This is a genomic window from Enterococcus sp. DIV1368b (genome assembly GCF_050529595.1).
GTDB classification, from domain to species: Bacteria; Bacillota; Bacilli; order Lactobacillales; family Enterococcaceae; genus Enterococcus_B; species Enterococcus_B mundtii.
Window position 1 is genome coordinate 3,115,515 of sequence record NZ_CP172883.1, and the last position, 57,671, is coordinate 3,173,185.

The 57,671-nt window shown below is 38.6% G+C and carries 40 protein-coding genes, 10 tRNA genes, 3 rRNA genes and 1 other annotated feature (2 of these 54 cut by a window edge); of the genes, 11 read left to right on the top strand and 42 right to left on the bottom strand.

Annotated elements, in window-relative coordinates:
* Positions 1 to 2,739 carry the 5' portion of a DNA-directed RNA polymerase subunit beta gene (gene rpoB / locus IGJ19_RS14265; protein ID WP_010733925.1) on the bottom strand. It extends 879 nt beyond the left edge of the window, so the window shows 2,739 of its 3,618 coding nt (coding positions 1–2,739); the start codon lies at positions 2,737 to 2,739; its stop codon lies off the left edge, out of view.
* A 478-nt stretch (positions 2,740 to 3,217) separates the two neighbouring features.
* Here rpoB and IGJ19_RS14270 point away from each other — a divergent pair, with 478 nt between their 5' ends.
* Positions 3,218 to 4,201 carry a biotin--[acetyl-CoA-carboxylase] ligase gene (locus IGJ19_RS14270; RefSeq protein ID WP_071867571.1) on the top strand — a complete coding sequence of 328 codons (984 nt, stop codon included), beginning with the start codon at positions 3,218 to 3,220 and terminating at the stop codon, positions 4,199 to 4,201.
* Between the two features lie 800 nt (positions 4,202 to 5,001).
* Here IGJ19_RS14270 and IGJ19_RS14275 read toward each other — a convergent pair.
* The gene (locus IGJ19_RS14275; RefSeq protein WP_071867572.1) at positions 5,002 to 5,235 is read right to left on the bottom strand and encodes a hypothetical protein; all 234 of its coding nucleotides are present in this window, start codon (positions 5,233 to 5,235) and stop codon (positions 5,002 to 5,004) included.
* A gap of 303 nt (positions 5,236 to 5,538) precedes the next feature.
* On the opposite strand from IGJ19_RS14275, the gene IGJ19_RS14280 reads away from it, so the two are divergent.
* The 3 genes from IGJ19_RS14280 (at position 5,539) to IGJ19_RS14290 (ending at position 9,143) form a co-directional block, all read left to right on the top strand.
* A complete protein-coding gene (locus IGJ19_RS14280) occupies positions 5,539 to 6,912 on the top strand; it encodes a hypothetical protein (RefSeq protein ID WP_071867573.1) in 1,374 nt (457 codons plus the stop codon).
* 287 nt (positions 6,913 to 7,199) lie between these two features.
* On the top strand, positions 7,200 to 8,072 hold the full coding sequence (locus IGJ19_RS14285; RefSeq protein WP_071867575.1) for a hypothetical protein: 873 nt from the start codon (positions 7,200 to 7,202) through the stop codon (positions 8,070 to 8,072).
* A 225-nt stretch (positions 8,073 to 8,297) separates the two neighbouring features.
* Entirely contained in the window at positions 8,298 to 9,143 is an 846-nt protein-coding gene (locus IGJ19_RS14290) for a hypothetical protein (protein ID WP_071867576.1), read from the top strand.
* Positions 9,144 to 9,769: 626 nt separating this feature from the next.
* Here the strand turns inward: IGJ19_RS14290 and IGJ19_RS14295 are convergent.
* The 4 genes from IGJ19_RS14295 to IGJ19_RS14310 form a co-directional block, all read right to left on the bottom strand.
* Positions 9,770 to 10,759, bottom strand: coding sequence for a polyprenyl synthetase family protein (locus IGJ19_RS14295; RefSeq protein WP_260697838.1), 990 nt, complete (start codon positions 10,757 to 10,759; stop codon positions 9,770 to 9,772).
* 22 nt (positions 10,760 to 10,781) lie between these two features.
* Complete coding sequence (locus IGJ19_RS14300) at positions 10,782 to 11,348, bottom strand: Gx transporter family protein (RefSeq protein ID WP_010733918.1); 567 nt, start codon at positions 11,346 to 11,348, stop codon at positions 10,782 to 10,784.
* 12 nt (positions 11,349 to 11,360) lie between these two features.
* Positions 11,361 to 11,771: a NusG domain II-containing protein gene (locus IGJ19_RS14305; protein WP_010733917.1), complete on the bottom strand. Its 411-nt coding sequence runs from the start codon at positions 11,769 to 11,771 to the stop codon at positions 11,361 to 11,363.
* Between the two features lie 242 nt (positions 11,772 to 12,013).
* Positions 12,014 to 13,945: an NAD(P)/FAD-dependent oxidoreductase gene (locus tag IGJ19_RS14310; RefSeq protein ID WP_071867578.1), complete on the bottom strand. Its 1,932-nt coding sequence runs from the start codon at positions 13,943 to 13,945 to the stop codon at positions 12,014 to 12,016.
* A 305-nt stretch (positions 13,946 to 14,250) separates the two neighbouring features.
* Here IGJ19_RS14310 and pplA point away from each other — a divergent pair, with 305 nt between their 5' ends.
* The 3 genes from pplA to menA all read left to right on the top strand — a co-directional run bounded on the left by pplA (position 14,251) and on the right by menA (position 17,482).
* Positions 14,251 to 15,189: an extracellular electron transfer flavoprotein PplA gene (gene pplA / locus IGJ19_RS14315; RefSeq protein ID WP_071867579.1), complete on the top strand. Its 939-nt coding sequence runs from the start codon at positions 14,251 to 14,253 to the stop codon at positions 15,187 to 15,189.
* 229 nt (positions 15,190 to 15,418) lie between these two features.
* Complete coding sequence (locus IGJ19_RS14320) at positions 15,419 to 16,516, top strand: FAD:protein FMN transferase (protein WP_071867580.1); 1,098 nt, start codon at positions 15,419 to 15,421, stop codon at positions 16,514 to 16,516.
* Between the two features lie 12 nt (positions 16,517 to 16,528).
* Positions 16,529 to 17,482, top strand: a complete 954-nt coding sequence (gene menA / locus IGJ19_RS14325) for a 1,4-dihydroxy-2-naphthoate polyprenyltransferase (RefSeq protein WP_071867581.1) — start codon at positions 16,529 to 16,531, stop codon at positions 17,480 to 17,482.
* A 55-nt stretch (positions 17,483 to 17,537) separates the two neighbouring features.
* On the opposite strand, the gene IGJ19_RS14330 is transcribed toward menA, so the two are convergent.
* The 11 genes from IGJ19_RS14330 to IGJ19_RS14380 all read right to left on the bottom strand — a co-directional run bounded on the left by IGJ19_RS14330 (position 17,538) and on the right by IGJ19_RS14380 (position 33,026).
* Entirely contained in the window at positions 17,538 to 18,161 is a 624-nt protein-coding gene (locus tag IGJ19_RS14330) for a hypothetical protein (protein ID WP_071867582.1), read from the bottom strand.
* Positions 18,162 to 19,097, bottom strand: coding sequence for a hypothetical protein (locus IGJ19_RS14335; protein ID WP_071867583.1), 936 nt, complete (start codon positions 19,095 to 19,097; stop codon positions 18,162 to 18,164). It abuts the gene before it with no gap.
* 59 nt (positions 19,098 to 19,156) lie between these two features.
* Positions 19,157 to 21,511 (bottom strand): lysozyme family protein, encoded by a 2,355-nt coding sequence (locus tag IGJ19_RS14340; protein WP_373865803.1) that lies wholly within the window; start codon positions 21,509 to 21,511, stop codon positions 19,157 to 19,159.
* 762 nt (positions 21,512 to 22,273) lie between these two features.
* Entirely contained in the window at positions 22,274 to 24,616 is a 2,343-nt protein-coding gene (locus tag IGJ19_RS14345; RefSeq protein WP_071867584.1) for a VirB4-like conjugal transfer ATPase, CD1110 family, read from the bottom strand.
* Positions 24,613 to 24,963 carry a PrgI family protein gene (locus IGJ19_RS14350; protein ID WP_071867585.1) on the bottom strand — a complete coding sequence of 117 codons (351 nt, stop codon included), beginning with the start codon at positions 24,961 to 24,963 and terminating at the stop codon, positions 24,613 to 24,615. The genes IGJ19_RS14345 and IGJ19_RS14350 overlap by 4 nt, the downstream gene beginning before the upstream one ends.
* 9 nt (positions 24,964 to 24,972) lie before the next feature.
* Positions 24,973 to 25,797, bottom strand: coding sequence for a hypothetical protein (locus IGJ19_RS14355; protein WP_071867586.1), 825 nt, complete (start codon positions 25,795 to 25,797; stop codon positions 24,973 to 24,975).
* A 34-nt stretch (positions 25,798 to 25,831) separates the two neighbouring features.
* Complete coding sequence (locus IGJ19_RS14360; protein ID WP_019722809.1) at positions 25,832 to 26,059, bottom strand: hypothetical protein; 228 nt, start codon at positions 26,057 to 26,059, stop codon at positions 25,832 to 25,834.
* Between the two features lie 414 nt (positions 26,060 to 26,473).
* Entirely contained in the window at positions 26,474 to 28,171 is a 1,698-nt protein-coding gene (locus IGJ19_RS14365) for a VirD4-like conjugal transfer protein, CD1115 family (protein WP_071867587.1), read from the bottom strand.
* 54 nt (positions 28,172 to 28,225) lie between these two features.
* Complete coding sequence (locus IGJ19_RS14370) at positions 28,226 to 31,075, bottom strand: hypothetical protein (RefSeq protein ID WP_074801007.1); 2,850 nt, start codon at positions 31,073 to 31,075, stop codon at positions 28,226 to 28,228.
* A 33-nt stretch (positions 31,076 to 31,108) separates the two neighbouring features.
* Positions 31,109 to 31,450, bottom strand: coding sequence for a hypothetical protein (locus IGJ19_RS14375; protein ID WP_430604258.1), 342 nt, complete (start codon positions 31,448 to 31,450; stop codon positions 31,109 to 31,111).
* A 154-nt stretch (positions 31,451 to 31,604) separates the two neighbouring features.
* Complete coding sequence (locus IGJ19_RS14380; protein WP_071867590.1) at positions 31,605 to 33,026, bottom strand: helix-turn-helix domain-containing protein; 1,422 nt, start codon at positions 33,024 to 33,026, stop codon at positions 31,605 to 31,607.
* 477 nt (positions 33,027 to 33,503) lie between these two features.
* On the opposite strand from IGJ19_RS14380, the gene IGJ19_RS14385 reads away from it, so the two are divergent.
* The gene (locus IGJ19_RS14385) at positions 33,504 to 34,934 is read left to right on the top strand and encodes a helix-turn-helix domain-containing protein (RefSeq protein ID WP_108173737.1); all 1,431 of its coding nucleotides are present in this window, start codon (positions 33,504 to 33,506) and stop codon (positions 34,932 to 34,934) included.
* 82 nt (positions 34,935 to 35,016) lie between these two features.
* Here the strand turns inward: IGJ19_RS14385 and gor are convergent, their stop codons facing one another.
* The 18 genes from gor to IGJ19_RS14475 all read right to left on the bottom strand — a co-directional run bounded on the left by gor (position 35,017) and on the right by IGJ19_RS14475 (position 47,887).
* Positions 35,017 to 36,363: a glutathione-disulfide reductase gene (gene gor / locus IGJ19_RS14390; protein ID WP_142433093.1), complete on the bottom strand. Its 1,347-nt coding sequence runs from the start codon at positions 36,361 to 36,363 to the stop codon at positions 35,017 to 35,019.
* A 144-nt stretch (positions 36,364 to 36,507) separates the two neighbouring features.
* The gene (locus IGJ19_RS14395) at positions 36,508 to 37,749 is read right to left on the bottom strand and encodes a peptidase U32 family protein (RefSeq protein WP_071867593.1); all 1,242 of its coding nucleotides are present in this window, start codon (positions 37,747 to 37,749) and stop codon (positions 36,508 to 36,510) included.
* Positions 37,750 to 37,767: 18 nt separating this feature from the next.
* Entirely contained in the window at positions 37,768 to 38,691 is a 924-nt protein-coding gene (locus IGJ19_RS14400; RefSeq protein WP_074801031.1) for a peptidase U32 family protein, read from the bottom strand.
* A 224-nt stretch (positions 38,692 to 38,915) separates the two neighbouring features.
* Complete coding sequence (locus IGJ19_RS14405) at positions 38,916 to 41,390, bottom strand: ATP-dependent Clp protease ATP-binding subunit (RefSeq protein ID WP_071867594.1); 2,475 nt, start codon at positions 41,388 to 41,390, stop codon at positions 38,916 to 38,918.
* 7 nt (positions 41,391 to 41,397) lie between these two features.
* Positions 41,398 to 41,865 (bottom strand): CtsR family transcriptional regulator, encoded by a 468-nt coding sequence (locus tag IGJ19_RS14410; RefSeq protein WP_010733901.1) that lies wholly within the window; start codon positions 41,863 to 41,865, stop codon positions 41,398 to 41,400.
* A gap of 165 nt (positions 41,866 to 42,030) precedes the next feature.
* A tRNA-Arg gene (locus IGJ19_RS14415) sits at positions 42,031 to 42,104 on the bottom strand.
* 62 nt (positions 42,105 to 42,166) lie between these two features.
* Positions 42,167 to 42,240, bottom strand: a tRNA-Pro gene (locus IGJ19_RS14420).
* A 17-nt stretch (positions 42,241 to 42,257) separates the two neighbouring features.
* Positions 42,258 to 42,331 (bottom strand) — tRNA-Arg (locus IGJ19_RS14425).
* A 10-nt stretch (positions 42,332 to 42,341) separates the two neighbouring features.
* Positions 42,342 to 42,427 (bottom strand) — tRNA-Leu (locus IGJ19_RS14430).
* Positions 42,428 to 42,444: 17 nt separating this feature from the next.
* Positions 42,445 to 42,516 (bottom strand) — tRNA-Gly (locus IGJ19_RS14435).
* Positions 42,517 to 42,526: 10 nt separating this feature from the next.
* A tRNA-Thr gene (locus tag IGJ19_RS14440) sits at positions 42,527 to 42,599 on the bottom strand.
* A gap of 26 nt (positions 42,600 to 42,625) precedes the next feature.
* A tRNA-Leu gene (locus tag IGJ19_RS14445) sits at positions 42,626 to 42,707 on the bottom strand.
* A gap of 7 nt (positions 42,708 to 42,714) precedes the next feature.
* A tRNA-Lys gene (locus tag IGJ19_RS14450) sits at positions 42,715 to 42,787 on the bottom strand.
* A 3-nt stretch (positions 42,788 to 42,790) separates the two neighbouring features.
* Positions 42,791 to 42,863 (bottom strand) — tRNA-Val (locus tag IGJ19_RS14455).
* Positions 42,864 to 42,875: 12 nt separating this feature from the next.
* Positions 42,876 to 42,991, bottom strand: a 5S ribosomal RNA gene (rrf, locus tag IGJ19_RS14460).
* Between the two features lie 89 nt (positions 42,992 to 43,080).
* Positions 43,081 to 45,995: ribosomal RNA gene (locus IGJ19_RS14465) — 23S ribosomal RNA — on the bottom strand.
* 181 nt (positions 45,996 to 46,176) lie between these two features.
* Positions 46,177 to 46,249, bottom strand: a tRNA-Ala gene (locus tag IGJ19_RS14470).
* Between the two features lie 77 nt (positions 46,250 to 46,326).
* Positions 46,327 to 47,887: ribosomal RNA gene (locus IGJ19_RS14475) — 16S ribosomal RNA — on the bottom strand.
* Together the 16S, 23S and 5S rRNA genes with 10 tRNA genes alongside form the textbook arrangement of a ribosomal RNA operon.
* An 883-nt stretch (positions 47,888 to 48,770) precedes the next feature.
* Between IGJ19_RS14475 and IGJ19_RS14480 the strand changes: the two genes are divergently transcribed.
* The 3 genes from IGJ19_RS14480 (at position 48,771) to serS (ending at position 52,212) form a co-directional block, all read left to right on the top strand.
* Positions 48,771 to 49,460 carry a response regulator transcription factor gene (locus IGJ19_RS14480; protein WP_010734587.1) on the top strand — a complete coding sequence of 230 codons (690 nt, stop codon included), beginning with the start codon at positions 48,771 to 48,773 and terminating at the stop codon, positions 49,458 to 49,460.
* Positions 49,447 to 50,652: a sensor histidine kinase gene (locus IGJ19_RS14485; RefSeq protein ID WP_176285327.1), complete on the top strand. Its 1,206-nt coding sequence runs from the start codon at positions 49,447 to 49,449 to the stop codon at positions 50,650 to 50,652. The genes IGJ19_RS14480 and IGJ19_RS14485 overlap by 14 nt, the downstream gene beginning before the upstream one ends.
* Before the next feature lie 25 nt (positions 50,653 to 50,677).
* Positions 50,678 to 50,890, top strand: a binding site (T-box leader).
* A 50-nt stretch (positions 50,891 to 50,940) separates the two neighbouring features.
* On the top strand, positions 50,941 to 52,212 hold the full coding sequence (serS, locus tag IGJ19_RS14490) for a serine--tRNA ligase (protein ID WP_074801145.1): 1,272 nt from the start codon (positions 50,941 to 50,943) through the stop codon (positions 52,210 to 52,212).
* 69 nt (positions 52,213 to 52,281) lie between these two features.
* Here serS and guaB read toward each other — a convergent pair whose 3' ends face one another.
* The 7 genes from guaB to IGJ19_RS14525 all read right to left on the bottom strand — a co-directional run.
* Positions 52,282 to 53,766, bottom strand: coding sequence for an IMP dehydrogenase (guaB, locus tag IGJ19_RS14495; protein ID WP_010734584.1), 1,485 nt, complete (start codon positions 53,764 to 53,766; stop codon positions 52,282 to 52,284).
* Positions 53,767 to 54,043: 277 nt separating this feature from the next.
* Positions 54,044 to 54,382 (bottom strand): hypothetical protein, encoded by a 339-nt coding sequence (locus IGJ19_RS14500; RefSeq protein WP_430604259.1) that lies wholly within the window; start codon positions 54,380 to 54,382, stop codon positions 54,044 to 54,046.
* Positions 54,383 to 54,612: 230 nt separating this feature from the next.
* The gene (locus tag IGJ19_RS14505; RefSeq protein WP_019722878.1) at positions 54,613 to 55,308 is read right to left on the bottom strand and encodes a DUF1129 domain-containing protein; all 696 of its coding nucleotides are present in this window, start codon (positions 55,306 to 55,308) and stop codon (positions 54,613 to 54,615) included.
* Positions 55,309 to 55,388: 80 nt separating this feature from the next.
* On the bottom strand, positions 55,389 to 56,489 hold the full coding sequence (ychF, locus tag IGJ19_RS14510) for a redox-regulated ATPase YchF (protein ID WP_010734581.1): 1,101 nt from the start codon (positions 56,487 to 56,489) through the stop codon (positions 55,389 to 55,391).
* An 8-nt stretch (positions 56,490 to 56,497) separates the two neighbouring features.
* A complete protein-coding gene (locus IGJ19_RS14515) occupies positions 56,498 to 56,689 on the bottom strand; it encodes a DUF951 domain-containing protein (protein ID WP_010734580.1) in 192 nt (63 codons plus the stop codon).
* An 18-nt stretch (positions 56,690 to 56,707) separates the two neighbouring features.
* On the bottom strand, positions 56,708 to 57,598 hold the full coding sequence (locus IGJ19_RS14520; RefSeq protein WP_010734579.1) for a ParB/RepB/Spo0J family partition protein: 891 nt from the start codon (positions 57,596 to 57,598) through the stop codon (positions 56,708 to 56,710).
* Positions 57,585 to 57,671, bottom strand: partial view of a ParA family protein gene (locus IGJ19_RS14525; RefSeq protein ID WP_010734578.1) — the 3' end only. Its footprint extends 681 nt past the window's final position; only the last 87 of its 768 coding nucleotides appear in the window; its start codon lies beyond the right edge, outside the window; it ends in the stop codon at positions 57,585 to 57,587. Before IGJ19_RS14525 ends, IGJ19_RS14520 begins: the two co-directional genes overlap by 14 nt.

Below are 57,671 nucleotides of genomic sequence, written 5' to 3' on the forward strand. Positions count from 1 at the left end.
ACGTTTTTGAACGATATACACACGAACTAACATGTTGACACCTGGTGATAATTCATCGCCAGCTTCACGAGTAAAGATCTTCACATCGTGAACGATCCCGCCTCCACCATGCGGTACACGTAGAGAAGTATCACGTACTTCACGTGCTTTTTCACCGAAGATCGCATGCAATAATCTTTCTTCTGCTGAAAGTTCAGTTACCCCTTTTGGTGTTACTTTACCGACTAATAAGTCACCGTCTTGGACTTCTGCCCCAATACGAATGATCCCCATTTCGTCTAAGTCTTTCAATGCGTCTTCACCGACGTTCGGGATTTCGCGAGTGATTTCTTCAGGTCCTAATTTTGTATCACGAGCTTCTGATTCATATTCTTCAATATGGATCGATGTGTACACATCGTCTTTGACAAGACGACGACTCATGATGATCGCATCTTCGTAGTTGTATCCTTCCCAAGTCATGAAACCGACTAAGACGTTTTGTCCTAGAGCCATTTCACCTTGTTCCATTGATGGGCCGTCTGCCAAGGTATCCCCTTTTTCGACTTTCTCACCTAAATGAACGATTGGGCGTTGGTTGTAACTTGTTCCAGAGTTTGAACGACGGAATTTTGTCACTGAGTATTTGTCTAATGCGCCATTGTCGCGACGTACGCGGATCTCAGAAGCATCAACAAATTCAACTACACCATCGTGTTTACATAGTAACGCAGCTCCTGAGTCATGAGCTGATTTATATTCCATACCAGTACCAACCCAAGGTGCTTGTGGATTGATCAATGGCACTGCTTGACGCTGCATGTTGGCACCCATCAAGGCACGGTTGGAGTCATCGTTTTCCAAGAAAGGAATACATGCTGTCGCTACCGCAACTACTTGTTTCGGTGAAACGTCCATATAATCGACTTTATCGATCGATACTTCTAAGTTTTCACTTTGGGCACGAGCCATGACGATTTCTTCAGCAAATGTACCGTCATCATTCAACTTACTGTTTGCTTGGGCAACGATATAATGGTCCTCGATGTCAGCTGTTAAATAATCGATTTGCTCTGTCACACGTCCTGTTTCACGATCAACACGACGATAAGGCGTTTCGATAAAACCAAATTTGTTTACTTTCGCGTAACTAGATAAACTATTGATCAACCCGATATTTGGTCCCTCAGGCGTTTCGATCGGACACATACGGCCATAGTGGGAGTAGTGAACGTCACGTACTTCATAGCCGGCACGGTCACGAGTCAAACCACCAGGTCCTAAGGCAGAAAGACGACGTTTGTGTGTCAATTCGCCCAATGGATTGGTTTGGTCCATGAACTGAGACAATTGTGAAGAACCAAAGAATTCTTTGATACTTGCAACAACTGGACGGATATTGATCAATTGTTGTGGTGTCAATGTTTCTGTATCTTGGATCGACATTCTTTCACGTACGACACGTTCCATACGTGCTAATCCGATACGGAATTGATTTTGTAAAAGTTCTCCGACAGAACGGATACGACGATTTCCTAAGTGGTCGATATCGTCCACGTTGCCGATGCCTTCCATCAAGTTCAAGAAATAGCTCATTGAAGCAACGATATCCGCTGGACGAACAGTTTTCACTGTTGTGTCTGGATAGCCGTTACCGATCACGTTGACTTCACGTTCTGGGTCTTTTGGTGAAAAGACTTTGATCACTTGGACAGTCATTGGATCAGTGACTACGCCATCTTCTGTTGGGTAGTAAGTCACAGAGTTCAAACCATTGTCGATGAACGGTGCTAATGTTTCCATCACTTGATGGGTCAAAGCTGTTCCTTTTTCAACAATGATCTCGCCTGTTTCAGGATCAACCAATGTTTCAGCTAACGTTAAGTTCAATAGACGTGTTTTCAAGTCTAGTTTTTTGTTTACTTTGTAACGACCAACATTTGCTAAGTCGTAACGTTTTGGATCAAAGAAGCGGGCATTCAGCAAGTTACGTGAACTATCTGCTGTTTTTGGTTCGCCTGGGCGAAGACGCTCGTAGATATCTTTTAATCCTTCTTCTGTTCTAGAATCACTTGCATTTTTGTGTAAATCTTTTTCGATCGTGTTACGTAATGTTTCACTATCCCCAAAGATTTCAAAAATCGTGTCATCTGAACCGAAACCTAATGCACGAACTAACACAGTCAATGGAATCTTACGTGTGCGGTCGATACGTACATAAGAGATGTCTTTTGCATCAGTTTCCATTTCTAACCATGCGCCACGGTTAGGGATCACAGTTGAACCGAATCCTTCTTTACCGTTTTTGTCTACTTTCCCATGGAAGTAAACACCTGGTGAACGGACTAATTGGGAAACGATAACACGTTCCGCACCGTTGATGATGAATGTACCTTGCTCTGTCATCAATGGGAAATCACCGAAGAATACTTCTTGCGCTTTGATTTCACCTGTCTCACGGTTTGTTAAACGTAAAGTCACATGTAATGGTGCAGAGTAATTTGCGTCATGTGCGCGTGCTTCTGCTACTGTGTACTTTGGTTCTTTCAATTCATAATCTACAAATTCCAAAGAAAGATTGCCATTGAAGTCATCGATTGGCAAAATATCTTCAAACATTTCTCTTAGTCCTTCATCCAAGAACCATTGGTACGAGTCTGTTTGAATTTCGATCAAATTTGGTAATTCCAACACTTCACTGATTCGTGCGAAACTTCTACGTTCGCGATGTTTTCCGTATTTTACTACGTGTCCAGCCAAGCTCTTCACCCCTCTAAAATGTCATTCAAAAAGACTACCCGATCAATTGTTACAATAATATTAAAAATATTATATTTAGGTAACAACAGACATTTTTTGCGGCTTTTAGGCAAAAAAAAACCAAAAATAGAACGTTCTCTTGAGTACTTGCCTACGTGAGCTTCTACTTTTGTTTCCTTATATTAAAGCCGAAACGGACAATATTTCGTTTCTGCCTTCGCTTCATCAGATAGTTTTTGCAACTTCATATAATACACTGTTTAAACGTAAAAGTCAACACTTCCTGGCGTTTCCTGTAAATTTTCGTAATTGTTTCTTAATCTTTCTTTTTTGTTCCAATTTTGTCCATTCCTAATTGAGTGACTCTCCCTCACAAAGTCTTTCCGTCTTTATAGCGACTCAAACAAAAAGTATGACGCGCTGTCCTCATTCGATCGTAAATCTGCTAATATATAAATAGTAGAAAGGAGCTTGATCGATGACGACAAAAGCCAAGGTACTACACCTTTTAAAAAATACTCCAACATTTCTATCTGGTGAAAAAATCGCCCAACAACTGAATGTCTCCCGAACGAGTATTTGGAAAGCCATCAAAGAATTAGAAAAAGAAGGTTTTCGCTTTGACCACCAAGCGAAAGGGTATCGTTATCTCCCCTCCGATGTATTAGATCCTGTAGAGATTTCCCAAGCATTATCCTCTTTTGATGTTCAAGTGAAGGTATTATCACAATCTGAATCCACCATGAAAGATGCAAAATCGGCATCTAATATGGATACTACGAAACCTAGTTTATTTATCGCGGATACACAAGAACAAGCCCATGGACGTTTTGGACGTTCCTTTTTCGCTCAACCAGGTCAAGGAGTCTACATGAGCCTATTATTGCATCCACAAAAGCATTTTGAGGAATTGCCACAATATACGTTGATTGCTGCCAGTGCATGTGTCAAAGCGATTCAAGAAACGACAGGAAAACATGCCATGATCAAATGGGTCAACGATATCTACCTTGAAGGGAAAAAGGTTTGTGGAATTTTATCTGAAGCGGTAAGCGATATGGAAAGTGGTGAAATTCGTTCGGTGATTATTGGTGTGGGCTTGAATTTTTCGATCCCTCAAACGCAATTTCCTGATGAGATCCAGCAAAAAGCGACCTCCTTGTTTCCTGATGGTGAAGCATCGATGACTAGAAATCAATTGATCTGCGCGATTTGGAAACATTTCTTTAGGTATTTAGCCGACCCTTCGCACACCTATTTTGATCTTTACACAGAACGGTCATTTGTCCTAGGTAAGTCTGTCAGCTTTACCCGACAAGGAAAATCTTATCAAGGAATTGCCCAAGCAATCGGTCCAAAAGGAGAACTGATCGTAGATACGCCAAACCAGCGCTTCCAACTACTCTCTGGTGAAGTCAGCTTAACAGAAATCGATGGGCTACCATCAGCAAAAAGAGGCTAGTTCGTTTCCTAGCCTCTTTTTTATCAATGGTGGATTTGTCATGCTCGCTTTATTTTCATAAGCTTGATGTCGCGAGAAAACATGCAAGCTTCTTTACGATGTACTATATTTTTTCTACTATGTGCTTGGTTCTATGTTTGAGGTCCTACATGATGTGTTTCATTTTACTTCTGAGTCTACATCTAATTTCTATGTTTGTTCTATGTTTGTTCTATGTTTTAACTATATGTTTTAGTTCTATATGTTTGTTCTATGTTTTAGTTCTATGTTTTAGTTCTATGTTTTAGTTCTATGTTTTAGTTCTATATGTTTGTTCTATGTTCGATTCCCTATTTTAAATAGGATAGTACTATGTGCTATTGTCAGTAGCAGTAGAACAATCAAACTACTGCCTGTCAATACTAATGGACACCTGATAACATTTGCCTACGCTTTTATCTAGATGCTCTGTCGCAATCTGTGATGCACGTCGTCAAGCAATTAAGACCGAGTAACTATTTTTCCCCGAAATAGTTTTCGGCAATCAAGTGGTGTTCTATGTGTGTGTTGTTTCCTCTATTTACTACTTCTAATTCATTCATAAGCGTATCTATTGAAGACCAACGATCGCTTTCTCAGCTTCTTCCTATACAGAACCCTCTTCCATTTAACGCCCCCTTTTTTGTTTTGCTGTCGTTCTGTTTGTATCATAACGCACAAGAAAATGAATGAATTGTTTTGTATTGAATTACAACATTTTTTATTTCCACATTAAATTCAACGATCTCTTACTGGCTAATCCCAACCTCAATTAACTATTCTCAAATTTTGCAAAATTGTAATTGATTTGCTTTAGAAGAAGAAAAATATTCGATCTTCAAGTTGAATTTTTTTACAATCAAACAGCGGATCAAAAATTTATCTGCCGCAGACAAAGGTTGCTGATACTCTTCTTCAATATCACGAAATGAAAAATTTCTTTTCTTCTCACTTAATTTTGTTACGATTTCAATCACCGTTAATTGCGTTAATTCTGATGTATATTCTTTTCTCACAGCTGCTCTCCTTTATTCATAGCGTTCTTTAATCCAGAATATAGCATGGAATTTTTCTTGTTGGGGACAATTTTTTTCCAAAAACAAAAAAAGATTGTTTTAAATAAACGAATCGATCCATTTGAGTAATTTAATCCATAACATGAACGAAAGTCACCTCTGCTCTGCAATCCATCCAAAATAACATCTTTTAGCAAAAGATCAATACTAAAAATTTACATATTATAGAAATAATCGGTACATACCAACAGTTGAAAAATGATATTTTTTTTATATATTAATAAAGATAACTGAGGAGAAACAATGGAGAAACTTAAAAAAAATATAGAGGTGACAAGATTTTTAAATACAGCCATTAGAGATGGTGTTTTAAACCCACAAGCAATCGGTCAAGAAAGTTTATCTCGCTTGAGATTACACATATTGATAAAAGAGCAATCGTTAACTATAAATTTAAAAGCGCCGAATCTTTCTGACAACGCCTTTCATAGGATCAGTAAACAATTAGATATTGTGAAAAGATTCTCACAACAGACAACATCGATCACAGCTGAAAATATCCAGTTGTCTGCTAAACAAATCGACCAGAAAATTGAACGTTTAAACGAAAAAGACAGCGAGTTGAATGAACAAATCAAGGAAATTAAAAGTGAAGTAAAAAAATATTCGAGCAGAACAGCCAATCCGGATCAATATAACAAGGCAACAACAAAACTCAATAACGTAAATAAAGAACTAAACAATAATCGAAATAACATCTACAGTCATCGCGCAATGAAACTTGTCCTAAAAGAACAAGAACGCCAACAAGTAAAAAGCAATCGTCGAGAATCCGTTGATCAGTCGCCGAAACGACAATCCGTTTCTCAAGTAAAATCTGAACCTCGTCAGTCCGTTGTACAAAAGCTTTCTACGCCCCGGCAATCACTCGCACAGCAACAGGAAAAACGAACAGAAAAAATAGACAGCCTGACAGAAAAGATCATGAATACAGAAAAAATAATACAGGCGCTTGCAAAAGAAAGAGATGGTCTCGTTAGCAATCCTAACGTAAAAGAAGAATTCGCTATATACACTGAAGGTATCCAACTTCATCGAAAACAAGCAGATAATCTTTACCATCAACTGGGGACTATTGATTCAAAAATTGCAACGAAGTTAGAAAAAAAATTTGCTGATTCCCCTTATGGCAAAGTCGCTTGTCCACTAACACCTAAAGAAATTTCTGCAATCAAAGTAGCGAAGGCCAATGAAAAGTTCAATCAATCTTACCGCAACTCATCTCCTGAACCTAAAATGAACAAAAAGCTAAGAATAGACACGGGAAAAACCCTGTCCGAAAGCGAAAAAATAGCTGAGAAGAAGAAGTTGATGCAAGCAACTAAACATAATTTGCAGAAAATCGAGAAAAAATTACAAAAGTACCAAAATCGTAAAAAAAATATTTTCGGTCTGATTGCGAATGCCTTTCAAAGAAAAAAAATCCAAAGTTTAAAAGATAAGAAAACTGATTTGATAAACACTCTCGAACAACCGCAAAAAAAACCGCAAAAAGGTATCCTAAAACCAACATTTAAAGAACAAGTAACTGACGCTCATAATAAACAAGAACAACAAATGAAAAATCAAAAACAGCGTGGAGATCGAACACAATCCCCTGGTTTTAGCAGATCATGATCATCGCCCACACAGATAAAGATTTTCTAGCTAAAGTGGTTCAAGTAATCCATATATTTATAGTTAGTTATTTTATTTACTTTGTTTCATTACAAAAAGATACACGAAATCCCAAAGAGGAAGTTCTATCATTCGATCAATATACATGTTTTATCATTCATTTTACAACGTTTTACAATTACACGTTTTATATCAAAAATTTTTCTTAATAGAAATTATCGGCACTGTATATCAATGAGAAAATGTTATGTTTGTTTATATATAACCAATAAGAAAAGGAGATAGATATGGCTAAGAATGAGCAAGATAAACAACCTATCACACAGGGGGAGAAAACAGCAATCACTCAACTGTCGAATCAAATTATCAACTCTGAAAATAAGATCGAAGAGTTAAAAGGAAAACGAGAGGCACTTGGGGACATTTCGAAATCTTCAGAAAAATATCAAGAACTAACAGAAGCTATCAGAACCCATAGAAAAAGAGTTCATGTTTTGTATGAAAAAATCGAAAAAATTTCACCCCCACATGCCGACAGATTGGAGAAATACATAGATAACCATTTCAGCCAAGACAAAAACGTCACGAAGAGCAATGAGAAAATCGTTAATGAACCTATCTATGAAACCATTCCTGGAGATAGGAAAAATAGGATGAAAGAGGTCGATGTCCCAATCACATCAAAAAGGGCTCGATCAAAAGAAGAAATTCAGTCGGCTGTTAAATCTGCTAATGATAAATTCAATGAAGCCCATAAAGATATATCTTCAAAATCATATGATAAAAGAGAGAGAACAATCGAAATCAAAAAACAACCTATTAAGGATGATAGGAGTCAAAAACTTACGCTAGATAAAGCCAACAAAAAGTTACACCAAACGGAAAAAAACCTAGCTACTTTCAAAAAAAGAAATAAGACGTTAACTGGCAAAATCATGAATTTATTTGGTGGGAAAAATAAAGAAGAATTAATGAACCAAAAAAAATTATTGATTGATCAAATTAAAATTTTAAAAGGAGAACCTGTAAAAGGAATTCTGAAACCGCCGTTGACTGAGAAGTTAGCTAACGCACAGGAAAAGGTCAAAGCTAACGCCCAAGAAAAAGCAAATCCAACACTAAATAATCGACCAAAAACTAATCCTGCTCTTTCAAAGTAAAACAACTTTAAACTAAATAATCTAGGATATTGACCAAAAAATAATGGTCAATATCCTTTTTTATGCTACCAAACAAGCTTTTCCCTTCTTTGTTTTCTCGCTCATGTTTCAAGAGCAAGAAATGGTCACACTAATTTTCCTTACTTAGAAATTATCGGTATAAATCAAGAAGATTAAAATGCTATTTTTGTTTATGTAACCAAGACAAGAGATGAGGAACTAATTATGGATAATCGTAAAGAAAACAATATGTCAGTAGAAAAGATGAGACAGCGCTCAAGGGAATTAAGTAAGCACCTACCAAAAAGTCCAGGTACAGAAATCAAACAACTGACAAAAAGCCTGATGAATACAGTAGCTCGGATTCACGAGCTAAAGGGAGAAAGAGAACAGCTTACCGATCGTTCCACATCTTCAAAAAAATATAGAGAACTAACCACTGGCATCAAAAATAATGAACAAAGAGCGCAGGATTTACTTGATAAAATCGACAAGGTGTCACCAAAACAAGTGGATAAACTGGTAGAACGATATACAGACTCTGCTGAACCGGTCTACAAAACGATGTCTGATGATACGAAAAGCAGGGAAAAAGATGTGCCACTCCCTGAAATACGTGACCGCATAAAAAAAGAAGTGCCTGATGCTGTTGTGGAAGCGAATCGTAAGTTCAATGAAATACATAAAAGTATTTCTAAAGAACCTTATGCGAATCGACAGCAAAAAGTAATGTTTGATACAAAAAAACTAGCAAATGGAATAGATAGAAAAGTGGATTCCAATAAAAATTCTCACAGGAGAGATGAACCGATCTACGAAACGATTCCTGAAAATGCTAAAAGTAATGCGAAAGGGACTGAACCTCCCAGAAAACGTGACCACACAGATAAAGCAATTGGGAAGTCTAGTCATAAGTTACAGGCCACATCATTACAAAAAAAGAGTTTACCTGAGACTCAGAAACTTACATTGAAAGATAGGATCAATCATGCACACCACCAAAAGGAAAACAATCGTCTAAACCAAACACTAAGCAATCGACCACAAACTAGCCCGAGCCTTGGAAGATAAAAAATAAAAAACCAGAGAAATCCTTATCAGTCAAGACTGCATAAGGCTTTCTCTGGTTTTTATCGACTCATTTATTCTTGTCATTCAGCGACATTTCCCCCAAAATGTTAACACTACTGATTGTCAGAATAAACAAAAAAATGAATGTTTTAACTACTTGTTTTGTCCATGGTTCACTCAATATTATGTATTATTTCTTATGTGCTTTGATTTCCCTCCTTTATTCTTCCTCCGTCATTTTATGTACTTACGTCCATAAATAAAACGATGTAAGCTCCTGTTCGATAAACGATCCATGTCCATTCTATTAATGGTTCATGTTTTTAAGAGCAACAAATTACTGATACGTATGGAACTACTAAATGGAAATCAGTAACCATGCGATACCTATTATTTAGCATACCTCTTTCTTTCAGAGGGTGCAAAACCACTTTTTCTGTGCAAAGAAAAAAATGAGCTTGGGACATTAGTCACCTTGCATCCCCTAGAACCGAATAAACGGTGTTCCAGAAGTAACTCCTTCAGAAATAAGCGTGAAACCCCAAAAAATTTGAAAAACAATTTTCGGGGTTTCACGCATATTTCTCGGAGGTGAACACTTCTGTCACAACCTCATTTTATATAACTTAGTCTACTCGTCTTAGAATCAATGACGTCAAAGTTTCTAATGTTTCTTTTGTTTGTACCGAAGTATTTGGTAATTTTTTTATTTCTTTTAGTGCTTGTTTCGTATAGGATTCTGCCAACTTCTGGGCGCTTTCGACCCCTCGTGCCTCAACAACTAGTTGTTGAACCTTCTCAGCTTCTGCTTGTGTCATTTGTTTTTCTTTGGACAAATATTCAAGTAATTCTGCTTTTTTGTCTGTTTGTAACGCATAGATCAAAGGGAGTGAATACACCCCTTGACGAATATCTTCAAGTACAGGCTTACCGATATCTTCGCTCTGTTTTGTATAATCTAAAATGTCATCAATGATTTGAAAAGCCATACCGATCGCTAAACCGATATCCCCGGCTTTTTTTGCAAAACGCTCGCTTGTCCCACTTTCATATGCCCCTACAAAACAACTCAATTGAAACAGTTCAGCGGTTTTACCAGAAATATTCTGTAAGTATTCCTCAACCGTCAACTGGGTATTGTATCTATCATCCATTTGCCCAAGCTCGCCATTCAATACTTTTTCCATACTTCGTGCATTTAATTGCATACTCTTTAAGGAAGAGGTATATTCGGATAAAAGTTTGAAACAACAAACAAATAAATAATCCCCGGCATAAACAGCGACACTATTGCCAAAACGGCTACGTAAGTTGGGCTGTCCTCTGCGTAAGTCAGCTTCATCAACGATATCATCATGGATCAACGTAGCAATGTGTAGCATCTCAATAGATGCTGCCAACGAAATAGCTTTTTCGCGATCTTGCTCCGGCCCAAATTGAGCAAATAATAATTGATACGCCGGACGCAGTAACTTTCCACCTGCATGAATCGTTTCTTTTATCGCTTCTTCTACTGGTTTGTTTTTCAGCCGAACAACACTTTCCATTTTTTTTAGTGTTTGGTTCAATTCCACTTGGATCGTTGGATAGTCCACCCACATTTGATGTAACTTCATAAAAAAACTCCTTGTATAACGCTTATTTTTTCAGAAATACCGATTGCCATTGACTATTAGTCTGCCGATCATAGTCTGCTTGGAATCGCTGAAGTGTTCTCACGTGTTTCAGCAGATAATTAGCAGCTATCCCTATAGCCAATCCTGATAGAATGCCTAGAAATGATAAAATCGGTAAGTAGAGCATGACTGTCCATGATTGAGCGATAAACGACGCGGTCAATAACTGACCAACATTATGCATAAATCCACCTGTTGCGCTGATCCCAATAATGCTAACCCTTTTAGGACCCAGTTGTTTGACTATCAACATACCTACATAACTCAATAACGCACCACTCATACTGTAAAGAAACGTCGAAATCGTGCCGCCTAATAACGTGGTTAAAAATAAACGCAACCAAAGTAATAAGAAGCTATCTCGTTTTTTCATTGTAAAAATTGCCACAATCGTAATCAAATTAGCCAATCCTAGTTTTGCACCTGGCGCAAAAGCGAAAGGATAAGGAATCATATTTTCCAATAAACCGATGATCACACCTTGGGCAACTAATAAAGATATATAGATCATTTTTTGTAATTTACTCATGACGTGAACCGTCTAATAAATCAGACTGTCTTCCCCACTCCCGTCTGTTGATCGCACTTCGATCACTAATTTGTGAGGCAAACAAACGATTGTTTCACCATTATTCGTTGCCCAGCCTCGGCGAACGCAAATCTGGTCGTCGCAGTCTGCTTCTTTGATCCGAATTCGTTCCCCATCAATCTCAATCACGTTTTTATCACCATGATCATCTTCGTATAAATAGGTATAAGCTTTGGTTTCAGTTACCAACGGAAAAGTCTTGATTTCTGTTCCATCGACTCGTAGCACCGCTTCTTTATTTGGTGTTGCATCCACTTGTTGATAACTAAAGATGACAACCGGTAAGAATGAGAGCATGACTAACAAAAGAATAATGATGATATCCCAAGGTTTTAATAAACTTTTTTGAATAAATTCTTTCAAGTACTCACTCCCTTTTTCTCCTCATTTGATTGCTCCAATTTTACCATGAATAACGAAGGTTGTGAATGAGAGGCACAACTCAGCTAATCGAAGGATTTGATCCATTCATCATTTCTATACGAACCTATTTAAGAAAAAGACGAGCTTGGAATGTTTGCACACCCCAAGCTCCTCCTTATTTCTTCTCATGTCATGATTTTAGTTGCTAAAATCATTTTGATTGTTTGAATTGTTAACTTTCTCTATTCGCCGTAACGTGCCTTTGGTTTCCCGTACCACCAATTACCGAGTGTTTTTTGTAACCAAGGAATCACCCAACGATCCAAACCGATCGCACGACCTGAACCATTCATCAATGCAAAAGCCACAAAGATGAACCAGATGTTTACCCAATAGAACATACCAGAAATACAGAAAGTGATGACTAAGACAATCGTTGTTGCACTACATAACCAAGTGAATAAACCGGCAATCAATGCTAACGCTAACGCGATTTCAAAGAAGACCATGAATTTTTGGAAGAACATCGCTACATCGTTATTTGGCATGATGACTTGCATGATGCTATTGAACCAGTCTGGTGATTTATCAAGCACTGCCATTGGTTCTTCACCATACGCATAGCTCAACCCAAAATGTGCCGCTTGCGTTGCTGCTTCTCCAGTTGTCGCACCTGCGCCACTCGCAGCTGTTGTTGCATCACCTGCTGCTGAAGCCCCACTTGCTACATCTGCTACATTGTACTCCCAAGTCCAAGGGAACACACTGTTACCAGTAAACCATGAACCTTCACCAAACCAAGTGCTTGGTTTTAATACTTCACCATTACCGATCATTTTCTTAGAAGCTTCGACTAACCAAACGAGACCGTAGAAGATTCGTAATGGGACGCTCCATAAAACATTGCCGTAACGAGAAGAATGACCACGAGTCACATTGCGATCATCTTTGATATGGAAGAATTCGTGCATCATATATTGGAACATATAATAACCTGAACGGATATCAAAGAAATATTTCAAGTTGACGATATGCTTCATGATGATTGCTAAAAAGCCACTTAAATGGATTTTGTCAAAAAGGTTCGCTACACCCCATTTTGCGCCAACTGAAACCATGAATCCTTGATAATTGCCTTTGAATTTATGTTTCTCGCCACCTTTGATCGAAGCCACGATATTCGCTGCAGCTGTATGACCAGTTTGTTCTGCGGCTTGAACGATCTGTGGTGTTGGTGTATTAGGGAATTCTTCGTAATACACTAAGTCACCAATGATATAGATATTTTGTTCTTCATAGCCTTTTGCTTGCATATATTCGTTTGCTACTAAACGTTGACCGCGTGCAGTCTCTAATCCGAAATCAGCCGCATCTGTTGTTCCTTTGACACCTGCTGTCCAAATCAATGTATGCGTAGGCACTTCACGACCGTCTTTTAATTTGATATGGTCAGGAGCGACTTCAACGATTGGCGCATTCAATAATAGCTCAACATTCTTTTTATTTAAATAACGTTCTGCTTTGGCTGCATCGTTACGGTCCAACATATTCAAAATCGTTGGCATTGCTTCAACAACCATTAGTGTAATCTCATTTGGATCTAGTTTGTAGTCTTTGGCTAAACGATCTTTCCAATCTACTAGCTCACCGATCATTTCGATTCCCGTAAACCCAGAACCACACACAACAAACGTCAACATTGCTTTACGCAATTTTTCGTCTGGTTCTAATGCTGCTTTTTCGACTGTTTTCTCAATGTGCTTACGAATCTTAACGGAATCTTCAAATGACCAAAGAGTAAAGCCGTTTTCTTTCACACCTGGCGTACCAAAATCATTTGGTTCACCACCCATACCTAAAATCAATTGGTCGAATGGATAAGCGCCTAATTTGGTTTTGACGATTTTTTTCTCTTTGTCGATGCCGATTACTGTATCAGTAACTAGATCTACATTTTTTTGTCTTGCAAATAATCGTTGTAAATCGTACTGGATCGCCTCTGGTTCCACACGTCCGCCTGCAACTTCGTGAAGTTCTGTCATCATCGTGTGGTACGAATGACGATCAATCAATGTGATTGTTACGTCTTCTTTTTTCAGTTTCTTTGCTAAGTGTTTTGTAGCTGAAACACCTGCATAACCAGCACCCACAACGACAATATTTTGCTTTGTCATTGAATATCCGCTCCTTATTTTTCATCTATATAAATTATTAATAGTTGATCGTTTTTTCAATTTGATAATGATTACACAATCTTTATACATTATATAGATGTTTTATATATTTGTCTAACACCTTTTTATGTTTTTTTTGTTACAATAAAAACGCCTGTTTTTCACGAAAATTCCAGAAAGAAAACGCTCAATTAAATCACTTCCGTTATTTTTGTAAAACGGTTGACTTATTGATGATATCCATTAGAATGTATAATGAATCACAAGGAATTTGTGGACAAAAAATGAAATGGCGGGGTTAAAAAATGAAGAAAAATCGGTTTGTTACGGGGTTTGCGGTATTAGCATTCTCAACATTATTGCTAGGAGCTTGTGGATCAGATAACAATGATAGTTCAAGTAGTACATCTTCTTCTACTTCTACTGCACAATCTTCTACAACAGAAACTAGTACAACAGAATCATCTAAGGAAATCGTTGCTGGTGGAGAATTACAAGACGGTACATATAAGTTAGAAGAGAAAAACTACTCTAATGGTTACCGTTCAGTCTTTGAAATGGTCGTGAAAGACGGTAAGATCACTGAATCAAATTTTGATTACATCGATGCAGATGGCAAATCAAAACAAGATGACACAGAATACAACGAAAAAATGGAAGAGAAATCTGGTACAAATCCAGAAATGTTCATTCCTGAATTAAATGAGCAATTGCTAAGTGCACAAAGCGCAAGTGGTGTAGAAGTTGTTACTGGTGCGACACATTCATCAGAAAGTTTCCAAAACTATGCACAACAATTGATCCAAGCGGCTCAAGCAGGCAACACAGAAACGATTGAAATCGACAATGGTGCTGAACTTAAAGACGGCACATACAAATTAGAAGAGAAAAACTATTCAAATGGCTACCGTGTACAATTTGAATTGACAGTTGCAGATGGCAAAGTTACTGACTCAAACTTTGATTACATCGATGCAGATGGCAAATCAAAACAAGATGATACAGAGTACAACGAAAAGATGAAAGAAAAATCTGGTACTGACCCTCAAACTTACATCCCAGAATTAAACGATGAACTTGTTTCAGCAATGGGCGAAGAAGATGGTTCTCCAGCAGATGTTGAAGTGATTACTGGTGCAACACACAGTGCACATTCATTCATCATGTACGCACAACAATTAGTGAATGCCGCTGAAAAAGGTGACACACAAACAATTGAAGTCGACAACATTGTGACAAAATAAACTTTGTCCTACAAAAGGCTCATCTGCCTTTACGATAATACTTTTGGAGATGTGGCAACTGTCACATCTCTTTTTCTATTCTATTCTATATAAACGTACATCCCCCGAAAAAAAGATGTTCATTCCTGCCAGATTATATTAGAATACAAAGCATGAGCTTACTTTTTGATTTCACTAAGAGAGTTCTTTTATGTGAAATAAGCAATAGATAAAAAGAAATGAGGAATAGATGTTGAAGAAACGATTACTCCCTTTCGTCTTGCTCTTGTGCCTACTGACTATTGCGGGCTGTAGCACAGATCAAACAACGGAAGGAAAACAAGAGAACAACACTTCACTGCTTTCTGACCCTTACACAGATGAACAATTTTTACTTGGTACTTACGTGCGTATCCGTATCTACGATGAAGGGAAAGAAGACGTATTAAAACCTGCTTTTGACCGTGTCAAAGAGTTGGGCGATAAAATCACGATCAATCAAAGCGGCTCCGAAGTTGATGAAATCAATCAACAAGCAGGAATCCAACCAGTCAAAGTGTCCGATGATGTGTACCGTTTATTAAAACGAGCATATGAGTATAGCGAAGACTCACATGGAGGCTTTGATATGGCAATCGGTCCAATCACACAACTCTGGCGTATCGGTTTCGATGATGCCCGTAAGCCATCACAAGCAGAAATTGATGAAGCATTGAAGTTAGTCGACTACCATAAAGTCCAATTCAATGATGAGGAAAAGACTGTTTACTTGCAAGAAAAAGGCATGATCCTTGATCTAGGGGCAATTGCGAAAGGGTTCATTACCGATGAAGTCGTCAAAGTCTTGAAAGACAATGATGTAACGACTGCGATCGTCGATCTAGGTGGGAATGTCTATGTTCTTGGACACAGTCCTAGAGGAGAAGATCAAGATTGGACAGTCGGTATCCAAGATCCGAATCTTGCCCGTGGATCGATCCTCGGCTCGATCAAAGAAAGAAATAAAACATTAGTCACATCTGGAATTTATGAGCGCTATTTAGAAGTCGATGGCGTGAAATATCATCACTTGTTTGATCCAAAAACTGGTTATCCATTTGACAATGACATTGCTGGTGTCACGATCATCACAGACCAATCGATCGATGGTGACGGACTATCTACTGCCGTCTTCGCCATGGGTGTAAAAGATGGATTGGCTTACATCGAGGATAAACTGAATGACGGAACGGAGGCGATTTTTGTTACAAAAGATGATAAGGTCTATGTGACAGACCCAATCAAAGACACTTTCAAACTCGCTGAAGATTCAAAATATACCATGGGCAATCGTTCTGAATTAAACTAAGGAGTAACTGATATGACACTAAAAATCTTTTTAGAAGTAGTTGAACTACGTACGAAAGTCGCTAGTGTATTTCCTTTTGCGATAGGGGTTTTATTCTCTATCGCTTTTTTTCACGAAATACAGTGGTTGAACACTTTACTGTTTTTTATTGGTATGCTTGTCTTTGACTTAGCAACTACCGCAATCAATAACTATATGGATTATGAAAAAGCACATTCGGAAATTTATAAATATGAAGAGAACGTCATTGGACGGACTGGTATTTCACCAAAGCTTGTACGAAACATGATTTTGGCCATGATTGCTTTTGTCTTAGTCATCGGTATATTACTGACATTGAGGACCGGTTGGTTATTGTTGCTGATGGGTATGATTTGTTGTTTTATCGGAATCTTTTATACTTTTGGTCCTATCCCTTTATCACGTATGCCATTAGGAGAGATTTTCAGCGGTTTTACCATGGGTTTAGGGATATTTACGATGGTCATCTATATCAACACTCATCGTAGCGATCTATTTGATTTAACCCTATCTTTAACAACTGGCACCTTCAATTTATCTGGCAATATCTGGGCAGTAGCCGCCATCTTTCTTGCAGCACTCCCACTTGTTTTTACGATAGCAAATATTATGTTAGCGAATAATTTACGCGATTTGGAGCGAGATATTGAAAATCATCGGTATACGTTAGTTTTCTACATTGGTCGTCCAATCGGGATCATGCTGTTTCAACTTTTGATGTATGCGTGCTACCTGATTCTTTTAATAGGACTGATCAGTGGTATATTTCAATGGCCGATTCTTCTGGCTTTCTTGACTTTACCAAAAATCCATCTTAATCTCCAACTATTCAAAGAGAGTCTACCGCAGCCTATCAGTTTTAGCTATTCGATCAAAAATATGATTTTGTTCAACAGTAGTTATGCACTTGGTTTATTCGCAACGATTCTTCTCAATCAACTGTAGACATAAAAAACAGGTGGAAATTCTCCACCTGTTTTTTGGTCTATGGATCTACGGTCTATCTCGTTGGTAATGGTGCCCCTTTTGCTAGTGGGTTTCTTGCCAAGCCATGACTTCTTAATGAATCATTGTGTAGTTTTGCTTGGCTACTCGCTCTACTCGTCATTGCGGAAAGTCTCGGCTTTCCATCTGGAGTGCCTCCTTTTTCAGCTGAATTACTTCTAGACAGTAAGGGCTTTTCAGCTGAATTTCGGCCATGGGACATTGAGGCAGTCCCTTGCTCCCTTGTCAGGTGGTCTCTACTAATGACAAGTTTACGTTTGACAAAGTTCCAGGCTTTGGATAAGTTTCCTTTTTCTTTTGAACCTTTGTCTATTAATTTTTCTCGCCCATCTGCGCGATTTTGCTGAAATGTTCTGAATTTTTGCCTTAAAAAATTCCAAGCTCTGGCTAAAATTCCTTTTTCTTTTTGACCTTTTTCTTTTAGATCTTTATTTTTCGGATTTTCTCGTGCTTCTTTACGGTTTTTTCGAAATACTTGGACTTTTCGATATACTTTTATTCCTAATTGTAAAACTTTTTTTACGAATCTATAGAGCCAAATTGGGCCTTTTTGAAACATTCTTTTAAAAATATTCTCGAGCTTATCGATTTCTGGATCTTTATCTGTGTTATTATGCATTTAGGTCACATCTCTTTCTGTTATAGTGACTGTATTGCCCTCTTCATCTGTGGTTTCTTGTGTTCTTGAGGTGTCTGAACGACTCGTCCCATCTTGTGTCATTTGTACAGACTCATAGGGCTTTTCAAATAGAGTGTTCCATTGGAAGCTTCCTTCATTTCCGAGTAACCTGTATTGATTCGCTTCTTCAGTGATTCTAAAAGTGATTGTTTTTTGTAGATTCCCACTGTCTGTTCGATTGACGATAAAGTTGGCACCCTCATGATCAGTATCAAATGAAACAATTCGATACTCAAACGTTACTTCTTCATCTGATCTCCCTTCTTCAATTTTTTTCTGAGTAAATGTGTCTTCTCCAAACACTAACGTAAAGGAACGATTGTTGTTCGTATTTTCCCATGTTCCTTGCATCAAGATATCCATCCACATTTGTGAAACTGCTCGTTGCGCGGCTTCAATCTGTTCAGAAATTTCTGCTTCTAACTGCGCTTTTACTTCTTCTGTAGGATAAAGATACAAATCCTCCCCATCCTCTTCTCGATATAAGATCGTGTTGCCCATCTTGGTTTGTAGGGCAAATTCTTTGGTTTGCTTATTATCGTTTTCTAAAACTACCTGTCCACTTGTATTTAAATAATAGATCCCTGATTCAAACCAATCACTGGAGACTTTATATGTTCCATCAGTTGCTAATTCGATTTCTGTATCATCTGGTAGATTAGAATACCAGGTACCACTGTAGATCGTCGCGTTAAAACGATCTCTTGACTCTGTTGTTGCTTGTTCTTCTGTCGTTGAGTCTGCTGATTGATCTGTATTTGCTTGTGTAGTATTCATTAATGAATACCCCACGAGCCCAGCAACGACAACAACAAATAATCCAAGTCCGATAATTATTTTTTTACCTGACTCTGTTTCTAAAAAATTTTTTAACATACTTCCTCCTTTCAAGATATCCTCTCAACCATCTATCAATTATTTTCAGTGTTATCTTCTTAAGGCAGGCCATATCCTGAAATAACATTACTCCCAATAGCGTAAGTTCTTCTTCTTACTAGATTGTCAGAGTTACCTTCGATGACCTGAATAATATTTCCGCCAGAATATTCTACGATCCCTACATGATCTTTTCCTGTTCTTCCACCAGACCAGTCAAAAAATACAAGGTCGCCAGATTGAGGAACATAGTTTTCATCATGTGTTTTGAACTTATCATTCGTTTCAAACCATTCTTTCATATCAAGAACATTTGCTGTATTCAATACTCGGCCTTGTTCCAAGTATCCCGCTTCATTCGCTATCCAAGAAACGAATACGGCTGACCACTCTATTCGATTGTTGAATCCAGCCCATCGCCAATACTTCTCACCATTCGGATTTCCCAATTCTCTTCTAGCGAGCTCAGCTAATCTGCCTGTATCTGCCATGATATTTCTTGTAACCATTGCGGTATAGAACATATTGCCAAAAACGTAGCGCCAGTTATAGCCCAATCCTTGTGCGACGATATGGTTGAAAGGAATGGTCTGATTATTACTTTTCATTTGTGCATACAAGCGCGCATCTTCAAAGGAATACGGTGCATTTCGATTGATCAGATCATCAAGATACGCTTCGCCATAATTATAGGCTTGAACCGCTGCCAGACCATTGAGATTATTGCTTTGTGCTTTTTTGAGCAGATAAGCAAAATATTCCACGCCTTTTTCAATTGATTCCTCTGGTGTAGTGATTCGTTCTGGAGATGATAGTGCCAGTTGCGCATTCATGATATCTGGCTGAATGGCTTCATTTCCACCAGATTCCACCCATATCATGGATAAAATCGCATTCGTATATGCTTCAATGCCATGTTTACTCGTTTGTTCCGCAACTCTATTTTGCCATTTAGTAACGGCTAATGGGGGATTGATTAGATTCCCTCGTAGTCCGCCACCATTACGCATATATGCTAAGTTGGTATCCGTACTAAAAACTAAATTATTGATATAAATCGCTGGATAAACGTCAGGATCTTTATGCCAGAAGCGATATTCTTTCATTGCAACTAATAAATTCCCATCAAACTGATTTCTTGTATAGCCAATCAAATCACCTGCTTCTAAGGTTCTTCCTGGCCTCACTACCGGATCAATATTGACATAATACGCATAATATAGACCTGTATCCGTTTCTATCGCTGTCGTTACAGGCGCTGAACCATCTGTATGACCAGCCTGATAACTATAGTTGATACTTTCCACTGTCTCAAAGGTGGTGGCATAAACAGGGGTTCCAGGTTCTGCTTCCAAAGCGATTTGGTAATGTTGCGTATTGGGATCACGTCCACGATAGCCAAAATTATCCACCACATTTGCATAGCTCATCTTACCAAATGGATTAGCCATGAAAATTTTATCTTCAAAGCGATCTTTCTCCATGATTGGGTAATATTTATCTACTTCATCTTCATCAAAAGCAATGACTCGTCCATAGTAATCATCCTCACCTGAATAACGTATATCCACATAGATATCTACTTCAGGATCCGAATCGAACATTTCACCAATCGTTTGTACATTAATTTTGACGGTAGCAACATCTTTTCTCTCACGTTTTACTTCTGTATGCTCTTCACCTGTTTCTTTATCGACCGTTATCACAACGGTTTCAACTTCTTTGTCCTTTTCAATAACGGTCGTGTAGTTGTAGACCATGTCATGTAACGCGTGGATTTCATCTTTTACAGTGAATACTTTGATTGGTTCAGGTGATAATGGATGTGGTGCCTCATGAAAAACGGCATATGTGCTATCCCTCAATGACCACGGAATCCAGACACCCGTTTTTTCTGCTACTCTTTTTCGATAGGTAGCAATGGCAATATTATCGATATCATAATCTTCAAATTTTGCATTCAAATAGTAGATATAGTTATCTCCGTTGGATATATACATAAATTGCTCTGGGTCCGATTCTATCCCGTTCACTTCAAAATAAACCTCATCATGCTCCGGGTCATCAACTAGTCGATTGTACGTATCATATACCTCTTTGTTTTTATAAGTATCTAACCACGTGACATAGTTGTATGCTTCGGTAATCATCATCGACTCTGTTTTTACGACAAATAAACTTAAAATCGTTGTCCAAAAAGAAACGAAGATCGAAATGATCGCAATAACCACTGCAACAATCAAGATGACTACGATCAATTTCAATAAGATAGGTAACTTTAGAATAATAAGTATGGTGATAAGCATACCAACCAAATTTAAATTACCCTCTTCATCTCGCCCAACTTTATCAATAATCAAGTCTTTGATTTTATTTTTAAAAGGATTTTTAGGCGAAATTTGATCTTTCAACATATTATCTAATTTGGCCCGCATATTCCTTTTAGCTGCAACATTCTTTTTTCCTTCTTTTCGCTTATTGTTTCTTTTCTTTTTTTCAAGCTGTTCATTTTTAGACAGATGTAACGCTCTTTTTTGATTTTTATGACGTATCTTCGATGTAGTAGAGCTAATTTTTTCTTGTTGACCTGCTTGGTTTTCTAGCTTTACTTTACTGATGTATCCTTTATAGGTAGCATTTTTCTTTTGTCGGTCACGAATCTTTTGATGACGCTTCTTTTTATTAAAAATTGCTTGAGTATTCGCTTTTTCTTTTTTTTGTTCTGTGTTGTTATTAGTAACAGAAGCAGGAGCGATGGTTGTATCGACTTTATTAGGGCGCATCATTAAGTCATGTTGCTGTTGCTTTAGCTCATCTCTTCGACTCTCTCGAATTCTTTGTCGGCGACTGATGCTCTGGGTGTTGACCGTTTTACCTTTATCGATGCTATCGAAAGATTCCTTATTCACATTATTTTTATCGTTTTTACTTTGTTTTCTCTGAAAAATTGCTTGTTGCGATTTTCTTTTGATATGAGGATTGTTCCCCTTTAATAACTTCAACAGCTTTTTTCTTCGAGAAGTACTAATGGAATTACCTTTTTTTAAAGATAGTTTACTACCTTTCACTACCATTTTTTTGTTATTTTTGCTAGTAGTTGTAGCGTTCTTACCTGCCCTGTTCTTGTCTAAAATTTTTGAATCAGCCACTTTCCTGTTTCCTTTCCCGTATGCCTATCAAGTTTCTCCAGGTTTCGTTGACATCATCTTATAGAGCTGTGTATCTTTAGGGAAATGATCATAAAAGGGTAACGTTGTATCCCCAAACACCATAAGACCATACCCTTCTGGAGAGTTCACTACGTATTTTTCTTGTTCTTCTGAAATATCAAACAGTCTAACTAGCTGTGTACGGTCTGATTTAGCTTGATTCAACATCATGATAAAATCGCTATTTGACAACATCCGTCGAGCTAAATCGGACAATAGTAAGGTTTCGACGTTCTGGGTAATGCCAGTCGGGATCGCTCCCCATTTTCGTGCACGACTCCATAGCTCAAAGAAGTAATTCTCAGAATATTCATTCGTAAACAAAAGCTGCATCTCATCAATATATAACCACGTGCGAACACCTCGTTCACGGTTGGTCGTGATTCGATTCCATACTTGGTCTAATACAATCAGCATCCCCATCGTTTTCAATTGTTTCCCTAGGTCCTTGATATCATAGATCACTAAACGCTTGGTAATGTCGACATTCGTTTCTGCAGAAAAGACCGACAAACTTCCTTCAATATAGATTTCTAGATCCATGACTAATTGCTTGGCTTCTTCTTCTTCTTGTTCTTTCAAGATATTATAAAAGTCAATGAATGTTGGTGTACGATCATTCAACACTTCATACGTTCGACGACACACACGGTCAATCAATGTTTTTTGTGCCGAACTTAGCCCCAAGGCGCCACCAATGATCAGGTCAAATAACGAAATCAAAAACTCAGATTTTAGCACGACTGGATCAGTATCATCTCCATAGTTCTCATTGATATCCATGGGATTGATCGTTGTCGGTGAATCACTAGAGATTTTGATGATCTCACCGTTGAAATTTTGACCAATAACAGAATATTCTCGCTCAGGGTCAATAATGATAACTTCATCATCTGCATCGCGTAGTAGTACATTGACGATTTCACGCTTGACTGAGAAACTTTTACCAGAACCAGGTGTTCCTAGAACAAATCCATTCGGTGCTTTTAATAATTTTCGATCGAGTGAAAGGATATTTTTTGAAATCGCATTGACACCATAATACTTCCCATTTTCTTGAATCAAATCCGAAATCGTGAATGGGATAAAAATGGCGGTACTCGCTGTTGAAAGTGTTCGATCTAATGGAATCGCATTGATTCCCAACGGTAATGTCGCATTCAAGCCATTTTCTTGCATGAACTCTAATTCAATGAGTTTAAAACCGAAGCGACGAGACACTGAGTTTATTTCATCATGGACTTCAGCTAACTTTTCTTTCGTTGGTGAATGGAAATAGACAGATCCTGTTAGCGCATATAATTTTTGTCCTCTATTTTGCAGATCATCTACCAGACCTTTGGCTTCTGTTAGTGAGTAAGAAAGTTCATAAGAGAGCATCTCAAAGTCATACCCACTTTGTAACGCCTTCTTCTGCTCATCCACTTTTTGTTGTTCCATAAAAGCCAATTTCGTCTTCACTAAATCAAATGCTTCATCTTGATCCATTGGTTCAATATGTAAAGATACAACAATTTCACGAGGAATTTCTAACATTTCAAAAAGAAAAGTATCTGATAATTCAGAAGGAAATTCTTGTAAATATAATGTTTTTGCATAGTGATCATCAATTTTTACGTGGTTTTTGTTTTCTTTAAATTCCATGACTTCAGGTAGTACCTCATCGACTTCTGTTTTAACCGTCTTGTCATTCGTTAATAATATTTCGGAAATCATATGTAATAATTTTGTTTTTTCTACCTTTTTTGCTTGACTGCCTAAGCGACTAGCAAACATTTCAAAACGATCTGCTACCATATCTAATTCTTTTTGCGCAATCTCCAATGTAGGATGCTTCTGTACAAAGGTAAATAAGATCGTTTTTTTGAAACCATTTTTTTCTTCATCTAATTTCCTTGAAATGACTTGATTCATTTCTTCACGATATGAATCGAGGAAATCATTTTTTGCTTTGTAATAAAGAACCGATTGCAAATCAGCAAGCGGTCGTTTCTTTTTATAAACAGTTAGTTGTAATTTTGTTTTACTACTCAATGAATTTAAAAAGTCGCAGTATTGAGAGAAAATTTCAATTTGATGATCGTCAGAAGATAATTGATAATTGATATCTTGTAATTCAAGCGTCAATGAATAGGTGAATTCATCGATTTTACAAATACCACTTTCATAAATCTCTTCAAACCTAAATGTATCCCTAAAAGGATCAATATCCTCTTTCTTCTTTGATTTAGGTTTACTAATAAATTCTTTTTCCTCATCTTTTGGTTTTTTAGTTGGTTTTAACGCTTTGAGCGCTTTTAACTTCATCATGTTTCTTGCCCGCCTACATCTTCGATTTCTTTATTTATTTCTTCCTTAGGCTTCTTTTTTCGTGTCCCTGGTGCCACGTGGTATTTGAAAAATTGTTTAAGATAGATATCAAATGTCAAGCCATTTCTCTTAAACCAGCCAAATGAAACGATTGGAATGGATGCAAGAATCATAAACCAACTTGTGATTTCCATAGGAATCTTTAATCCGGCAATGAAAATCAAACTAATCATGACGTTTACTCCAGCTGCAATAGCTAAACAAAGCAGCTGCTTTAAATTCATTCCTGCAATGACCTTTTCTTTATATTCTTTAATATCCTTTGGTACCTTTACCTCAACTGCCATAGTTCCTCCTTACGATGCTGACATCAATGTTTTTGCCCATCCTTTAGTTTTATTTACAGAAAGCAATAAAGCAATCATGTAAACTGTCAAACCTAAAATAATCCCAAAAATTCCTGAACCAACTTCTTCCATGATACGATGGAAGATCGTCGGATAAATCACCAATACTAACGCGATGAATGTTCCCTGTAGACCGAGTGCAGCGAAATTTTTGAAGAAACCCTTGCTCATCACTGAAAACTCTTGGCTTGGTAAGGCACTCATCGGAATTGGCGCCATTGCACAAAATATATACATCTCCAAAAAGCGAAGATAAATGGTGACTTGGACCAATACACGAACAACAAGTGATGCTAAAAATAGGATACACATCACGAGTAATACGACTAATTGTGACCACCAACTTAATTGAGAGACCGCTTGTCTCACTGCATCTGCTGTATCTCTTACAGCTGAAGCATTTCCAATTGTTAAAATCCTAGTGGTTAAATTGCCGGCAATGATAACCATACCATCTAAAATATTTTGAATTCTTAAAATAACTATGTAACAAATGACAAATTTGATCAATGCTTTGATAATCATCTCAAATCCTAACATGGGAGCTCCGCCTGCACCTTCAACTTTCGTTGAGATTTTCTGAAACTCTAAAAGAATAAAAATTGCTAGAATGGATAAAGCAAGTGGCCCAACTACGTGTTGCTGTAGTCGTTCCACTAAACTGTAGGCATCATATATGTAACTTCGTAAATCCATTCCTAAAACATTTTTTAGATCGTCCCCATTAAGAAAGGTCATGATTTGCTCAAAGATAGTCATAATTGCAGATTCCATATGCTATACTCCTACTCTTTCCTTTGCTTAACGATTATGGTAAAAACGATCCAATGTTGAATGAAGTAGCAAACCAACCTGCAGCGACTAGAATCAATCCACCACCAACAATCTGCCAAATCCCTTGTTGTAATTGAGGGCCATTTTTATCTTTTAACGCACCAGCTAGGATAATTGTTCCCCAAATCAACCATAGTCCACCACCAATTAATGTAAACTGTGAAACTAATCCAAATACTTGTTCTAATAATTGTGCATTCATAATTTTGCTAATCTCCTTTTTTTGTAAAAATAATTTTTTATTTTATTTCTTAAATTTAGTATATGCGAAATTCTCTGTTTCCATGTATCAGTTATTTCTTCCATTAGAAATTTTAGAATAAATACGGTCCGTTCCTTTAGTAGATAAACTGGATAATCGCCTATTAGCAAATGAATTTTGTTTTAGGACCAGAACTATCATTTACAATTAACCTTCGATAATAAACCGCCTACATGTTATTATTCTTACTGCTATTTCTATATTGCCTCAACATACGATGAATGAGATGGACAAATTTTATTGTTCTTTTCAGTGCTCCATCCTTTTTAGCTAATAAAAAGCACCACATTCTCAGTCTAACATTCGAATGAAGGTGCTTTCTATTTATTATGAGTGACTCATTGATCGAGCTAGCTAAGCAGATAGATTTCGTTCATACATATAGGAATCTGTCACATCGCCTAACTTCTTATAGTTTTTGTGTTTCACAATATCATATTTCTTTGATAAAAACGGATGGACTCCGCGAATTTTTAAAATACATTCCTGTCCTTTGAGACTCGCCACTTCATCGGGGTCCATCAAGTTCCTTCCTAATTTCTGGAAGTTCTCACTAAAGGAACCATTGCTCCCTTTGGTGACACTTGTATTTCTTTGTTCAATCGTTTGTTTCCCTAGCAATTTTGAGATATATTCGTGCGTACTTTGTTCCATTCCGCCTAAATATAAAAAGACATCACTGGTCCCAATGATCGTTTCCCACGTATCTTTATACAAGGTTTTTAACTGGCTAATATTTTGTAAAATGACATTCGTAGAGATTTCACGACTTCGAATAACCGAAATCACTTTTTCAAAATCAGGAATTTGTCCAATATTAGCAAACTCATCCAAGATACAACGGACATGACAAGGTAATCTTCCCTTATACACGTTATCTGCTTTATAAACTAACATGTCAAACAATTGCTGATACATCATACTCGCTAAAAAGTTGAAACTGGTATCTGTATCAGGCAATAAGATATATAGGATCGTTTTGACATCACCAACTGTATCTAGCTCAAGTGTATCTTGTGAAACAAGTTCCTTGATACTTGGAATATCAAATGGTGACAATCGCACGCCTAGACTGACTAAGATACTTTTCGTCGTTTTATCACCAGAAAGTTTAAAAATCTTGTACTGTGATACCGCAAAATTTGTCGGATCTTTTTGTTCTAACTCATTGAATAAAATATCTAGTGGGCTGACATAGCCAGGCACATCTTCTTCAATATCTGCTAAACGGACTAATTCAATTACGTTTCCTAACGTCCGATCTTCTGCAGTTACTTCTTGGATCAAATAGCTAAAAATGGCCATCAATAAGGCTGTCTCAGCTTTTTCCCAAAAATCATCTCCACCTTTTTTATCTGGGTTAGTCGTATTTTTGATTAGATTGTTCACGATTTTTAAGATATCATCCTCTGTTTGGATATACTGAAACGGGTTGTATTGATGCGTGTCTCTTCGGTTGATCAAGTCAAAAATCTTGATTTGATAACCCGCTTCTTCAAACATTTTGCCTGTTTCGGCTAATAATAAGCCTTTAGAATCACTGACGACATAGGAGGAATGCATTTGCATCAAGTTAGGTTTTACATAAAATCGTGTCTTACCACTACCGGCTCCTCCAACCACAACGACATTTTTATTTCGGTTGAAATTATCGTTTCGTGTAATCTTCATACGTCCTGATAATGATAAGCTTTCGCTCTTCGTCAACAAGATATTGAAGTCTTTTTTCTTATCAAGAAATGCACGGATGTCGCTGTACTTTCCCCATCGTGCACTTCCATATTCTTCATTGGGGCGTGTATTCTTCTCATCAAACGTCTTATATAAGACAAAAAGTACATAGGAGATAGCAGCAACCGCTGCTATCCCTAACGACGTCGGTTCATAAGAAAATTGAGGGGCAAATCTAGAAAGTTCTTCAAATGTTCGGTTGAATGCTGTTAGTAAATTATCTGCAAATGATAAATTCCCAGTATTCTCTGCTAAAAATAAATAACCGATACGATTACCCACATAAAGCAGAATACCAATTACTAACACATGCACTACCATAAGCTGCCGGGAATTTTTCAAATTTTTTTATTTCCTTTCAGTCAAAGTTATTTTTTATAATTGTGTCGTTTTAGCTTTCTTGTTATTATTTTGAATTTGTGCCTGTGCTTGCTGACTACGTGCTCGGTTATTTCGCTCATTTGATAATTGCAATGAGTTTCTTCTTAATGACTCAAAACTTACTTGTCGCCCGATATCCGGACTCGTACCGGAAAAACTTGCGCGACGTTCGATCGCCGGATTTGCTCTGTTTGTCAATGCGACTGGTTCTTTCGAGCCCGATGGTGTTGGTTCTACTTTCGTTTGTGAGGTGCTTGGTTGAGACTGTGTACTATCTCTCGGTTTCATCTCAATGACTTTCGATTCTTTCGCCGTCTCAGAGGTTCGTTCAGATCTTTCTGTCATTTTTTGTTGCTCATTGGACTGAACATGCTCAGGCGCTTTCGCTTTTTCATCAAGACCTGCGATTACAGATACTTTCTCCCTAAATTCTTTTGAATCTAACGATTGACACTTCCCTAGCTCTTGGCATTCTAGAATTTTTTCGTTAACTTTTTTTTCAAATGCCAAATCCTCTCTTTTGGCTACACGGCTTTCAATTCGTTTGAACACAAACTTGTCTAATAATTGGATACCGATTCCAATACTGACACCAATCAAAGCCACGGCACCTAACTGCATCAAGAATGGGGCAGCCATAGAGGTTGCAAGCATTGGCACTAGCGCAGATAGGGCAAACATTCCACCTATCCCTAGAGCCAGTGGCACAGCCAACATGATAAACAAGGATAATTTATTCTTCATTACATAATCAAACATCCGCTTCGGCGCATGACGGACTGTTTCCCACGCACGTTTGGCTCTTGATTGTTTTTCTTCTATTTCAGCTGTGTTTGCACCTTCTTTGGTTGGTGCTTCCATCGCTACAACTTTGTCTTTGCCTTTGAGATCCTTAGAAGTTAACCCTTCTTTTGTTACTTCAGATTTCGCTATTCCTTCTGCTAATTTTTCATTAACCGGCGTTGCTTCTTTCATTTGTTCCGCTGGCTGTTTTTGTTTTCCAAAAGGTAATTTTTCGCGTACTTTCGACAATCCACGAGCAATTGGACCAAATACTCTTGGGAACTTCTGTACTAACTTATTGAATGCTTGCGGGATTTTCTTCTTCGCATAAATAATTGCTTTTGACCCAAAAAAACTAGCAGCGACAAAACCAACTGCAGCGTTCACAAACTGTTGCCCAAAAACAGCCATAGCTGTAGACGGTAATATGGAACCTACCCATGACATACCTAGTGGTAACATGGCAATCGGCCATAGATTCAGCAACCATCTAGCTGCACGGATTTTTCGAGAATTTCTGAAAAATGATTGTTTTAATTTTGAATGATCTAATTCACTCAACTTCTTCGTTTGTTCTTTTATTCCACGAGTTTCTTCTTGTAAGCCTTTGATATCTTTATCCATCTGCTTGATACTTTCAGCAGATAAATCTTTGGTCATTTTTTGCAGTTTTTCAGGATCAGCTAAAACCGCTTTAAGTTCCTTTAAAAACTGCACATCCTCGGTCGTATTGCTCTGCTTGATCCGCTTCAATAAAACATCGGTATTCTTGTTTTTAGCTTCAATCAAGCCAACTTTTGCTTGAAGATTTTCGACATATGCTTTGATAAGCTCGGCTTTTTTACTTTCCAGATTTTCGCTTACAACAGGTTCTTTTTTAGGTTCTTCCACTATTGGTTTCTGTAGCTTCGTTTTTTCTGGCGCCTCGTTCACGATCACATTGACCTCGATCGGAGGCGGGTTTTTTTCAACATTAGCACGATCGACTTGATCTTTTTTTGGTTCTTCCGCAATCACTGGAGTTGGTTCGCGTTCAATCGTAGGTGTAACAACAGTCGCTTCGCGATCAGCCTTACTTAGGACAACTGCTTCCTTTGCTTGCTCCGCTTTTACTTCTACCGAACGAACAACTTCTATTTCCACCTTATCGGTATAATCAATCAGCCCTTTTGTTTCAGCAATTTCATTCTGAAATCCTTCTTTTATTGCACTAATTGCTTGAAATTTTGATACTAACATTTGTTCCGAATCATTTTTATTTGCCGTAAATTCAGAAAAAGAATTGGAACGTCGCAGTGGTTTTTCAGGCAAAGGTTCTAGTTGATCTGTGTTGATCGCGACCTTCTCTAACTTATCCTTTAATTCTTTTTGGACGATCTCAATTTTTTTAACCTTATCCTCGGCTGATTGGACCTTTTGTTCAAGAACTGTCTTTTTACTTCTCTTTATTTTACCAATTTCAGCCCTTAACTTATTGACCTCGTCTTCTTTTGCTATTAGTCCTGTTCTATGGACAGTCAATTCTTTTTTAAATTCATCTTTTTTGATTAATGCGAGAAAGATTGCTGCATCAACTTTTTGGTCTTTTGTATTCACTTTTAAAACACTTTGACCATCCCCATATTGATTTAATTCTTTTTGATGACTTTCCAGAGTTGCTTGCACTTTTTTTAATTTCGCTTGATCTTCAATATACTTAGCATCGATATTCTGTTGGTCAGAAGAAGTGATAGTTCCAATCCCCTTGATCGTGGCTATGTCCCGTGTCAGACGAATAATTTCTTGTTGTAAATCATTATTTTTCAACTCTTTGGCAATATTTTCTTTCTTCTCATTGACCAATTCCTTAGAAGTCGTATCATAATTTATTTCTTTGCTTTCATTTCTTATTTTTTCATCAATTGGCGATCCAATGATCCTTTTGATAGTCGCTTCGTTGTTATATGAAAATATAGACAGAAATGATTCATTGATGTTACTTTGATTATTTTCTTTAAGCTTATCTTCTCTAAGCTTTCTTTCTGTAGACATATCTTCTAGAGGCTTATCTTCTATAGACATATCTGTCTCACTCCCTTCTCATCTTGATTTACATTATCTCGAATGTCCTGTCATTAGAGATTGACCAGAATAGGTACCAAGACGATTCGTTTGTTTTTGTGCTTGTGACACCCGCGTGTTCAATCGACTATCTTTTGACATGCTTGAATGAACAGACGTACGATCTAGATTGTTTTCTCTTTGGTGTGAAGCTAATTTATGTGAACGTGCAAGTGCTCTCTTTTGTGCCCTTTTTTCCCAGCCTTTTTTGATCATTTTTCCAATGAAATTACCAAGTACTTTGGTGACTAACCAAAGTACTTTAAAAACTAAAGATAACACTTTGAATGCTGCACTATATACCCCAAACAATAATAAAATCGCTAACTTATTCAACTAACTTTCCAGCTCACTTTCTCCATAATATACCTATCCTAACCAATACTAACTAGTGGGTGCTTTAAGCGTACCTGAGTTTCGACTGCCACTACTATCTATTTTTTCAAAATTGATAAAAAGATGAAAAAAACGTCCCACATAACGATTTTTATTAAGAAGAGTAAAGACACTGCTCAAAATTATTCCAAAAAATAGAAGTAGGAACTTTAGAGATTTTCAAAATTTCGGACGTGATCCGATCAAAATTTAAGGATAGATCAGTCAAGATCAAATCATATTGATTAATTAATTGATAATCGATAGAAAAAACGTCCTTCTCATAGATATCAATATTTTTTAAAAATGGATGCTTATGTAAAATCAAATTTTTATATAAAAGAGATAAGCCAATTTCTTGAGAACTTAATAATAAAATCGATTTCTCTTGTATTTTTGGTTCAATCATCCGTAACAAATCATTTGAAGAAATGATTAATTCGAGTAATAGTTCTTTATGTAATAGTTCGCTTTGTTCGACAAAATTTAATTGAGCAATTTGCAAAGATTTTTGATAGGCTTGCCAGATCTTAGGATTGTTCTCCATCATTTTTTTATAAAATATATCTGCATAGCTTACTTTGAAGATGGCTAATTCTTTATAAAAATTGATGAAATCAAAAAAATATTCGATTTCCGTAGTGTTGATCGGCATGTCAATCGCTAATAGACTGTAAAAGCTTTGAAGAAATTTTTCAATATTCTGCTCTAATCTCTGATCACGATGTTGGACCTCTGTAAACATTAGACCAAAATAGGAAGTGAGAATATTGGAAACATTTTTTTGTGTGACATTGAATTTATATTTTTGACTCATCAACGTACAAAAGACTGTATCACTTTGGATGATCTCCAAGATGGTACCTACGATTTGCTCATTGTCGATCAATTCTTTCTCGGGAATAAGATGTTTATTGCCAATTCGAATAATTGATGAATAAATATAATACACCGAATAAATCACTTTAGGTGTGCTAACCATTCTTTTTTGTGCCTTCAAACAACGTCTGAGCATCTGATAAATCGTATCGAAGTAAGGAAATTCTTTTACTTTATAAATTTCCTTGAACATACTAGCAAATAAACGTCGAATCTCAATTTCATTTCCAGTAATCGTTAATTTGTTCTCTAAATTAATTTGGACATTGATTTTTTCTTTCAAGAAATATGTATTGATTTTCGCGACAATTCTACGAATACTCGTTTTACTTAAAAATAATTTTGTCGCAATCTCAGATAGAGAAGGTTCTGTAATGAATATGTACTTTAAAATTTTCACATTTGTTGAATTATTAAGTATCCTGACAAATATATCATCCAAATTCAATTTCTTCGGTATCGAAAGCGATACCTCTTTGTATTGATTGGTTTCAATACGAGCAGGAAAACAAGTGGTATTGAAACTATCGATATCTGCCGCAATCGTTTTATCTGTAATACTCAATTCTTTGGCCAGATTACTAATATTCGATGACTCAATATTTAGCAAATAAAGCAATGAAATTTGTCTCTCTAATTGTTTCTCAAGTACACCCATAGTCAACAAGCTCCTTTCTTTTTTAAAAAACCTATAATGTATCGTACAGCTTTTTCGATAATTTCTTAATATTAGTTTTTCTGTTTTATTAAAAACAAGTTCAATGATCACATCGCTTGAATGTTATAGTTAAAGATTTGTAAGTGAAATAGACCATTTAGTCCATCGATAGATGTTATTCTTAATTTTTTTTTGCTAGATAAAAAAATTTAAATCATAGAAATAAAAAAACATGTATCAGAAAATTTTACTTTTGCGTGTGTCAATTGACTACTTCTAGTTATTTAGATTATCATATACTGTTTTTTTTAAAATAATACTTATTAAATAATGAAGGCAATCTCACTTTTAAATAACCACCGATTAGAATAAAAAGAAAAACTCGAATAATTAGAAAAGTATGATAAAATAATGTTTATAATATGAATAAAGGATGTGAAAAAACAGATTTTCTATTTTTTAGGAGATCTGAAAAGTATGATAAAACGAACAAATATGCTTGAAAAGACTTCTGAAAGGCAGATCAAACTAGCTTTACTCTTAGGTATGGCCGCCATTGACTGTTCGACTTTAGCGGAACAACTTGGGGTAACAAAAAAAACATTATTGACCGATATTGTGTTTTTTAACCATACATATGCACCAGTTTGTATCAGCACCGATAAATATCAAGTAGCTTCTTTACTATTACCACCAGAGATCAATTTGGAAGATTTAATCAAACAAATACTCAATCAATCAACGAATGTACAAATACTACAGATGATTTTTGAAGTAGAGCCAACGTTATCTAAATTAGCAAATAAACTATATTTAAGTGAAACAAGTATTCGCCGGATCATTGCAAATATCAATACTTATTTCAGCGAGATCAATGCGCCATTATCCATACATATCTCCTCAAAACTCAAAATCATTGGGGATGAAAGTTACATCAGGCAATTCTTCTGTAGTATGTTTCGTGAGCAATATACGCCACAGCAATTGCCCCATTTTTATCACATATTCGATGTGTTACAACGTTACTATAAAAAGCAAGCAACACATCAAACAATTAGTACATATAAAGTTATTATAAATAGTTTTTATCTTTACACAGCAATCATTCGGATTGGACAAGGTCATTTGTTATCAGCGAATAAAGAAAAGCCAATCAGCGATCCTTCTTTTTTTGAAATCATAAAAAATAATACAGTGTTTTGTTCAATCATTGAAAAAGAATACGGTTTTAATGTGACAACCACAACTGTATCAAATCTATTAGATAAAAAAATCTATTTCCCTTGTATTCAGTCAGCACCTAGCAATCATGGGGAATATCAACGGATTCGACAATTTTCAGAATACTTTTATCGTTCATTATCCCAAGACTTCTCTTTGAATCAAGATGGTATTCAGAAATTGAGTGAGTTGATCAATTACAATAAAAACCGACAATTCTTTAAAACAACGTATCTACAGATTTTATCAGAAATCCTATTTACACATTCGCCCCAGATACTAAAAGCATACAATCAAGCTATTGACCATGCTGGATTAATGATGATCAAACGGAATCAATTACTCTATGAAGAGTTACTGTTAGAATTGATTTCATTGTCACCTTCTTTACTGACGGCCGTTTTTCCTTACAAGAAAAAGGTGTCTATTTTGATTGTTTCTTATCAGGAAGAAAGGACACTTGCACTGTATAAGCAACTGTTATTCAAAAAAATTCCTGCGATTCATAGTATCCATACATATACTGATAATATTTTTCAAGTAAACTACGATACAGTCAATCAATATGATTTAGTTTTAACAGACATCGAACTGAACCAAGCTAAAACGAAAGCTAAAACGATTAAAATTTCTAAAATACCAACAACCTCTTTTTGGAATAACATTGAAACAGTTCTTTATACATAGGTTTATCTGCATAAATCAGAAAAAGCAGACGCATATTCCGTCTGCTTTTTCTGTATGAGTATTTCCTCAACATACTAACGACTTAACGCATTGTAACAAATTCTTCTGCGCCTGTTGGATGGATAGCTACTGTATTGTCAAAATCTGCTTTGGTTGCCCCCATTTTGATCGCTACTGCAAAACCTTGTAACATTTCATCGACACCTACACCAATGGCATGCAGCCCAACAATTTTTTCTTCTTCACCCACACAGATCAATTTCATTTCACATTTTTGTCGATAATCGTTTAAAGCAAAATACATTGGCGTGAATCGTGAACGATAGATTTTCAATTGTCCTTCACCGTATGTCGTCAACGCTTGCTCTTCTGTCAAGCCGATGGTTGCAATCGGTGGATGAGTAAAGACGACTGTTGGAACTAAATCATAGTCTAAATACGAATTTTCTTTTCCATTGAATAGTCTTTCTGACAAACGACGACCTGCGGCAATCGCTACTGGCGTCAAGTCGATTTTACCAATTACATCACCAATGGCATAGATGTGTGAATCGGTTGTATTTTGGAATTTATCCACTTTGATAAATCCTTTTTCATCTAATTCAACATTCGTTTTTTCGATTCCTAATGCATCTGTATTCGGTACACGTCCGCCAGCAAATAACACACACTCTGCCATTAGTGTTTCCCCATTTTCAAAGGTAACGGTGTAGACATCCCCGTTCTTTGTTATTTCACGAGCCGTAAAGTTTGCATAAGTGTGTATTCCTGCTTCTTGATACATCTCAATCAAGTTATCAGATAACATTTTATCAAACGTACGTAATGGACGTTCTTTACGATAAGCCCACATCACTTCACTTCCCAAGCCATTTAACACACCTGAAAGTTCAGCTGCAATATAACCCGCACCTAATACGATCGTCGATTTTGGTAATTCTGTCAATGCAAAAAATCCGTTTGAATCAATGGCATATTCTCCGCCAGGAATCGTCATCTTGCTTGGCTTGCCACCGGTAGCAATCAAAATATGATTTGCTTGATAGCTTTCACCGTTTACTTCAACGGTTTGACTATCTACAAAGCGAGCATAGCCTTTGATTGCTTCAACGTTATTACTATCTAAACCTCTTTGATAAGCGCCATGAAGGAAATCAATGTATTTCTCGCGTTTCTCTACTAGTTCTTTAAAGTCAACATGTTTAACGTCCGCTTGGATACCATAGCTTGAAGCATCACGTTCGATTGTTTCTAATATCGTGCTTGCTTGCCACATCACTTTTTTTGGAACACATCCGACATTGACGCACGTTCCACCTAGTTCATTGCCTTCAATCAATAATACTTTTGCTCCATGCATACCAGCTCGATTCGCTGAAGCAATGCCTCCAGATCCTCCGCCAATGACAATATAATCATATGTTTTCATCTTGTTCCTCCTTTTAGCAGCTGATGCAACATCCTACCGCTTATTTTTCAATAAACTTTTTATCAGCTCTTACAAAAAATAAGTGTAGCACGTTTCTAGTCATTCTGTTGACGAGATGCTCATTTCGCTTGATTGCTTAAAAAATTATTTTCTTTTTCTAATCATATCTCCAGGTTTAACTGGTTGTGCGACTGGCATGGTCAAAATCATCATAGGATTTGGTGCGCGATCAATGGATTCTCCTTCTTCATTGTGCATCATCTCAACCATTTGACTGAAGTGAGTAAATCCAGGCCCATAAAATTCGATTTCATCCCCTACAGAAAAGAGGTTTCTCTGACGGATTGTCGCTTGTTTCGTCTCCTCGTCATAAGATAAAACTTCTCCGACAAATTTGTATACAGGGATCTTACGACGTTCACCAAATAATTGTTCATTTTCGCTAGGTGTATCGTAATAAAATCCTGTTGCCAATTCTCGTTGAGCCACTTTCCATAACTCATCGATCCATTCTTGTTTGCACACATAGTTTTCAGGATCTTCCATATAACTATCTACAGCTGCTTTATAGACATTTGCGACAGTTGATACATAATGGATCGACTTCATTCGACCTTCGATTTTAAAACTATCTACGCCATTTTCAATCAAGTCAGGAATATGTTCGATCATCGACATATCTACTGCACTCATCGAAAACTCTTCTTCGATCTCGCCAGCATCTGTCAAAGAGTTTCTCTCTTGTCCAAATGGCAAATCATACAATTCATATTTCCAACGACAAGATTGTGAACAGCCTCCACGATTGGCATCCCGCATCGACATATGATTCGACAACGTACAACGTCCTGAATAAGAGATACACATTGCTCCATGGATGAATGCTTCAATCTCTACATCAGTATGTCGACGGATCTCAGCGACTTCTTCCATCGAAACTTCCCGAGCTAAAACTACACGTTCCAAGCCTTCTTCTTTCCAAAATTCTAATGTTTCATAGTTGGTAGCAGAAGCTTGAGTCGATAGATGGATAGGTAAGCCAGGGGCTTCGGTGGCACAGATCTCAATAAGTGCTGGATCAGAGACGATCACTGCTGAAATCCCCACATCGCGCAGGTTACGGAAAAATTCACCGGCTCCTTCGTCATTTCCTTCATGTGTGACCATATTTGCTGCTACATACACTTTCGCTTGATGTTCTTTTGCGAATGCAACGCCTTCTGCCATTTCTTCATAGGTAAAGTTTCCTGCGCGACTACGTAACCCATAAGCATTACCACCAATATACACAGCATCTGCGCCATAATGGATAGCTGTTTTTAGTTTTTCAAGCGTGCCGGCTGGTGCTAAAACTTCTGGACGTTTTAATTTTCTTTTTGTTGTCATTTTATTTCACCATACTCCTTACTTGATAGATTCAGGATCAATATAAAAGAAACCTGTATCAAGTCCTCGATTCGTTGGATGTAATCCATTGATCTTATTCGTCATTTCTTGTGCTAACGTTTCTGTCCATGTGTCTGCTAATAATGCTTTTTTTGCCTCAACAAATAATTTAGTGATCTCAACAAATGCTTCACCAGGCGTAAAAACGCCATCTAATTTCCAGGTACGGAAATGATGGGCATAAAGCTGTGGGAGTTCATTACTTAAATTGATGTCATTATTCGCAAAAATATGCGTACCATGTGAATCTTCATAAATCGAATAATGTGTATCTTCTTTTTTAGGTTCAGCGAGAAAGAGTCCTCTTTCACGATCTTTTTTTTCGTCCTGTTGCGTGTAGTTATAGTAATTCTGTAACAATGGACGTTTCGATTGATGGATGCATGTAGCTCCATACACAAGAGTTTCGACAGGTATCATCAACTTGTTCTCCATCTCTTTCATCTCATCAAATGGCACTTCTCGTGCTAAAACAGCAGAAATCGCTCCTTTTTTTGCCCAAAAATTGATTTGTCGCGCACTCGTCACTAATGTTTCTGCATCAAAGACATAAGGAATGTTCAACTCTGGATTTTTTCTCATGGTATAAATAATCCCAGTATCACCAACTGTGATCTTATCCACATTGATTTCTTTTAAAAAAAGCAGATACTCTGGAACTTTTTTCATTTTTTCAGGATGAATGATCCCATTGACAGCTATATTTACTTTTTTACCGTACCGATGTGCCAGCGCAACTAATTCGCGTTGTTCTTCTCTTGTAAAAGAAGCTGGTAAGCGTAGACCGAAGCGTTCTTCCCCAAAATATAAGGTATCCACTCCTGCTTCAAGCAATTCTTCTGCTTGTTTCATTGATTCTATAGTAGTTATGATTTCGATCATCATTTCCTCCTCCTACAACTCCATAATAGTAGCACAGCTCTGAAAACTTTCCAATACTTCTTACATTTATTATTGATTGTAACGATACTGTAAAATAATTTCTGTTTTATACAATGTATCCCTATTGATTTAGAAGTAGCTCTTTAGGAAAACAAAAAACCCAAAAAATCAAATGATTTTTGGGTTTCTGGCTTAGCTATTTCTGTTGGGATCTCACTCTGTCATTATACTTTAGTAGTTATTTTCTTAGGTTCACGCACATTTACTGTGATTTTGCCCTTCGAAGCGCCAACAGTGATTTGATCGCCTAAATGGATTTCTCCTCCAAGCAAAGCTTCGCTCAAACGATCTTCTACTTCTTTTTGTAATGCCCTTCTTAGTGGCCGTGCACCATACTCTGGATCAAAACCGACTTTTCCAATCACATCAACTGCTGCTGGTGTGATTTTCACTAAGATATCTTGTTCTTTCAATCGTTTGACGATCGATTGACTCATGATTTGAACAATCGCATGGACTTCATCTTTTGTTAATGAATGGAAAACGACTGTCTCATCGATACGGTTCAAGAATTCAGGGCGGAAAGCTTTCTTCAGCTCTTCAAGTATCCGTTTTTGCATCGCTTGATGATCTTTAGTAATATCTTGGACGTTGAATCCAACATTTTTTTCCTCACGGATTTGAGTAGCACCAATATTAGAAGTCATGATCATGATCGTATTTCTAAAGTCTACTTTTCTTCCTTTAGCATCTGTTAAATGACCATCATCTAACACTTGTAATAATAAATTGAAGACATCTGGATGGGCTTTTTCCACTTCATCTAGCAAGATAACTGAGTAAGGTTTTTGACGAATTTTTTCTGTCAATTGTCCACCTTCATCATAACCCACATAGCCTGGAGGCGAACCAATCAAACGACTCGTACTATACTTCTCCATGAATTCAGACATGTCGACACGAATCAATGCGTCCTCTTCACCAAACATCACTTCTGACAATGCTTTCGCAAGTTCTGTTTTTCCGACTCCTGTTGGACCTAAAAACATGAAGGAACCAATCGGGCGATTTGGATCTTTTAAGCCACTACGCGCCCGTCTGATCGCACGAGAAACAGCTTTGACCGCTTCATCTTGTCCTACAACACGTTCGTGAAGCAGTGCTTCTAGTTCCAGTAATCGTTGACTTTCTTTCTTTTCTAACTGTTGCAATGGTACACCTGTCCACTCCGAAACAACAGTAGCTACATCTTCTTCAGTCACCCGATCCGCAAAGCCATTTTGATGTTTTGCTTCAATCGCTAAACGTTTTTCTAGTTTTTTCATTAAGCTTTTTTCTTGTCTACGTAAATGCGCAGCTGTTTCAAAATCTTGTTTTTGAATCGCCTGTTCTTTTTCTTTATTCACTTGATCGATCTCTTGTTTCAGTATCGTCGTTTCTGACAAATCGTCCGCTTGTTCCAATCGAACTTTCGCTGCTGATTCATCAATCAAGTCGATCGCTTTATCTGGTAACTGTCTGGAAGTGATATATCGAACAGAAAGATTGACTGCCGCTCGTACTGCTTCATCGGTGATCTCCACATGATGATGTTCCTCATAGCGTGAACGTAAACCACGTAAGATTTCTTCCGCTTCATCTGCTGTCGGCTCATCTACTTGGATACGTGCAAAGCGTCGTTCCAATGCCGAGTCTTTTTCAATGTATTTTTGGTATTCGTCTAATGTTGTCGCGCCAATCGTTTGTAATTCTCCACGTGCTAACGCTGGTTTCAAAATATTCGATGCATCGATGGCACCTTCTGCACCACCAGCACCAATCAATGTGTGTAATTCATCAATAAAGAGAATAACTTGACCATCATGATAAATTTCATCAATGACTTTTTTCATTCGATCTTCAAATTCTCCCCGATACTTCGTCCCAGCGACTAACGCCCCCATGTCTAACATCATCAAACGTTTTGCTTTCATTTCTTCAGGTACTTCACCTAAAATGATTTTTTGAGCCAATCCTTCTGCAATCGCAGTTTTACCGACACCGGGTTCTCCAACTAAAACAGGATTGTTTTTTGTTCGGCGACTAAGTATCTGGATCAACCGTTTGACTTCTCTTGAACGACCTACGACTGGATCTAACCTGTTTTCTTTTGCTAACTTAGTTAAGTCTCTAGCTAAAGAATCTAACGTAGGAGTACCTTGTGTCATTGCTCGCTTTTCTTGTGGATTGCGTCGGCGAATACCACCGGTACTACTTTCCGTACCCATCGTACGCTTCAATGACTGACGAACTTTGCTCAAACTAATCCCCAAGTTGATCATGATACGAGTAGCCATGATACTCTCATCTTTTAATAGACTAAGTAAAATATGCTCAGTTCCTACCTTTTGTGTACCCATTTTATTCACTTCACTATTTGCCAAAGCAAAAATTTGTTTCATTCGAGGAGAATAAGGGAGAAATACACCTTTTGCATAAGTTTTCACTGTACCATAACCGACTAAATGCTCGATTTCTTCATAAATATCTTTTTCATTCAATTTCATATCTCGTAATACTTTCCCAGCAATCCCGTTGGGTTCGATCACTAAAGCCAATAATATATGTTCTGAACTTACCGCTTGATGTTTGAAGCGTTTTGCTTCTTCTTGGGCAATTTCTAACACACGTTGTGCTCTTTCTGTAAATATTTCTGCCATTTAAATTTCACTCCCCATCTTCATAGCTTAATCGTTCTAAAAAGGCTCGTAGAATTCGAGCACGTGTATAATCTTCTGTCTCATTGATGTTCAACGTATTTTTAGCAATCGCACTCAACATCAAGTTTCCTTCTTTTTTGGTAATGATTTGGTCTTCATATAGTTTCTGAATAATGGCGTAGGCATTTTTTTCATTAATCGTTTCGCCAAATAGCAAGTTGATTCGTTCAAGCATTTGTTTTTTATCCGACATTCTCACTTTTGCAATGCGGATATACCCACCACCACCACGTTTACTCTCAACCAGATAGCCGCGTTGAATCGTAAATCGTGTATTGATCACATAATTGATTTGTGAAGGAACGCAGTTAAATAGATCTGCCAATTCAATCCTTCGAAGCTCGATCATCTCGTTTTTTTCCAGGATCTTTTTTATATATGATTCAATTAGATCCGAAGTATTTTGTTGTGCCATCCCACTCATTCCTTTGACTAATATTGACCTTAATTATAGCGAATTTATAGGTAGAATGAAAGGAGAACGCTTGTTAGATATTTGATTCGAAGAATAACGATAAAAGACCATTTATTTATGTAAATAAAAAAAACTAGGAATTCAATGAAGTCCCAGTTTTTCCAACGCGCCCAAGAGGAGTCGAACCCCTAACCTTTTGATCCGTAGTCAAACACTCTATCCAATTGAGCTATGGGCGCATATTCAATTAATTAAAAATAATCATACAATAGAACGTATGACTTTGCAACAAATAAAAAAATCGGGAAGACAGGATTCGAACCTGCGACCCCTTGGTCCCAAACCAAGTGCTCTACCAAGCTGAGCTACTTCCCGAAAAAATAAAAAGACTACGCGCCCAAGAGGAGTCGAACCCCTAACCTTTTGATCCGTAGTCAAACACTCTATCCAATTGAGCTATGGGCGCATATTTGTAATGCCGAGGACCGGAATCGAACCGGTACGGTGATCACTCACCGCAGGATTTTAAGTCCTGTGCGTCTGCCAGTTCCGCCACCCCGGCGCGTAGTACATTGGCAAAGCGGAAAACGGGGTTCGAACCCGCGACCCCCACCTTGGCAAGGTGGTGCTCTACCACTGAGCTATTTCCGCATATTTACGATGCCGGCTAAAGGACTTGAACCCTCGACCCTCTGATTACAAATCAGATGCTCTACCAACTGAGCTAAGCCGGCGTAAAAAAATAGAATAAATCATATGATGCGGGTGAAGGGACTTGAACCCCCACGCCGTAAGGCGCTAGATCCTAAATCTAGTGCGTCTGCCAATTCCGCCACACCCGCAAAAATATGAGCCGTACAGGGCTCGAACCTGTGACCCTCTGATTAAAAGTCAGATGCTCTACCAACTGAGCTAACGGCTCATATGGAGGTTAACGGGATCGAACCGCTGACCCTCTGCTTGTAAGGCAGATGCTCTCCCAGCTGAGCTAAACCTCCAAAGATAACAAAGCGTGGCGGCGTCCTACTCTCACAAGGGGCAACCCCTCACTACAATCGGCGCTAAGAAGCTTAACTTCTGTGTTCGGCATGGTTACAGGTGTATCCTTCTCGCCATCGCCACCACACTTGGTGTTATCTATATTGAGTAAATCTTGTTCACTCAAAACTGGATTTGAAGTATCAGTAAGAAACTCTCCGAGTTTTTCATTTTATTTTGGTTAAGTCCTCGATCGATTAGTATCAGTCCGCTCCATACATCACTGTACTTCCACTCCTGACCTATCTACCTGATCATCTCTCAGGGATCTTACTTTCTTAAAGAAATGGGAAATCTCATCTTGAGGTGGGCTTCACACTTAGATGCTTTCAGCGTTTATCCCTTCCCTACATAGCTACCCAGCAATGCCCTTGGCAGAACAACTGGTACACCAGCGGTAAGTCCATCCCGGTCCTCTCGTACTAAGGACAGCTCCTCTCAAATTTCCAACGCCCGCGACGGATAGGGACCGAACTGTCTCACGACGTTCTGAACCCAGCTCGCGTGCCGCTTTAATGGGCGAACAGCCCAACCCTTGGGACCGACTACAGCCCCAGGATGCGACGAGCCGACATCGAGGTGCCAAACCTCCCCGTCGATGTGGACTCTTGGGGGAGATAAGCCTGTTATCCCCAGGGTAGCTTTTATCCGTTGAGCGATGGCCCTTCCATGCGGAACCACCGGATCACTAAGCCCGACTTTCGTCCCTGCTCGACTTGTAGGTCTCGCAGTCAAGCTCCCTTCTGCCTTTACACTCTTCGAATGATTTCCAACCATTCTGAGGGAACCTTTGGGCGCCTCCGTTACTCTTTAGGAGGCGACCGCCCCAGTCAAACTGCCCATCTGACACTGTCTCCCACCACGATAAGTGGTGCGGGTTAGAGTGGCCATAACGCAGGGGTAGTATCCCACCAGCGCCTCCATCGAAACTAGCGTTCCGATTTCTACGGCTCCTACCTATCCTGTACATGCGGTACAGACACTCAATATCAAACTACAGTAAAGCTCCATGGGGTCTTTCCGTCCTGTCGCGGGTAACCTGCATCTTCACAGGTACTAAAATTTCACCGAGTCTCTCGTTGAGACAGTGCCCAAATCGTTACGCCTTTCGTGCGGGTCGGAACTTACCCGACAAGGAATTTCGCTACCTTAGGACCGTTATAGTTACGGCCGCCGTTTACTGGGGCTTCAATTCGTACCTTCGCTTACGCTAAGCACTCCTCTTAACCTTCCAGCACCGGGCAGGCGTCAGCCCCTATACTTCATCTTACGATTTTGCAGAGACCTGTGTTTTTGATAAACAGTCGCTTGGGCCTATTCACTGCGGCTGATCTGACGATCAGCACCCCTTCTCCCGAAGTTACGGGGTCATTTTGCCGAGTTCCTTAACGAGAGTTCTCTCGCTCACCTTAGGATTCTCTCCTCGACTACCTGTGTCGGTTTGCGGTACGGGTCGTTGTTTTCTCACTAGAAGCTTTTCTCGGCAGTGTGACGTCAGGAACTTCGGTACTATTATTTCCCTCCCCATCACAGCTTGTCCTTAAAGTTAGAAGCATTTGACTCCTATCAAGACTTACTGCTTGGACAGACATTTCCGATCGTCTGCATTCCTTAGCCTCCTGCGTCCCTCCATTGCTCAAACAAAAACAACGAGTACAGGAATATCAACCTGTTGTCCATCGCCTACGCCTGTCGGCCTCGGCTTAGGTCCCGACTAACCCTGGGCGGACGAGCCTTCCCCAGGAAACCTTAGTCATTCGGTGGACAGGATTCTCACCTGTCTTTCGCTACTCATACCGGCATTCTCACTTCTAAGCGCTCCAGCAGTCCTCACGATCTACCTTCAACGCCCTTAGAACGCTCTCCTACCAATACACCTAAAGGTGTACTCCACAGCTTCGGTAATATGTTTAGCCCCGGTACATTTTCGGCGCAGGGTCACTCGACTAGTGAGCTATTACGCACTCTTTAAATGGTGGCTGCTTCTAAGCCAACATCCTAGTTGTCTGTGCAACCCCACATCCTTTTCCACTTAACATATATTTTGGGACCTTAGCTGGTGGTCTGGGCTGTTTCCCTTTCGACTATGGATCTTATCACTCACAGTCTGACTCCCGGATATGAATGAATGGCATTCGGAGTTTATCTGAATTCGGTAACCCGAGATGGGCCCCTAGTCCAAACAGTGCTCTACCTCCATCATTCTCAATTCCGAGGCTAGCCCTAAAGCTATTTCGGAGAGAACCAGCTATCTCCAAGTTCGTTTGGAATTTCTCCGCTACCCACACCTCATCCCCGCACTTTTCAACGTACGTGGGTTCGGTCCTCCAGTGCGTTTTACCGCACCTTCAACCTGGACATGGGTAGATCACATGGTTTCGGGTCTACGACTACATACTCAAACGCCCTATTCAGACTCGCTTTCGCTGCGGCTCCGTCTCTTCAACTTAACCTCGCATGCAATCGTAACTCGCCGGTTCATTCTACAAAAGGCACGCCATCACCCATTAACGGGCTTTGACTTGTTGTAGGCACACGGTTTCAGGTTCTATTTCACTCCCCTTCCGGGGTGCTTTTCACCTTTCCCTCACGGTACTGGTTCACTATCGGTCACTAGGGAGTATTTAGCCTTGGGAGATGGTCCTCCCGGATTCCGACGGAATTCCTCGTGTTCCGCCGTACTCAGGATCCTCCTAGGTGCCTTCCAAATTTCATCTACGGGGCTTTCACCCTCTTTGACTGACTTTTCCAAGTCATTCGACTATCTGAAAGAACTACCATATTGGAGTCCTACAACCCCAATGAGCAAGCTCATTGGTTTGGGCTTTTCCCGTTTCGCTCGCCGCTACTCAGGGAATCGAATTTTCTTTCTCTTCCTGCAGGTACTTAGATGTTTCAGTTCTCTGCGTCTACCTCGTATACGCTATGTATTCACGTATACGTAACATCCTATAAAAGATGCTGGGTTCCCCCATTCGGAAATCTCTGGATCATAGCTTACGTACAGCTCCCCAAAGCATATCGGTGTTAGTCCCGTCCTTCATCGGCTCCTAGTGCCAAGGCATCCACCGTGCGCCCTTATTCACTTAACCTTATCAACCTTGCGGTTGGGTTTTGATCTTTCTTCTAGCGATAGAAGTCCAATCAAGAAAAATAAGCAATTGAACTTATTAAAAAACTCATTCAACGCGGTGTTCTCGGTTTGTATTACTTACATTTTTACTTCAATATCCAGTTTTCAATGAACAAGTATATAACAACATACGTTGTTAATGGAGCCTAGCGGGATCGAACCGCTGACCTCCTGCGTGCAAAGCAGGCGCTCTCCCAGCTGAGCTAAGGCCCCGGGTTACATTTTGAGTAGACCTCTCAAAACTGAACAAAGTATCGACAAACGTGTGTAGTCTCCGTAATATTCCTTAGAAAGGAGGTGATCCAGCCGCACCTTCCGATACGGCTACCTTGTTACGACTTCACCCCAATCATCTATCCCACCTTAGGCGGCTGGCTCCAAAAAGGTTACCTCACCGACTTCGGGTGTTACAAACTCTCGTGGTGTGACGGGCGGTGTGTACAAGGCCCGGGAACGTATTCACCGCGGCGTGCTGATCCGCGATTACTAGCGATTCCGGCTTCATGTAGGCGAGTTGCAGCCTACAATCCGAACTGAGAGAAGCTTTAAGAGATTAGCTTAGCCTCGCGACTTCGCGACTCGTTGTACTTCCCATTGTAGCACGTGTGTAGCCCAGGTCATAAGGGGCATGATGATTTGACGTCATCCCCACCTTCCTCCGGTTTGTCACCGGCAGTCTTGCTAGAGTGCCCAACTAAATGATGGCAACTAACAATAAGGGTTGCGCTCGTTGCGGGACTTAACCCAACATCTCACGACACGAGCTGACGACAACCATGCACCACCTGTCACTTTGCCCCCGAAGGGGAAGCTCTATCTCTAGAGTGGTCAAAGGATGTCAAGACCTGGTAAGGTTCTTCGCGTTGCTTCGAATTAAACCACATGCTCCACCGCTTGTGCGGGCCCCCGTCAATTCCTTTGAGTTTCAACCTTGCGGTCGTACTCCCCAGGCGGAGTGCTTAATGCGTTAGCTGCAGCACTGAAGGGCGGAAACCCTCCAACACTTAGCACTCATCGTTTACGGCGTGGACTACCAGGGTATCTAATCCTGTTTGCTCCCCACGCTTTCGAGCCTCAGCGTCAGTTACAGACCAGAGAGCCGCCTTCGCCACTGGTGTTCCTCCATATATCTACGCATTTCACCGCTACACATGGAATTCCACTCTCCTCTTCTGCACTCAAGTCTCCCAGTTTCCAATGACCCTCCCCGGTTGAGCCGGGGGCTTTCACATCAGACTTAAGAAACCGCCTGCGCTCGCTTTACGCCCAATAAATCCGGACAACGCTTGCCACCTACGTATTACCGCGGCTGCTGGCACGTAGTTAGCCGTGGCTTTCTGGTTAGATACCGTCAAGGGGTGAACAGTTACTCTCACCCTTGTTCTTCTCTAACAACAGAGTTTTACGATCCGAAAACCTTCTTCACTCACGCGGCGTTGCTCGGTCAGACTTTCGTCCATTGCCGAAGATTCCCTACTGCTGCCTCCCGTAGGAGTTTGGGCCGTGTCTCAGTCCCAATGTGGCCGATCACCCTCTCAGGTCGGCTATGCATCGTGGCCTTGGTGAGCCGTTACCTCACCAACTAGCTAATGCACCGCGGGTCCATCCATCAGCGGCACCGTAAAGCGCCTTTCAAAACGAAACCATGCGGTTTCGATTGTTATACGGTATTAGCACCTGTTTCCAAGTGTTATCCCCTTCTGATGGGCAGGTTACCCACGTGTTACTCACCCGTTCGCCACTCCTCTTTTCCCGGTGGAGCAAGCTCCGGTGGGAAAAGAAGCGTTCGACTTGCATGTATTAGGCACGCCGCCAGCGTTCGTCCTGAGCCAGGATCAAACTCTCATAAATAAAAGTTAGAACAATCTTTCGATTGTTAAGCTCAATTGTTTGCTAGCATATTGCTTGCTTGTTAAAAATGTTTGTTGTCTTGAATTGAATCAAGACGCCCTACACATTTGGTTTGTCTTACTTTGTTCAGTTTTCAAAGGTCTACGTGATAAATGAAACACAACTGTCTCAACTTATCGTTTGTGATTGCCGTAGCAACTTTTATATCTTAGCAAACTCTCAAATGATTGTCAACTATTTTTTAAAAGTTTTTCGAACTCTTTTTTCACGAGGTCGTTTTAGCAACTCACTTATAATAACTTGTTGTTTGTTATTTGTCAATCACTTTTTTTGTCTTTTTCTTTGCGAAACTAACTTCAATCAGTGAATCACCCAAAAGCAACTTCGTTATCTTATCATGTGTCAACAAACATGTCAATCACTAATTTTAAGAATCGATTTGTTTGTTTTCCGTTCTTTCGAACAAATAATAATATACCAACATCAATTTTGAAAGTCAACTAAAAAAAGGCTGATTTATCAACATTTTTAAGAGAGTCGATCATTAAAAACAGGAAGCACAAAATCATTCGTTTTTTACGTGTTTTTTCTCCTATTTAAACTAGTTTCACTATGATAATGTTCATCTTTTCATTTGCTTGATCAAATTTCTTTTTTCATACTATTATTGTGTAAGTGTTCTCAATTTATTACTTCGTTTAAATGATGTTTCTCCTTGATTTAAATCACTTTCTATTTTTGACTCCTCTTTTATCTTAGATTTCCCCCCTTCTCCCCCCTCTTCTTCTAAAATTTTCCTTAACAAAGCGCTGCTTTTATCTATTTATCTTTTTTTTTGCTAAAATATTAAGAGTAAACACATTAATCGATGGAGGATCTATTTATGAAAATATTAATCGCAGATGACGACAAGGAAATTGTTGAATTACTTAGTATCTACGTACACAATGAAGGCTACGAAGCAGTAAAAGCCTATGATGGAAAAGAAGCATTATCAAAAGTACGAACAATCCCTGATATTGAATTACTTATTCTAGACATCATGATGCCTGAAATGGATGGCATGCAAGTGGTCAAAGAATTAAGAAAAGAATCACAAATCCCTATCATTATGTTAACAGCGAAAACGACTGATATGGATAAAATCAAAGGGTTAGTTGCTGGTGCAGATGATTATGTGACGAAACCATTTAATCCTCTTGAGGTAATGGCTCGTGTGAAATCTTTGTTACGTCGCACAAAAATGCAAGTGACGCCGGATCAACCGGATGTCCTAGAAGTAAATGCCTTGATCATCAATAAAGACTCACATGAAGTCAAAACAATCGATGGAAAAGAAATCCAACTGACTGCCTTAGAATTTGGTATTCTATATCTTCTTGCAAGTCATCCTAACCATGTATTCAGTGCAGATGAAATCTTTGAGCGTGTCTGGAAACAAGAAAGTATTGTCTCTGCTAAAACAGTAATGGTTCATGTTAGTCATTTAAGAGACAAGATCGAAGAAGCAACAGGTGGAGAAAAAGTCATTCAAACCGTTTGGGGAGTGGGCTATAAAATTGATGCAAGATAAAAAAGTGATCGAAAAACGACGCCGGATCAATCTGACATCTAAAGAAATCAGTGAATTATTAGCAGAAGGAATCATTACGATCATCCTTCTGCTTCTATTGAATGTAGCGATGTTGGTCATTATCAGTTCGATCATCAGTAGTTCACCTTCTTTGACAAATGCTATTTGGGATTCTAAAAATATTTTTGCCCAGCGTTTAGATAGTGATTTGTTTTGGAATGGTCGAAACTTTATTTTTCCTGTTTTCTTTCTATTAGATGTTGGTGTATTATACTGGCGATTGATTCGTCGCTACCGACAAATGCAATTACGACATATTATTAGCGAATTACATTATATCGCTAATGGCAATTATGACCATCGTATCCCTTTCGAATTAAGTGGCGATCTTAGTCGTGTAGTCAAAAGTATCAATGGCTTAGTGGATAGTACGGTGGCGGCGATTGAAGATGAACGTAAAATTGAAAAATCAAAAGACGAACTGATTACAAACGTCAGTCATGATATTCGCACACCTTTAACATCAATTATTGGCTATTTAGGTCTTATTGAAGATGGTCAGTACCAAACAGAAGAAGATTTGTTGAAATATACCCATACTGCTTATGTCAAAGCGAAACAAATGAAATCATTGGTAGAAGATTTGTTCGAGTATACCAAGGTACGTCAGCCGGCGGTTCCTGTGAATTTTTCTGCATTTGATTTGATCCAATTGATTGAACAATTAGCAGCTGATTTTGAACTAGAAGCTTCTAAAAAGGATATCCAAATTTTTGTTGAATCTCCAATCAATTCACTGATCATGGATGGTGATACCGAAAAGTTAGTTCGCGTATTCAATAATTTATTAACGAATGCCCTAAAATATGGCAAAGGAGCTACTAAAATCATCATTGAAATTGAACAACTTGGTTCAGAAGTCATCGTTGTTGTCAAAAACAATGGTACCATGATTCCCCAACAAGCCATTGACAATCTATTTGATCGATTTTACCGCGTGGAAGAATCCCGTTCACAAGAAACTGGCGGAACAGGGCTTGGTCTAGCCATTGCACAAAGTATCGTAGCATTACATGGTGGCTATATCTATGCGAAGTCAGATCAAGATTGGACGTCTTTTATCATGCATTTCCCGCTTAAAAAAAATGAAAAGTTAGTCGGCAATCTGACAGAACATATTGACGGAAACTAAATTTTTCGCTATTCTTAGGATACAAATAAAAGAAAACAGTGAACCCAGTACATTTTATTTTTTTCAAGAGAGCTGATGGTTGGTGCAAATCAGTAAAAAATAATTTCGAAGTTCCAGTTCACCTATTGTGCCTTTCGAAATAAGAAAGGTCGGTAACAGCCGTTATCTGTTTACAAGTGCAGTCTCAGTAGACTGAACTTGGGTGGTACCGCGAAACTCAAACCAGTTCGTCCCAAGATATTTCTTTGGATGAGCTGGTTTTTTTTATACAAAAAAGGAGGAAAAGAAATGTTAGATATTAAAATGATCCGTCAAAATGTTGATTATGTACAAGAAAAATTAACGTCACGTGGCGTTAAAAAAGAAATCTTAGCGGAGTTTGTGGAGTTAGATGAATCTCGTAGAAAATTGTTGGTTGAAAGTGAAGAATTGAAAAAATATCGTAATGATGTATCTGCTGAAATTGCCCAATTAAAGCGTAATAAAGAAGATGCAACTGCGAAGATCGCTGAAATGAAAGAAGTCGGTGGGAAAATCAAAGCACTAGATGAAGAAGTTGCACAAGTTGATGAAAAATTACAACAAATCGCTACAACTCTCCCAAATTTGCCTCATGACACTGTGCCGGTGGGTAAAGATGAAGAGGATAACGTGGAAGCTCGTCGTTGGAGTGAACCTCGTCAATTTGCTTTTGAACCAAAACCTCACTGGGAAATTGCTGAAAATCTAGGTATTCTTGATTTTGAACGTGGGGCAAAAGTATCAGGAAGCCGCTTTGTTTACTATAAAGGATTAGGTGCTCGCTTAGAACGTGCCCTTTATAATTTTATGTTAGATCAACACGTCTATGAACATGGCTATACTGAAATGATGACACCTTATGCTGTCAACAGCCAAGCCATGTTTGGTACTGGTCAATTTCCTAAATTTAAAGAAGATGTTTTCCAATTAGCTGATACAGATTTAACCTTGATCCCAACAGCCGAAGTTCCTTTAACAAACTACTACAGCAATGAAATCTTAGCAAAAGAAGATTTACCTGTTTACTTCACTGCACTTAGCCCAGCATTCCGTTCAGAAGCAGGTAGTGCCGGTCGTGATACTCGTGGATTGATTCGTCTTCATCAGTTCAATAAAGTAGAAATGGTGAAATTCGCTGATGCAGAACATTCATATGAAGAACTTGAAAAAATGACCGCTGACGCAGAGGACATTTTGAAGAAACTACACTTACCTTACCGTGTTATGACATTATCAACTGGAGATATGGGCTTCTCAGCAGCGAAAACGTACGATTTAGAAGTATGGATTCCTGCACAAGATACGTATCGTGAAATCAGTTCTTGCTCAAACTGTGAAGATTTCCAAGCGCGCCGTGCGATGATCCGTTACCGAGATGCTGATGGAAAAATCCATTATGCACATACATTAAATGGTTCTGGTTTAGCAGTTGGCCGTACGGTTGCTGCCATCCTTGAAAACTATCAAAATGAAGATGGTTCAGTCACAGTTCCAGAAGTACTCGTGCCTTACATGGGGAACCTAAAAGTAATCAAATAAACAATAAAGCAGCTAAGTGATTCGTTGGCACGAATTGCTTAGCTGCTTTTTTATGATCAAAAAGTTTGATTATGATTCTACAGAATAGTTTGGTGCTTCTTTCGTAATTTGTACATCATGCGGATGAGATTCTTTCAGCCCACTGCCACTCATTTGAATGAACTGTGCATCATCTCTTAATTGTTTTAGGTTTGCTGATCCAACATAACCCATCCCTGATTTTAAACCACCAATCATTTGGAAGAGAATGTCTGCCACGCTTCCTTTGTACGCTACGCGGCCTTCAATACCTTCTGGCACTAACTTATTGGCTTCATTCGTGCCACCTTGGAAGTAACGGTCTTTTGATCCTTTTTCCATGGCGCCTAATGAACCCATTCCACGGTACGTCTTGAAACGACGACCTTGATAGATTTCAAATTCACCTGGAGATTCATCAGTACCTGCCAACATACTACCTAACATGACCGCATGTCCACCCGCTGCTAAAGCTTTGACGATATCACCAGAATATTTAATCCCACCATCTGCAATAATGGTTTTTCCATATTGGCGTGCAACTGAAGCTGCATCGTAAATAGCTGTTAATTGAGGAACACCCACACCAGCAACCACACGTGTCGTACAAATCGAACCTGGTCCGATACCTACTTTCACCACGTCAACACCTACATCGTATAAAGCTTTTGTTGCTTCTGCTGTTGCTACATTACCAGCAATCAATGTTGCATCTTTAAATGTGGTACGAATTTCTTGGATTTTACGGATCACACCTGCGCTATGTCCATGCGCCGTATCAATGACAATGGCATCTGCGCCAGCATCAAGTAAAGCTTGTGCACGTTCAAATGTGTCGCTAGTGACACCAACTGCGGCAGCTACCAACAAACGACCATGTTCATCTTTTGCTGCATTTGGAAACTCGATCACTTTTTCGATATCTTTGATCGTGATCAAACCACTTAATCGGCCTGCATCATCAACGATCGGTAGTTTTTCGATTTTATGTTGTTGTAAGATTTTTTCTGCATCTTTTAGAGAAGTGCCTACTGGGGCTGTTACTAAGTTTTCTTTTGTCATGACTTCACTGATTTCGATATGGAAGTCTGTAACAAAACGCATATCACGGTTTGTAATGATTCCTACTAATTTGCGGTTTTCCAATGTTTCAACGATTGGCACACCACTGATACGGTATCTGCTCATCAATTCTTCAGCATCTGCGACCAAGTGTTGTGGTGTCAAGAAGAATGGGTCAATGATTACGCCACTTTCAGAACGTTTCACTTTACGTACTTCATCTGCTTGTTCGCTGATTGTCATGTTTTTATGGATGACACCTAGGCCACCCTGTCTTGCCATAGCAATCGCCATTTTGCTGTCAGTAACTGTATCCATACTTGCACTGATGATAGGAATATTCAATTTGATATTTTTTGCTAATTGTACACTCATATCCACTTCGTTTGGTAACACGTGACTTTCTGCTGGTATCAATAAGACATCATCAAAAGTAAATCCTTTTTTCGTGAACTTTGTTTCCCAGTTGGACATTTTTAGTACCACTCCTCTTGTTTAGTTTATCTACTAAAATAATCGATTTTCTTTTGTAAGTCAACAACTTCTACTAATCCCTTGTTTTTTCTAAGGAACTACTCAGTGAATCCTAAAAAAAGAGCGTACTAGCATAATGAAGCGTCTCCTAATATTTGATCAAAATCAAATGTTAGTTAGCGCTTTCGTCTTACACTGCACGTTCTTTTTTCTTACTCAATATTTTTACTAAACTGAAACGAGTACACTTCAAGAAAGAAAAGATGCGATTCACTTTTTAAACATTTGCTTCGATCGATTCTTTGATCTTTTCAATCTCATTCAAATAATATAGTTTATAGGGAATGCTTAAGCCTTTTTTCTTCGTCTCTTCGTCAAGATACTTTTCATCGACATCTGTATACACAAATAAATCAGCAGTTAGTGTCTCCGGCTTTCTTGTAATATAGCTAATGAAATCCAGCTCGATTTCTGGCCCTAAAACAGACCGCATTTCTTTTTGAAACTTTCTTCCATGCCCAAGAATAAATTGTCCAGTTTTGATTCCGGCATAACCAAACAGAGGCACTCCGTCAGCATTGATAGTAAATATCCATTTGACTTTTTTCATATTCATTCACCCCTCCTCGTTTAACTATCTTGCTCAACATGTTTTTTAATATCAGTGATTGTCTCTTTTCTTTGATAGTAACACTATTTTTTATAATAATAAAAAATAATCTTTCAATCTCATGATTGCCTTTGTGAGATGGATAGAAGATAAAAAAAAGAATGTGCCAGCATGACGCTACACATTCTTTTTTTATTTATCTTCTCGTAAGTCACATAATTTCTAGGTCCAATGAACTATCTTCTTGGAACAGAAAGACTGCCAACGATGCCATATTTTTTCTTTAAGTAGTAACGCAACGCAAGAGCCGCTGCACCGATGATGATGATCACCACTGGATCTAATAATGGGTTAACAATTGGTGGCAATAAGGTTGTTGCTGAAAAAGCAATGACCCAGATCAATGTCGTTCCACCTAGAATCAACAAGGTTTTACCCATCCCTGGTTTTTTACTGCGATCAGCACCTGGATACTCGTATTGGTAAATATACTTGTACATCAAGTAAAAGACCCATCCACCAATAGCTGAACCTAGTACAAGTGTGGTGATTCCATAAGCAGGCGTTGTTTCACGTGAAAACAATCCAGTGATTGCGATCATGACACTCAATAATCCGAGTAAGAGTAATGTATTGTCCAACCACATCAACGTTGGCGTCGAAGAAGTTTTCACTTCAACCGGTTTATTGATGATTGCTTCTGTTCTTTCAGATACCGTTCCAAATAATTGGCGGGCTGTTTTCCCACCTTTTTGTTCGGATACTAAAACGGGTAACATCTCATGCAAAGCCGTTACTTTTTCTTCTTCTGATAAATTCGCTGCTTCTAGCGACTTCTTTAAGTCAAAAATATATTGTTGATTACGTTTTGTTAGTTGTTCTTCTAACTGCGCATTTTCTTTTACGATTTCGCGTAACTGTTCTGCTTCCATTATTTTACAGTCCTCCTTAGACGCTGACGGTTGTCACAAAAGACATTTTAACATATCACATACACCGTATGATAGCCTTTTTATACATTAAAACGGAATAACATAACGTCGCCATCTTGAACGACATAGTCTTTCCCTTCTAATCGTACACGTCCTGCTTCTTTCGCTGCGTGCATCGTTCCGTATTGGTCTAAATCTTCAAATGAGACTGTTTCTGCACGGATAAAGCCACGTTCAAAATCGGTATGGATGATTCCTGCAGCTTGTGGCGCTTTGATTCCTTTTTTGAACGTCCACGCACGAACTTCTTGTTCACCTGCTGTAAAGTATGTTGCTAATCCTAATAGGTCATACGCCGCACGAATCAATTGATCCAACCCTGACTCTTCAATGCCTAATGCTTCAAGAAACTCTGCTTTATCTTCGTCGTCCAGCTCAGCAATTTCTTCTTCTGCTCTGGCGCTAACGACAATAACTTCTGCGTTTTCTTCTGCAGCAAAATTGCGGACTGCTTGAACATATTCATTCGCATCTGCATTTGCTACTTCATCTTCTGCCACATTCGCAACATACAAGATCGGTTTTGTTGTTAACAAGAATAAAGATTTAACGATTTTTTGTTCTTCTTCTGTAAATTCGATCGAACGTGCTGAACGTCCATCTTCTAATACTGGTTTGATTTTCTCCAACACCGCTAATTCAGCGACTGCATCTTTATCTTTTGTTTTTGCAATTTTTGCCACACGTGTATAGCGCTTCGTCACTGACTCTAAATCTGCTAAGACAAGCTCTAGATTGATCGTATCAATATCTGCTAAAGGATCGACGCGTCCTTCTACGTGTGTGATGTTGTCATCGTCAAAACAACGAACAACATGACAGATTGCATCTACTTGGCGAATATGACTTAAAAATTGGTTTCCTAATCCTTCACCTTTACTTGCACCCTTAACGATTCCAGCAATGTCTGTAAATTCAAAGGTTGTTGGTACAGTTTTCTTTGGTTTTACTAATTCTGTTAAACGTTGTAAACGCCAATCAGGTACTTCAACCATTCCAATATTTGGATCAATAGTCGCAAAAGGATAGTTGGCAGCCTCTGCTCCCGCCTTTGTAATTGCATTGAACAAAGTTGATTTTCCTACGTTGGGTAAACCCACAATTCCAGCAGTTAATGCCATAAATTCATTCACTCTTTCTCTACATTTTTTTCAAGTACTTTTTTCATTTTTTTCTCAAATTCTCGACGGGTCATCATCACGATATGACCGCAATTCATACATTTGATTTTGATATCAGCGCCCATTCGGATGATTTCCCAACGGTTCGTTTGACAAGCATGAGGTTTTTTCATTTCTACGATATCATGTAAGTCGTACATAACATAGCCTCCCTCTGTTTATTCTTCATCAAATTGAATATTTAGAATATCAAGAATTCTAGTTAAATCATTTTGTGAAAGATATTCGATTTCGATTTTACCTTTCCCATTCTTTTCTTGGATGGCGACACTTGTTCCAAATTTATCCATCAAGCGATCTTCACTCTCACGGATATAATACGGTTTTTCCTTCGCTAAACGTGGAATTTTTTTCTTTTCTTGCCCATCATTTTGATTCAGCTCGGAAACGATCTGCTCTAATTGTCGAACCGTTAGATTTTCTGTTACGACACGATTGGCTAATTTTAATATCAATTGTTTATTTTTTAATCCAAGTAACGTACGAGCTTGTCCCATAGATAATCGTTGATCTTGGACCATTTCTTTCACTAAATCAGGCAATGTCAATAAACGCAAATAGTTTGCGATATAAGGACGACTTTTCCCTAAACGACTTGCGACTTCAGCTTGTGTCAACTTTAAGTTCTTCATCAACATCTCATAAGCTTCTGCTTCTTCTAAAGGATTCAAGTCTTCACGTTGTAAGTTTTCTAAAACTGCAACTTGCATCATCGCTTCTTCGTCGAAATCCCTGACAATTGCAGGAATTGTTTCTTTGCCAGCTAACTTAGACGCTCGGAAACGACGTTCACCTGCGATGATCTCATACCCTTTCACCGATGAACGACGAACAATGATCGGTTGAAAGACACCGGAGTACTCGATCGAGTTCGCTAATTCTTGCAATGATACTTCTTCAAATGTTTTACGTGGTTGATACGGATTAGGACGCAATTCGTTTAGTGGCAACTGAATAACAGTTTCATCTTTCACGTTGACTGTTTCTAAATTTTCCAAATCTTGAAACAGCGCGTCGATTCCCCGACCTAGTCCTTTACTTTTCTTCACGATCGACCACTTCCTTTGCTAATGCTTGATACACTTCAGCGCCTCTGGAACGCGGATCATAATCAATGATAGG

Excerpts from the sequence above, each read along its gene's own strand:
- IGJ19_RS14370 (WP_074801007.1), bottom strand. The coding sequence starts at position 31,075 with ATGTCTATAGAAGATAAGCCTCTAGAAGATATGTCTACAGAAAGAAAG.
- IGJ19_RS14385 (WP_108173737.1), top strand. The coding sequence starts at position 33,504 with ATGATAAAACGAACAAATATGCTTGAAAAGACTTCTGAAAGGCAGATC.
- IGJ19_RS14270 (WP_071867571.1), top strand. The coding sequence starts at position 3,218 with ATGACGACAAAAGCCAAGGTACTACACCTTTTAAAAAATACTCCAACA.
- IGJ19_RS14410 (WP_010733901.1), bottom strand. The coding sequence starts at position 41,865 with ATGGCACAACAAAATACTTCGGATCTAATTGAATCATATATAAAAAAG.
- IGJ19_RS14300 (WP_010733918.1), bottom strand. The coding sequence starts at position 11,348 with ATGAGTAAATTACAAAAAATGATCTATATATCTTTATTAGTTGCCCAA.
- IGJ19_RS14295 (WP_260697838.1), bottom strand. The coding sequence starts at position 10,759 with ATGAAGTTACATCAAATGTGGGTGGACTATCCAACGATCCAAGTGGAA.
- IGJ19_RS14320 (WP_071867580.1), top strand. The coding sequence starts at position 15,419 with ATGTTGAAGAAACGATTACTCCCTTTCGTCTTGCTCTTGTGCCTACTG.
- IGJ19_RS14400 (WP_074801031.1), bottom strand. The coding sequence starts at position 38,691 with ATGATCGAAATCATAACTACTATAGAATCAATGAAACAAGCAGAAGAA.
- IGJ19_RS14330 (WP_071867582.1), bottom strand. The coding sequence starts at position 18,161 with ATGCATAATAACACAGATAAAGATCCAGAAATCGATAAGCTCGAGAAT.
- IGJ19_RS14340 (WP_373865803.1), bottom strand. The coding sequence starts at position 21,511 with ATGTTGAAAGATCAAATTTCGCCTAAAAATCCTTTTAAAAATAAAATC.
- IGJ19_RS14505 (WP_019722878.1), bottom strand. The coding sequence starts at position 55,308 with ATGGAAGCAGAACAGTTACGCGAAATCGTAAAAGAAAATGCGCAGTTA.
- IGJ19_RS14405 (WP_071867594.1), bottom strand. The coding sequence starts at position 41,390 with ATGGCAGAAATATTTACAGAAAGAGCACAACGTGTGTTAGAAATTGCC.
- IGJ19_RS14290 (WP_071867576.1), top strand. The coding sequence starts at position 8,298 with ATGGATAATCGTAAAGAAAACAATATGTCAGTAGAAAAGATGAGACAG.
- guaB (WP_010734584.1), bottom strand. The coding sequence starts at position 53,766 with ATGTCCAACTGGGAAACAAAGTTCACGAAAAAAGGATTTACTTTTGAT.
- IGJ19_RS14500 (WP_430604259.1), bottom strand. The coding sequence starts at position 54,382 with ATGAATATGAAAAAAGTCAAATGGATATTTACTATCAATGCTGACGGA.
- IGJ19_RS14380 (WP_071867590.1), bottom strand. The coding sequence starts at position 33,026 with ATGGGTGTACTTGAGAAACAATTAGAGAGACAAATTTCATTGCTTTAT.
- IGJ19_RS14395 (WP_071867593.1), bottom strand. The coding sequence starts at position 37,749 with ATGACAACAAAAAGAAAATTAAAACGTCCAGAAGTTTTAGCACCAGCC.
- IGJ19_RS14360 (WP_019722809.1), bottom strand. The coding sequence starts at position 26,059 with ATGAATGCACAATTATTAGAACAAGTATTTGGATTAGTTTCACAGTTT.
- IGJ19_RS14280 (WP_071867573.1), top strand. The coding sequence starts at position 5,539 with ATGGAGAAACTTAAAAAAAATATAGAGGTGACAAGATTTTTAAATACA.
- IGJ19_RS14335 (WP_071867583.1), bottom strand. The coding sequence starts at position 19,097 with ATGTTAAAAAATTTTTTAGAAACAGAGTCAGGTAAAAAAATAATTATC.
- serS (WP_074801145.1), top strand. The coding sequence starts at position 50,941 with ATGTTAGATATTAAAATGATCCGTCAAAATGTTGATTATGTACAAGAA.
- IGJ19_RS14515 (WP_010734580.1), bottom strand. The coding sequence starts at position 56,689 with ATGTACGACTTACATGATATCGTAGAAATGAAAAAACCTCATGCTTGT.
- IGJ19_RS14480 (WP_010734587.1), top strand. The coding sequence starts at position 48,771 with ATGAAAATATTAATCGCAGATGACGACAAGGAAATTGTTGAATTACTT.
- gor (WP_142433093.1), bottom strand. The coding sequence starts at position 36,363 with ATGAAAACATATGATTATATTGTCATTGGCGGAGGATCTGGAGGCATT.
- IGJ19_RS14285 (WP_071867575.1), top strand. The coding sequence starts at position 7,200 with ATGGCTAAGAATGAGCAAGATAAACAACCTATCACACAGGGGGAGAAA.
- IGJ19_RS14355 (WP_071867586.1), bottom strand. The coding sequence starts at position 25,797 with ATGGAATCTGCAATTATGACTATCTTTGAGCAAATCATGACCTTTCTT.
- IGJ19_RS14345 (WP_071867584.1), bottom strand. The coding sequence starts at position 24,616 with ATGATGAAGTTAAAAGCGCTCAAAGCGTTAAAACCAACTAAAAAACCA.
- pplA (WP_071867579.1), top strand. The coding sequence starts at position 14,251 with ATGAAGAAAAATCGGTTTGTTACGGGGTTTGCGGTATTAGCATTCTCA.
- IGJ19_RS14350 (WP_071867585.1), bottom strand. The coding sequence starts at position 24,963 with ATGGCAGTTGAGGTAAAGGTACCAAAGGATATTAAAGAATATAAAGAA.
- menA (WP_071867581.1), top strand. The coding sequence starts at position 16,529 with ATGACACTAAAAATCTTTTTAGAAGTAGTTGAACTACGTACGAAAGTC.
- ychF (WP_010734581.1), bottom strand. The coding sequence starts at position 56,489 with ATGGCATTAACTGCTGGAATTGTGGGTTTACCCAACGTAGGAAAATCA.
- IGJ19_RS14365 (WP_071867587.1), bottom strand. The coding sequence starts at position 28,171 with ATGGTAGTGCATGTGTTAGTAATTGGTATTCTGCTTTATGTGGGTAAT.
- IGJ19_RS14310 (WP_071867578.1), bottom strand. The coding sequence starts at position 13,945 with ATGACAAAGCAAAATATTGTCGTTGTGGGTGCTGGTTATGCAGGTGTT.